This window comes from Streptomyces sp. NPDC027672 (assembly GCF_055566335.1).
This window is the reverse complement of record NZ_JBVHSO010000011.1, coordinates 227,581-285,251: the sequence shown is the minus strand read 5'-3', so window position 1 is coordinate 285,251 and position 57,671 is coordinate 227,581. Positions and strand designations below refer to the sequence as shown.

Annotated in this window: 47 protein-coding genes and 1 pseudogene (2 of these 48 only partly in view); 29 read left to right on the top strand and 19 right to left on the bottom strand. The window is 71.8% G+C overall.

What is annotated here, in order from left to right; translation table 11 throughout:
• Together ACZ4SV_RS26575 and ACZ4SV_RS26570 are read left to right on the top strand one after the other, a co-directional pair.
• Positions 1-1,266, top strand: partial view of a DEAD/DEAH box helicase gene (locus tag ACZ4SV_RS26575; RefSeq protein WP_468006986.1) — the 3' end only. It extends 1,590 nt beyond the left edge of the window; 1,266 of the gene's 2,856 nt are visible here — the last part of the coding sequence; its start codon lies beyond the left edge, outside the window; its stop codon occupies positions 1,264-1,266.
• Between the two features lie 140 nt (positions 1,267-1,406).
• Positions 1,407-3,647 (top strand): SWIM zinc finger family protein, encoded by a 2,241-nt coding sequence (locus ACZ4SV_RS26570; RefSeq protein ID WP_468007037.1) that lies wholly within the window; start codon positions 1,407-1,409, stop codon positions 3,645-3,647.
• A gap of 424 nt (positions 3,648-4,071) precedes the next feature.
• Here ACZ4SV_RS26570 and ACZ4SV_RS26565 read toward each other — a convergent pair whose 3' ends face one another.
• Positions 4,072-5,037: a ScbA/BarX family gamma-butyrolactone biosynthesis protein gene (locus ACZ4SV_RS26565; RefSeq protein ID WP_468006984.1), complete on the bottom strand. Its 966-nt coding sequence runs from the start codon at positions 5,035-5,037 to the stop codon at positions 4,072-4,074.
• Positions 5,038-5,636: 599 nt separating this feature from the next.
• Here ACZ4SV_RS26565 and ACZ4SV_RS26560 point away from each other — a divergent pair.
• The 4 genes from ACZ4SV_RS26560 (at position 5,637) to ACZ4SV_RS26545 (ending at position 10,831) form a co-directional block, all read left to right on the top strand.
• The gene (locus ACZ4SV_RS26560; RefSeq protein WP_365872187.1) at positions 5,637-6,356 is read left to right on the top strand and encodes an HAD family hydrolase; all 720 of its coding nucleotides are present in this window, start codon (positions 5,637-5,639) and stop codon (positions 6,354-6,356) included.
• 14 nt (positions 6,357-6,370) lie between these two features.
• Positions 6,371-7,126 (top strand): SDR family NAD(P)-dependent oxidoreductase, encoded by a 756-nt coding sequence (locus ACZ4SV_RS26555; RefSeq protein ID WP_468007035.1) that lies wholly within the window; start codon positions 6,371-6,373, stop codon positions 7,124-7,126.
• A 170-nt stretch (positions 7,127-7,296) separates the two neighbouring features.
• Positions 7,297-7,968, top strand: a complete 672-nt coding sequence (locus tag ACZ4SV_RS26550) for a ScbR family autoregulator-binding transcription factor (RefSeq protein ID WP_365872189.1) — start codon at positions 7,297-7,299, stop codon at positions 7,966-7,968.
• A 346-nt stretch (positions 7,969-8,314) separates the two neighbouring features.
• Positions 8,315-10,831, top strand: coding sequence for an AfsR/SARP family transcriptional regulator (locus tag ACZ4SV_RS26545; RefSeq protein ID WP_468006981.1), 2,517 nt, complete (start codon positions 8,315-8,317; stop codon positions 10,829-10,831).
• Between the two features lie 200 nt (positions 10,832-11,031).
• Here the strand turns inward: ACZ4SV_RS26545 and ACZ4SV_RS26540 are convergent, their stop codons facing one another.
• From ACZ4SV_RS26540 to ACZ4SV_RS26530, 3 genes are all read right to left on the bottom strand, one after another.
• Positions 11,032-12,603 (bottom strand): alpha-L-arabinofuranosidase B, encoded by a 1,572-nt coding sequence (locus tag ACZ4SV_RS26540; RefSeq protein WP_468006979.1) that lies wholly within the window; start codon positions 12,601-12,603, stop codon positions 11,032-11,034.
• Positions 12,604-12,836: 233 nt separating this feature from the next.
• Positions 12,837-14,039: a type III PLP-dependent enzyme gene (locus ACZ4SV_RS26535; protein ID WP_468006977.1), complete on the bottom strand. Its 1,203-nt coding sequence runs from the start codon at positions 14,037-14,039 to the stop codon at positions 12,837-12,839.
• On the bottom strand, positions 14,036-14,968 hold the full coding sequence (locus ACZ4SV_RS26530) for a DMT family transporter (protein WP_397938827.1): 933 nt from the start codon (positions 14,966-14,968) through the stop codon (positions 14,036-14,038). Before ACZ4SV_RS26530 ends, ACZ4SV_RS26535 begins: the two co-directional genes overlap by 4 nt.
• A gap of 662 nt (positions 14,969-15,630) precedes the next feature.
• On the opposite strand from ACZ4SV_RS26530, the gene ACZ4SV_RS26525 reads away from it, so the two are divergent.
• Positions 15,631-17,550, top strand: coding sequence for an ABC transporter ATP-binding protein (locus ACZ4SV_RS26525; RefSeq protein WP_468007033.1), 1,920 nt, complete (start codon positions 15,631-15,633; stop codon positions 17,548-17,550).
• A 208-nt stretch (positions 17,551-17,758) separates the two neighbouring features.
• Positions 17,759-18,646 carry a helix-turn-helix transcriptional regulator gene (locus ACZ4SV_RS26520; protein WP_468006975.1) on the top strand — a complete coding sequence of 296 codons (888 nt, stop codon included), beginning with the start codon at positions 17,759-17,761 and terminating at the stop codon, positions 18,644-18,646.
• A 43-nt stretch (positions 18,647-18,689) separates the two neighbouring features.
• Here ACZ4SV_RS26520 and ACZ4SV_RS26515 read toward each other — a convergent pair whose 3' ends face one another.
• Positions 18,690-20,336, bottom strand: coding sequence for a glycoside hydrolase family 27 protein (locus ACZ4SV_RS26515; RefSeq protein WP_468006973.1), 1,647 nt, complete (start codon positions 20,334-20,336; stop codon positions 18,690-18,692).
• 330 nt (positions 20,337-20,666) lie between these two features.
• Here ACZ4SV_RS26515 and ACZ4SV_RS26510 point away from each other — a divergent pair, with 330 nt between their 5' ends.
• Complete coding sequence (locus ACZ4SV_RS26510; RefSeq protein ID WP_468006971.1) at positions 20,667-22,094, top strand: non-reducing end alpha-L-arabinofuranosidase family hydrolase; 1,428 nt, start codon at positions 20,667-20,669, stop codon at positions 22,092-22,094.
• 199 nt (positions 22,095-22,293) lie between these two features.
• On the opposite strand, the gene ACZ4SV_RS26505 is transcribed toward ACZ4SV_RS26510, so the two are convergent.
• A complete protein-coding gene (locus ACZ4SV_RS26505) occupies positions 22,294-22,974 on the bottom strand; it encodes an esterase/lipase family protein (protein WP_468006969.1) in 681 nt (226 codons plus the stop codon).
• 211 nt (positions 22,975-23,185) lie between these two features.
• Between ACZ4SV_RS26505 and ACZ4SV_RS26500 the strand changes: the two genes are divergently transcribed.
• On the top strand, positions 23,186-25,969 hold the full coding sequence (locus ACZ4SV_RS26500; RefSeq protein WP_468006967.1) for an AAA family ATPase: 2,784 nt from the start codon (positions 23,186-23,188) through the stop codon (positions 25,967-25,969).
• Here ACZ4SV_RS26500 and ACZ4SV_RS26495 read toward each other — a convergent pair.
• Positions 25,966-28,581, bottom strand: a complete 2,616-nt coding sequence (locus ACZ4SV_RS26495; protein ID WP_468006965.1) for a CHAT domain-containing protein — start codon at positions 28,579-28,581, stop codon at positions 25,966-25,968. The genes ACZ4SV_RS26500 and ACZ4SV_RS26495 overlap by 4 nt on opposite strands.
• 3 nt (positions 28,582-28,584) lie before the next feature.
• Here ACZ4SV_RS26495 and ACZ4SV_RS26490 point away from each other — a divergent pair, with 3 nt between their 5' ends.
• Positions 28,585-30,258 (top strand): glycosyltransferase, encoded by a 1,674-nt coding sequence (locus ACZ4SV_RS26490; protein WP_468006963.1) that lies wholly within the window; start codon positions 28,585-28,587, stop codon positions 30,256-30,258.
• A gap of 15 nt (positions 30,259-30,273) precedes the next feature.
• Here the strand turns inward: ACZ4SV_RS26490 and ACZ4SV_RS26485 are convergent, their stop codons facing one another.
• The 7 genes from ACZ4SV_RS26485 to ACZ4SV_RS26455 all read right to left on the bottom strand — a co-directional run bounded on the left by ACZ4SV_RS26485 (position 30,274) and on the right by ACZ4SV_RS26455 (position 37,501).
• Positions 30,274-30,438: a hypothetical protein gene (locus ACZ4SV_RS26485; protein WP_468006961.1), complete on the bottom strand. Its 165-nt coding sequence runs from the start codon at positions 30,436-30,438 to the stop codon at positions 30,274-30,276.
• The gene (locus tag ACZ4SV_RS26480; protein ID WP_468006959.1) at positions 30,423-30,995 is read right to left on the bottom strand and encodes a hypothetical protein; all 573 of its coding nucleotides are present in this window, start codon (positions 30,993-30,995) and stop codon (positions 30,423-30,425) included. Before ACZ4SV_RS26480 ends, ACZ4SV_RS26485 begins: the two co-directional genes overlap by 16 nt.
• A 141-nt stretch (positions 30,996-31,136) precedes the next feature.
• Positions 31,137-32,054, bottom strand: coding sequence for a carbohydrate ABC transporter permease (locus tag ACZ4SV_RS26475; RefSeq protein ID WP_468006957.1), 918 nt, complete (start codon positions 32,052-32,054; stop codon positions 31,137-31,139).
• A 2-nt stretch (positions 32,055-32,056) separates the two neighbouring features.
• Positions 32,057-32,950: a carbohydrate ABC transporter permease gene (locus tag ACZ4SV_RS26470; RefSeq protein ID WP_468006955.1), complete on the bottom strand. Its 894-nt coding sequence runs from the start codon at positions 32,948-32,950 to the stop codon at positions 32,057-32,059.
• A 164-nt stretch (positions 32,951-33,114) separates the two neighbouring features.
• Positions 33,115-34,431 carry an ABC transporter substrate-binding protein gene (locus tag ACZ4SV_RS26465; protein WP_468006953.1) on the bottom strand — a complete coding sequence of 439 codons (1,317 nt, stop codon included), beginning with the start codon at positions 34,429-34,431 and terminating at the stop codon, positions 33,115-33,117.
• 47 nt (positions 34,432-34,478) lie between these two features.
• Positions 34,479-36,218 carry an alpha-glucosidase gene (locus ACZ4SV_RS26460; RefSeq protein WP_468006951.1) on the bottom strand — a complete coding sequence of 580 codons (1,740 nt, stop codon included), beginning with the start codon at positions 36,216-36,218 and terminating at the stop codon, positions 34,479-34,481.
• 101 nt (positions 36,219-36,319) lie between these two features.
• Positions 36,320-37,501, bottom strand: a complete 1,182-nt coding sequence (locus ACZ4SV_RS26455) for an ROK family protein (RefSeq protein WP_468006949.1) — start codon at positions 37,499-37,501, stop codon at positions 36,320-36,322.
• 652 nt (positions 37,502-38,153) lie between these two features.
• Between ACZ4SV_RS26455 and ACZ4SV_RS26450 the strand changes: the two genes are divergently transcribed.
• The 7 genes from ACZ4SV_RS26450 to ACZ4SV_RS26420 all read left to right on the top strand — a co-directional run bounded on the left by ACZ4SV_RS26450 (position 38,154) and on the right by ACZ4SV_RS26420 (position 45,069).
• Positions 38,154-40,364 (top strand): glycoside hydrolase family 66 protein, encoded by a 2,211-nt coding sequence (locus ACZ4SV_RS26450; RefSeq protein ID WP_468006947.1) that lies wholly within the window; start codon positions 38,154-38,156, stop codon positions 40,362-40,364.
• Between the two features lie 183 nt (positions 40,365-40,547).
• Positions 40,548-40,988 carry a DoxX family protein gene (locus ACZ4SV_RS26445; RefSeq protein WP_468006945.1) on the top strand — a complete coding sequence of 147 codons (441 nt, stop codon included), beginning with the start codon at positions 40,548-40,550 and terminating at the stop codon, positions 40,986-40,988.
• A 92-nt stretch (positions 40,989-41,080) separates the two neighbouring features.
• The gene (locus tag ACZ4SV_RS26440; protein ID WP_468006943.1) at positions 41,081-41,737 is read left to right on the top strand and encodes a lytic polysaccharide monooxygenase; all 657 of its coding nucleotides are present in this window, start codon (positions 41,081-41,083) and stop codon (positions 41,735-41,737) included.
• A 127-nt stretch (positions 41,738-41,864) separates the two neighbouring features.
• On the top strand, positions 41,865-42,371 hold the full coding sequence (locus tag ACZ4SV_RS26435; protein WP_468006941.1) for a DoxX family protein: 507 nt from the start codon (positions 41,865-41,867) through the stop codon (positions 42,369-42,371).
• A gap of 78 nt (positions 42,372-42,449) precedes the next feature.
• Complete coding sequence (locus tag ACZ4SV_RS26430) at positions 42,450-42,935, top strand: GNAT family N-acetyltransferase (RefSeq protein WP_468006939.1); 486 nt, start codon at positions 42,450-42,452, stop codon at positions 42,933-42,935.
• A gap of 247 nt (positions 42,936-43,182) precedes the next feature.
• Complete coding sequence (locus tag ACZ4SV_RS26425; RefSeq protein ID WP_468006937.1) at positions 43,183-44,328, top strand: MFS transporter; 1,146 nt, start codon at positions 43,183-43,185, stop codon at positions 44,326-44,328.
• Positions 44,329-44,442: 114 nt separating this feature from the next.
• Positions 44,443-45,069: a TetR/AcrR family transcriptional regulator gene (locus tag ACZ4SV_RS26420; protein WP_468006935.1), complete on the top strand. Its 627-nt coding sequence runs from the start codon at positions 44,443-44,445 to the stop codon at positions 45,067-45,069.
• A gap of 251 nt (positions 45,070-45,320) precedes the next feature.
• Here the strand turns inward: ACZ4SV_RS26420 and ACZ4SV_RS26415 are convergent.
• Both ACZ4SV_RS26415 and ACZ4SV_RS26410 read right to left on the bottom strand, forming a co-directional pair.
• A pseudogene (locus tag ACZ4SV_RS26415) lies at positions 45,321-45,611 on the bottom strand (class I SAM-dependent methyltransferase); the annotation flags it as partial.
• Between the two features lie 181 nt (positions 45,612-45,792).
• Positions 45,793-46,254 carry a GNAT family N-acetyltransferase gene (locus tag ACZ4SV_RS26410; RefSeq protein ID WP_468006933.1) on the bottom strand — a complete coding sequence of 154 codons (462 nt, stop codon included), beginning with the start codon at positions 46,252-46,254 and terminating at the stop codon, positions 45,793-45,795.
• A 266-nt stretch (positions 46,255-46,520) separates the two neighbouring features.
• On the opposite strand from ACZ4SV_RS26410, the gene ACZ4SV_RS26405 reads away from it, so the two are divergent.
• Together ACZ4SV_RS26405 and ACZ4SV_RS26400 are read left to right on the top strand one after the other, a co-directional pair.
• Positions 46,521-46,685, top strand: a complete 165-nt coding sequence (locus tag ACZ4SV_RS26405; protein ID WP_468007041.1) for a hypothetical protein — start codon at positions 46,521-46,523, stop codon at positions 46,683-46,685.
• Entirely contained in the window at positions 46,682-47,200 is a 519-nt protein-coding gene (locus ACZ4SV_RS26400) for a GNAT family N-acetyltransferase (RefSeq protein ID WP_468006931.1), read from the top strand. Before ACZ4SV_RS26405 ends, ACZ4SV_RS26400 begins: the two co-directional genes overlap by 4 nt.
• Before the next feature lie 253 nt (positions 47,201-47,453).
• Here the strand turns inward: ACZ4SV_RS26400 and ACZ4SV_RS26395 are convergent, their stop codons facing one another.
• The 3 genes from ACZ4SV_RS26395 to ACZ4SV_RS26385 all read right to left on the bottom strand — a co-directional run bounded on the left by ACZ4SV_RS26395 (position 47,454) and on the right by ACZ4SV_RS26385 (position 50,144).
• On the bottom strand, positions 47,454-48,299 hold the full coding sequence (locus tag ACZ4SV_RS26395; RefSeq protein WP_468006929.1) for a DUF3626 domain-containing protein: 846 nt from the start codon (positions 48,297-48,299) through the stop codon (positions 47,454-47,456).
• A gap of 1,055 nt (positions 48,300-49,354) precedes the next feature.
• Entirely contained in the window at positions 49,355-49,579 is a 225-nt protein-coding gene (locus ACZ4SV_RS26390) for a hypothetical protein (RefSeq protein ID WP_468006927.1), read from the bottom strand.
• A 4-nt stretch (positions 49,580-49,583) separates the two neighbouring features.
• Positions 49,584-50,144, bottom strand: a complete 561-nt coding sequence (locus ACZ4SV_RS26385) for a DUF5994 family protein (protein WP_468006925.1) — start codon at positions 50,142-50,144, stop codon at positions 49,584-49,586.
• Positions 50,145-50,421: 277 nt separating this feature from the next.
• Between ACZ4SV_RS26385 and ACZ4SV_RS26380 the strand changes: the two genes are divergently transcribed.
• From ACZ4SV_RS26380 to ACZ4SV_RS26340, 9 genes are all read left to right on the top strand, one after another.
• Positions 50,422-50,952, top strand: a complete 531-nt coding sequence (locus tag ACZ4SV_RS26380; protein ID WP_468006923.1) for a DUF5994 family protein — start codon at positions 50,422-50,424, stop codon at positions 50,950-50,952.
• Positions 50,953-51,092: 140 nt separating this feature from the next.
• Positions 51,093-52,067 carry a magnesium transporter CorA family protein gene (locus ACZ4SV_RS26375; protein WP_468006921.1) on the top strand — a complete coding sequence of 325 codons (975 nt, stop codon included), beginning with the start codon at positions 51,093-51,095 and terminating at the stop codon, positions 52,065-52,067.
• Between the two features lie 58 nt (positions 52,068-52,125).
• Entirely contained in the window at positions 52,126-52,353 is a 228-nt protein-coding gene (locus ACZ4SV_RS26370) for a hypothetical protein (protein WP_468006919.1), read from the top strand.
• Positions 52,354-52,787: 434 nt separating this feature from the next.
• Entirely contained in the window at positions 52,788-53,030 is a 243-nt protein-coding gene (locus tag ACZ4SV_RS26365; protein ID WP_468006917.1) for a DUF5994 family protein, read from the top strand.
• 355 nt (positions 53,031-53,385) lie between these two features.
• On the top strand, positions 53,386-53,706 hold the full coding sequence (locus ACZ4SV_RS26360) for a hypothetical protein (protein WP_468006916.1): 321 nt from the start codon (positions 53,386-53,388) through the stop codon (positions 53,704-53,706).
• Between the two features lie 221 nt (positions 53,707-53,927).
• Positions 53,928-54,908, top strand: a complete 981-nt coding sequence (locus ACZ4SV_RS26355; protein WP_468006914.1) for a slipin family protein — start codon at positions 53,928-53,930, stop codon at positions 54,906-54,908.
• 435 nt (positions 54,909-55,343) lie between these two features.
• Positions 55,344-55,547 carry a cold-shock protein gene (locus ACZ4SV_RS26350; protein WP_003973099.1) on the top strand — a complete coding sequence of 68 codons (204 nt, stop codon included), beginning with the start codon at positions 55,344-55,346 and terminating at the stop codon, positions 55,545-55,547.
• A gap of 345 nt (positions 55,548-55,892) precedes the next feature.
• Positions 55,893-57,383, top strand: coding sequence for a DEAD/DEAH box helicase (locus ACZ4SV_RS26345; RefSeq protein WP_468006912.1), 1,491 nt, complete (start codon positions 55,893-55,895; stop codon positions 57,381-57,383).
• 45 nt (positions 57,384-57,428) lie between these two features.
• Positions 57,429-57,671 carry the 5' portion of a CBS domain-containing protein gene (locus ACZ4SV_RS26340; protein WP_468006910.1) on the top strand. It continues 162 nt past the right edge of the window, so 243 of the gene's 405 nt are visible here — the first part of the coding sequence; it begins with the start codon at positions 57,429-57,431; its stop codon lies off the right edge, out of view.

Below are 57,671 nucleotides of genomic sequence, written 5' to 3'. Positions count from 1 at the left end.
CGGGCCCGCCCCGAACCGACCCTCGTCGTCTGCCCGGCCTCCCTCCTCGGCAACTGGCAGCGGGAGATCACCCGGTTCGCGCCCGGCGTCCCGGTCCGCCGCTTCCACGGCCCGGACCGCACCCTGGACGGCGTCGCCGGCGGCTTCGTCCTCACCACGTACGGCACGATGCGGTCCGCGGCCGCGCACCTCGCCGGGCGGCCCTGGGGCATGGTCGTCGCCGACGAGGCGCAGCACGTGAAGAACCCGTACTCGGCCACCGCCAAGGCCCTGCGCACCATCCCGGCACCCGCGCGCGTGGCCCTCACCGGCACCCCGGTGGAGAACAACCTCTCCGAACTGTGGGCCCTGCTCGACTGGACCACCCCCGGACTCCTCGGCCCGCTGAAATCCTTCCGCGCCCGGCACGCCCGCGCGGTGGAGAACGGCGAGGACCAGGAGGCGGCACGGCGCCTGGCCGGGCTCGTCCGCCCCTTCCTGCTGCGCCGCAAGAAGTCCGACCCGGGCATCGTGCCGGAACTGCCGCCCAAGACCGAGACCGACCACCCGGTGCCGCTCACCCGGGAACAGGCCGCGCTGTACGAGGCGGTGGTGCGCGAGTCGATGCTGGCCATCGAGACCGCCCAGGGCATGGCGCGGCGCGGCCTCGTGCTGAAGCTGCTCGGCGCGCTGAAGCAGATCTGCGACCACCCCGCGCTCTATCTGAAGGAGGACCCGCACCCCGACCGGCTCGCCGCCCGCTCCGGCAAGCTGGCCCTGCTCGACGAGCTGCTGGACACCCTGCTCGCCGAGGACGGCTCGGCGCTCGTCTTCACCCAGTACGTCGGCATGGCCCGGCTGCTCACCGCCCACCTGTCCGCCCGCGCGATCCCGGTCGACCTGCTGCACGGCGGCACCCCGGTCCCGGAGCGCGAGCGCATGGTCGACCGCTTCCAAAGCGGTGAGACCCCGGTCCTCGTGCTGTCCCTGAAGGCCGCCGGCACCGGGCTGAACCTCACCCGCGCGGGCCATGTCGTCCACTTCGACCGCTGGTGGAACCCGGCCGTGGAGGAACAGGCCACCGACCGCGCCTACCGCATCGGCCAGACCCAGCCCGTCCAGGTCCACCGCCTGGTCACCGAGGGCACGGTGGAGGACCGCATCGCCGAGATGCTCACCGCCAAGCGCGCCCTGGCCGACGCCGTCCTCGGCTCCGGCGAGGCGGCCCTCACCGAACTGACGGACCGGGAACTGTCCGACCTCGTCTCCCTCCGGAGGACCTCATGACGGCCCCCGGCCACCCCCGCCCCGCCGACGCCGCCCGCCAGGCCCTACGGGCGGCCCGGGAACGCAGGGAACGAGCGGAGACGGGCCGGGAGGACGCAGCGCCGGACGCGCAGGGTGACGAGCGCGCGGGTACGGACGCGGTGGAGGAGGGGCGCGGGGGAGCGGGCGTACGGGACGACCCGGCGGCCGACCGCCCGGCGCCGACTGCCGCCGCCGTCCCGGGGACGACCGGGAGCCCTGCGGAATCCGCAGGCGCTGCGCGGGACGGCGGGCCGGAGGGGGCGGGTCCCGCGGGTTCCGCCGGGAGTGCCGGTGCCGGTGCCGTGGCCGACGGTCGCGGGCCGGGAGTGGGCCCGGTGGATGTCGGTTGTGTAGGGAGAGACGAGCCGGGCGCTGACACTCCGCGGGGAGCCGGGCCGGACGGGACCGGTTCCGGGCCGGGAGTGGGCCCGGTGGATGCCGGTTGTGCAGGGAGAGACGAGCCGAGTGCTGACACCTCGCCGGGAGCCGGGCCGGACGGGGCCGGTCCCAGGCGCAGGGGCGAGTACGGCGGAGTCCGTGCCGGTGCGCGTACCGGCGGCACCGGCGACGCGCCCTCCGGTGGCATCGGTGGCGGACCCTCCGGTGGCACCGGTGACGCGCCTTCCGGTGGCATCGGTGGCGGGCCCTCTGGGGGCGCCGCCGGCCGGCGGCCCGGTGATGTCGCCCGGGAGGCGCTGCGCGCGGCCCGGCGGGAAGCGGCGCGTGCGGAGGCAGTGGAAGCAGCGCAGGCCGGCGAGGCCGGGCGGGCCGGGGAGGGCACGGTTGTTGCCGGGACGACGCGCGAACGGCGGGCAGCCGCGGCCGCCCGTTCCGCAGCGTCGCGTACGCCCGTCCCGCCCGGGCGGGAGACCCGGTCCGCCAAGGCCGGCACCGTACGGGACATGCGGCACTACCTGGCGACCGCCTTCCGTATGCCCGCCTGGACCGAAACCCCCGACGAACCGGAGACCTCCGACGGCAGCGCGGCCGAGCCGACCGGTCCGGCAGCACTCTCGGCGACCACGGAGCCGGCCGCGCCCGTCGAGCCGGACCAGCCGCCGCCCGCCCCGGCTCCCACCGCCTCGGTCACCATGGCCAGCCCGCACCGCGACGGTGAACTCCGGCGCACGTTCCCGGCCTTCACCTCACGCGTGCGCACCGGCGCGGACGAGGCGTTCGCCGGGACCTGGTGGGGCAACGCCTGGGTCGGTGCGCTGGAGCAGGGCGCGCTGGACGCCAAGCGGCTGGCGCGCGGCCGGAGTTACGCCGACCAGGGTCATGTGGACGCCATCACCGTCACGCCGGGACTGGTGCTGGCGTACGTGCGGGGAAGCCGGCCCCGGCCCTACCGCACGCAGGTGCGGCTGCGGACGCTGGAGGACGAGGACTGGGACCGGTTCCTGGACGCCGCGGCCGGCCGGCCGGGCCATATCGCCGCGCTCCTCGACAAGGAACTGCCCCAGTCGCTCGCCGACTGCGGTGTGCCCCTGCTGCCCGGCCCCGGCGATCTCGTCCCACGGTGCAGTTGCCCCGACTCCGGCCACCCCTGCAAACACGCGGCGGCCCTCTGCTACCAGACGGCCCGGCTACTGGACGCCGACCCCTTCGTGCTGCTCCTGCTCCGCGGCCGGGGCGAGAAGGACCTGCTCGACGCGCTGTCCCGGCGCAGCGCCGCCCACGCGGCCCGCGCCGCACGGGAACGGCAGCCGCGGACCCTGCCCGGCGTCCGGGCCGCCGAGGCGCTCGCCGCGCGTGAACGCCCGCCGCTGCCGCCGCCGTCGCCGGTGCCGCCGCACCCCGGGCAGCCCCCGGTGTACCCGTCGGCGCCCGGCGGCCCGGACTCCTTCGCGCTGGACCAGCTCGCGACCGACGCCGCCGCCCGCGCGCACGCCCTGCTCGGCACCGGACACGATCCGGTCGGCGGGCTGACCCTGTGGCAGGACGCGGTCCGGCTGGCGGCGGCCCGCCCCGGCTCCGGCCTGACCGCGGCCACCCGCGCGCTGTACGCGGCGCTCGCCGACGCGGCCGGCCGTACCCCGGCCGACCTGGCGCGTGCCGTCGCGGCCTGGCGGCAGGGCGGCCTGGAGGGGCTGACGGTCCTGGAGGAGCCGTGGGATCCGCCGGCCGGCCGTTTCGACCGGGCCCGCCCGCTGCTGCTCGCCGCCGACCTGCCCGCGTTCCGCCCCTGGCGCAACCGCCTCACCCACCCGCGCGGCCACGTGCAACTGCGCCTGGGCCGCGACGGCCTGTGGTACGCCTACGAGTCGGAGCCCGGCCAGGACGACTGGTGGCCCCGCGGCACCCCGGACCACGACCCGGTCGGCGCGCTGACCGGCCTGGGCGCGGCCGGCGACCTCTGACACCGGCGACCTCCGACACCGACGCCCGCGCGGGCACGGCCACCGGCTCCGCCTCCACAGCGAGGCGTCCTGGCGTCCGGGCCGCCGCCGCCACTGCCACCGCCTCCACAGCGAGCCGTCCTGGCGACCGGGCCGCCGCGGGCACCGGTTCCGCCTCCGCCTCCGCAGCGAGCCGTCCTGGCGTCCGGGCCGCCGCGGGCACCGGTTCCGCCTCCGCCTCCGCAGCGAGCCGTCCTGGCGTCCGGGCCGCCGCCGGCACGTCCACCGTCTCCGCAGCGAGGCGTCCGGTGGTGACCGGGCCGCCGCCGGCACCGCACCGCGACCGCCCGCGGTCCCTGGAGCGACGGGTCCCCGTCCCGACGGGCCCCCGCTGCTCCGCCCGCCACGGCCGGCCCCCTGTTCCGGCCGTGGCGGAACCCAGTGGTCAGGCCACCGCCGGATGCGTCGTCACCGTGCACGCGCAGACCGGTTCGGCGTGCTGCTCGACGGTGACGCGGACCCGGCCGGCGCCGAGCGGCTCGGCCGCGACCCAGGCCGGGGCGTCCAGTTCCGCGTACCGGTGGAAGGCCGCGTCCAGACCCGTGGCGAGGACCGGTGCCGGACCCAGCAGGTGCTGTGCCGCCTGGCGGGCCGCCTCCAGGAGCAGCATGCCGGGAGCGTGGTCGTTCGGGTGGTCGAAGATGACCGGGTGCAGGGTGTGCACCCGCAGTTGCCAGCGGCCGTCGGCGGCGCGGGGCGAGAGGACCACGTCGTGCGGGCGGTCCCGGCCGACGAGTTCGGGCTGGACCGGCAGCGGCAGCGCGATGGCGCCGGCCATGGCCTGCTCGGCGTCGGCGTAGGCCCCGCGCAGCCGCCGGTACAGCGCCCTGCTGTGCGAGCTGAAGGTGGTCGACGCGGTGGCCAGGTGCCGCCCGTCACAGGTGGCGGTCACCTCCATCCGCATGCCGCGCAGGACGCCGGCCCGCCGTTCGACGTCCGAGCAGCGGATGCGCAGTTCCACGTCGGCCGGGGTGAGCCCGGCGCGCAGTGCGGCCGGGTCGAGCGCCACATGGAGGTCGCGCCATATCTGCTTGTGGTCCATGGGCGCGCCGTAGACCGCGTGGGACAGCAGCGGCACCGTCTGCCGCAGCGTCTCGCTGAACAGCAGCGGGTCGTGGAAGCCGCCCGCGGGTCCGTAGAACGTGTGGGCCCGTGGCCACTGGGCGGTGACCACGCAGGTGTCCGGGGCCGACTGCCGCCACCCGGTGAGGAACACCTCGGTGACCGCCGCGCGGTGGACGTACTCCTTGGGCACGGTCGTCGTCAAGGTGTCCGGTGTCGCGGGTGCCGTGACGGGCAGGGCCGCCCGGGTTTCCGAGGCTGTGCTGTCGCTGGGCGCAAACGTAGTCATGTGCCTCTCCCCCAGGGCATAGAGAACGGAGTGCTGCCGGAACACAGGCCAAGCCGCGCGGGACTTGGGCGGAGCGCGAATCGGACCGAGCGGTGCGGGCCGGGCGCCACTGTACGGACTGACCGGTTTTTTTTCCAGCTTTCCCGGCCCCCGCCGACCGCTCCGCGACCCCCCGGCCAGGCACTCCCGGACAGGGGCAAAACGGAAGCGGGTGCGGTGAGCGGAGCGGTGTCGCCGCGGGGACGGGCGGGCATGGCGTGAACCCCCTTCGCAAGTGCGGCGTCCTGTCTCGTCTCGACACCGCCGGTTCGGCAAGGAATCGCTGGGGCGGCGCGGTCGTGCGTGCCCGTCCGGACCGCCGCGCACGCCTGCCCGCGGACCGGAAACGGGCCTGGCCAGGGTACTCGCGGCCGGTTGCCGCGGCTGTGAGGTGTGACGCACGGGACACCCGCGCGGCCGTCTCGTTCCCGGCGCCCGGGCGCCGGACCAAGATCCTTGGACTATCGACGGCGACCGTGTGAGGATCGAGCCGATCGTGAGGTTTACCCGGTCCGTCGTCCGCGCCTCGCGCCGGCGGGCCGCCGGGAGGGAGAGGATCCATGAGCGAGCAGCTCGGCAAGCTCCGCATGGCCGCGCTCAACATCGACGGAGTGCTGCTGAACGACACGTTCAGCCCCGTCATCCACCACTTCGTCACCAGCCGGGGCGGCACCTACTCCGCCGAGCTGGAGCGCCGGATCTTCTCCCAGACGCGGGCGGTCGCGGGCGAGGTGCTCGCCCGGACGTGCGGCATGACGACCACCCCGATGGAGACGATCGCCATCTACCTCCAGGAGCGCGAGCGTTACCTCGCCGACCACCCGGTCCGCATCCTCGACGGCGCGGTGGAGCTGCTGCGCCGGCTGCGCGCCCTGGGACTGCGCACCGTGTGCTACGGCGGGCTCGACGCCTCCCACTTCGAGCGCTATCTGGGGCATTTGGGCGACCTGTTCGACGAGCCCCGGTACGTCTGCACCAACGACATCCGCCCCGGCCTGTACGAGATCGCGGTGGACATCGCCGGACTCGCCTGCGACGAGGTGCTGTTCATCGACGACGTGGCCCGCGTCGCCGAGACGGCCCGGGAGCTGGGCGCCCCGTTCATCGGCCACCCCAGCGACTTCGCGCACGGCTATCAGCGGCAGCTCATGGCGGAGGCCGGCGCACGCCATGTCGTCGGCTCCCTCGGCGAGATCGACGACCGGCTGCTGCGGACGATCGACGCCGAGGCGCGGACCGGCACGCTGTGGCAGAGCGTGCCCGGAAGGGATGTGGCGTGACGCGGGAGCCGGGGATGCTGGCCGGCAAGGCCATGCTGGTGACCGGGGCGAGCAGCGGCATCGGAGCGGCGGCGGCCCGGGTGGCGGCGCGACAGGGCGCCGTACTGGTGCTGATGGCCCGGCGGCTGCCGCGACTGGAGGAGCTGGCGGCCGAGTTGCGCGGCCAGGGCGCCGAAGTCGCCTGCGCCGCCGGCGACGTCACCGTCGCCGAGGACGTCGAGCGGGCGGTGCGGCTGGCCGTCGACCGGTACGGCAGACTCGACGCCGCGTTCAACAACGCCGGTGTCACCACCCGGCCGGCCCTGCTGCACGAGACGGACGACGCCGACTACGACACGGTGCTCGACGTGAACGCCCGTGGCGTCTGGCTCTGCATGAAGCACGAGATCCGGGCCATGCTCGCGAGCGGCACGGGCGGCGCGATCGTCAACAACAGCAGCATCGCCGGGGTCCGCGCCACGTCGGCGGGCGCGCCGTACGTGGCCGCCAAGCATGCCGTGCTCGGTCTGACCAAGTCGGCCGCGGCGCAGTACGCGCCGCACGGCATCCGGGTGAACGCGCTCGCCACCGGACTGACCCGGTCGGAGATGTCGGAAGGCGTCTTCGCCCGTGACCCGGCGGCGGAGGAACGGATGCGCCGGCGCAACCCGCAGGGCAGGGTGGCCGACCCGGAGGAGGTGGCGCAGGCCGCCGCGTGGCTGTGCAGCGACCAGGCCAGCTTCGTCACGGGTGCCACCATGGCGGTGGACGGGGGTGCCGGGGCCTGGTGAGCCCGGGCGTCCGGGCCGGTGGCAGCCGGCTCGGACGGCGCCCGGTCCGGCGGATTGGGTAAAGTACCAGACATCTGGTTTCTTTTGTCTCCCGGGGTGCTCGCGCTCCGGGATCAGACATCCGCGTCAGCTCAGAGGGGGTGGCGTGGCGCGGACGAGAGGACGAACACATGGCACGGCAGTTGCGCGCGATCCGAACCCGTGGCGCGATCCTGGACGCGGCGGCGGAGGTCTTCGCGCAGCACGGCTACCACGGTGCCAGCATCGCGCAGATCCTCGAGAAGGCCCAGGTCACCCGGGGCGCCCTGTACTTCCACTTCTCCTCCAAGGAGCAGTTGGTCCAGGGCATCTTCGAGCAGCAGGTGACGGAGCAGGGTTATCCGCCGCGGACGTACAAGCTCCAGGAGCTGGTCGACGAGGCGATGGCGCTGGCCTGCCGGCTGCCGGAGGAGATGATGCTGCGGGCCGGCGCCAAGCTGGCCATGGAGCCGCAGCTCCAGGAACTGACGGACGGCGGTCCCTGGGAGGCGTGGGCCCTGCGGTTCGCCTCCATGGTGGACGCCGCCAAGCAGCACGGCGAGGTCTACCCGCACGTGCAGCCCGAGGACCTGGGCCGCTTCCTGGTCAGCGCCTGGATCGGCGCGCAGGTGGTGTCGGAGGTGACGTCCGGGTGGCAGGACCTGGAGCAGCGCATCTCGTCCATCTTCGCCTACACGCTGCCCAGCGTCGCGATGCCGGCGGTCTTCGCGCAGCTCGACTTCGGGCCGGACCGCGGGAGCCGGGTGCTGGAGGAGATGGAGACGGCCCGCCGCGCGACGCTGGTGGCGGAATCGGCGAGCTGAGCCCGCTCGCGCGCCACGGCACGCCCCGGTCTCGCCGATCAGGCGGACCAATACCCCGTAACGGGATGGATATCAAGTCCCGTCAGGCGGTCCGGCAGGCGATCGCGCCGCTGTGGCCGAAGAGTGTCGGTCGTCACATCTGTGAAGCGATCGGTAAAGACGCAGGTCAAAAGGGCAGGTAGGCGTCGTGTCCAGGACTTCGCGGCCGGTTGTTTAACTGTGAACATTAGCTTGTAAACCGGACCTCCGGTTTGTACGGTGACCGGAGGCTTGCGCTTCTGCGCGCCCGTCAGTGGAGATCCATCTGATGCGGGGGGTTGTCATGTGGTTCCGGATGCTTGGTCCCTTGGAGGTCGTCTCGGACGGCCGTGTCATCGACCTGGGAGGCAGCAAGCAGCGCGCGACGCTCGGGTTCCTGCTGTTGCGGCCCGGTGAAGTCGTACCCGTCAGCGGGCTGCTGTCTGCGCTGTGGAGCGCGGGGGAGACCCCGGCGACGGCGCGCAAGATCCTCCAGAACGCCGTCTGGGGCCTGCGCGGAAAGCTGTCGTCCGACGACGGCATGCGGGCCGGCGTGACCCTGCGCACCCAGTCCCCCGGCTACCTCCTGGCAGTCGACCCGGAACACATCGATCTGCACCGGTTCCGCCGGCTGGCGGACGAGGGCCGGGCCCTGCTCGCCGCGGGCCGGCGCGAGGAAGCGGCCCGGCGGCTGCGCGAGGGCCTCCGGCTGTGGCGCGGCGCCGCCCTCGCCGACCTGGTCGAACTCGGCTTTGAATGGCCCGAGTTGACGGCCCTCCAGCGCGCCCGGCTGGAGGTGCTGGAGGACTACTTCGAGGCCGAACTGGAGTGCGGCCGGCACTCGGCGGTGCTCGCCGAGATCGAGGCCGTCGTCGAGAGCGAGCCGCTGCGCGAACGCGCCTGCGGCCAGCTGATGCGCGCCATGTACCGCTGCGGCCGGCAGGCCGACGCACTCGGTGTCTACCAGCGGCTGCGCGCGTCGCTGGTGGAGCGGCTCGGCCTGGAACCGGGCCCCGACCTCCAGTCGCTCCAGCGGGCCGTCCTCACCCACGACCCGGCGCTCGGTCTCACCCCGTCCGCCCCGCCCGTCGCACTGACCGCGCGGCCGGCGACGGCCCCACGGCAGACGGCGGCGGTACGGCAGACCCCGGCGACCGCACCGCAGAGGCCGGCCGCACCACTGATCCCGGCGACCGCGCCGCGGACACCGGCCGAACGGCAGGCCCCGGCGACGGCACGGCAGGCTCCGGCGACCGAACGGCGGGCGCCGGCCGCGCCGCAGGCGACGGTGATGTCCGCCGATCGTCATGAAGCGGCCATTCCGGCCCCCGAAACCGACCGGTCGTCCACCCCGAACCACGGAACCGAGCGGTGGTCGAACCCGGGTTCCAACGCCGCCCGCGTCCCCGCCCGGCGCCCCGCGCACCAGCCCGCGACGCCCCCGGCCCGGCGGCCCGCGCAGCCTACGGCGCACCGGCCCGCGCAGCCGTCGACGAGGCGGCCCGGCCGACAGGAGGTCAGCGCGCTGCTGGTGCGGGTCGGCGTCGCGGTGCGCCCGGGACGGCCCGACGACACGGACGCCGTGTTCGACCGGATCAGCGGCAGCGTCCGGCGGGAGATCGAGGGCCGGGGCGGGACCGTCGTCGCCACACTGGGCACCGACACCCTCGGCGTCTTCCCCGCCCGGCCGGACGGGGAAGACCACGCCCGGCGTGCCGTGGCCGCCGCCACCGCCCTGCGGGCCGCCCGCGCGCGGGAGGGCGCCGGCGCGGAGGTGACGGTCAAGGCCGCGATCGTGACCGGCGAGGCGCTGTCGCGGCACCGTGCCGAGGACGGCGCCGACGCCTCCCCGGTGCCCGGCGGCGCGCTGCTCCAGGCGGCCCAGGCGATGCTGCCGCTCGTGCCGGACGGCCGGATCGAGGTCTGCGCGGCGACCCGGGAGGCGACCGGACCCGCCTGCTCCTACCGCCCGGCCCCCGGCGACCCGGCCCGCTGGCAACTGCGGCACACCGCCGCGGACACCGACCCGGCCGGCCGCGTCCGCCCCGGCGCGAAGAACGCGTACGAAGGCGAACTGGAACTGCTGGCCACCCTGTTGGAGCACACCACGCGCTGGCACCGGCAGCACCGGGTGTTCGTGCTCGGCAGGTCGGATGCGGCGCGGGCGCGTCTCCTCGCGGAGTTCGCCCGGATCGCCGGGCAGCGCCCGCACGACTGCCTGGTGCTGCGCTGGCCCGGACCGGGCACCGAGGGCGACGGCCGGTTCGCACCGCACCGGGCGATCGTCGCCGCGTACTGCGGTGTGACGGCGCAGGACACGCCCGCCGTGGCCCGCGGCCGGCTGGAGACGGCCCTGCACCGGATGACCGGGGACCAGGACCGGGCCGACCGGATCGCCGGCCGGCTCGGAGCCCTGCTCGACCCGGCCGCACGGGCGGCGGACGAGAGCGGTGAAGGACCGGCGGGCTGGCGGGAGTTCATCGAGACGGCGAGCGGGTACCGTCCGCTCGTCCTGGTCACCGACCGGCTCCACCAGGCCGACGACGCCGTCTGCGACTTCCTCCAGTCGCCGGCCGGCCTGGCCCGCGGGCTGCCCGTCCTGGTGGTCGCCGGCGCCGAACCGGCCCTGCTGAGCCGGCACCCCGGCCTCGCCGTCGACCGGCACGGCACCACCGTGATCCGCATGGACACCCGGCCGGACCCGGTGGCCGGCCGGATCCTCGACGGCACCGGGCTGCTGCGCCTGCCGGCGCTCACCGGCGTCGCCGTCCCCGTCCCGGAGGGATCCGCCGGCGGGGCGGGCGCGGCCGCACCGGCCCCGGTGCGCCGCCGCGACGTCGCCTGACCGGCCGCGTTCCGGAGACCGTCCGGCACGGCGGGCGTCGTACCGGCCGCCTGCGCCGGGGGAGCGCCGCGGGAGTGCCGGGGGCGTGTCGGGAGAGAGGGCGTGACCGGCCGGCGCCCGGATACCGCGGCGCCGTGCCATGACCGCGCGGGTCACGGCACGGCGGCCGGTGGAGGTCCGGCTCGGTGGCCCGGCGGGCGTCAGGCCCAGGGGGAGGAGACGACCCAGCTCGTGTCGTCGGACCAGGCGGTGGCGTTGTCCCACTCGGCGGAGCCGCCGTCGCTCGCGACGTAGGCGGCGTGGTTGTAGTGGCGCACGAAGTCAGCGGGATAGTTGGCGGAGCGGAGCGAGACGCCCTGCCCGTTGTGGCCGGCCTGGGGGCAGAAGGTGGCGTCCAGCCTGGCCAGGTCGCTGCTGGCGGGGGTGTCGACGCGCAGCCGGAAGTCGTAGTGGCGCAGGTACTGGCCCGGTTTGTCGGCGGACTCGAAGGAGACGCAGGAGGCGTCGCCCAGGCCCGTGCGGACGATCCAGGTGGCCGCGGCCTTGTCGGCGGCCGGACTGGAGGAGGAGACCGCCCCGATGACGGCGTTGTTGTCGGCGCTGTTGTGCCGGAGGTACTCGGTGGTGCAGCAGGGGGTGGTGGCCCGCAGTGAGACCCTGGAGCCCACGGCCGGTCCGCCCGCCAGGGGCGCCGTGGTGTACCCGGCCGCGTTGACGTTCGCCTGTACGGCGTTCTCGGTCGCGTCCGAGGGGTAGCCGGACGTCATCGCGCCCTCGTAGAAGGTGCCGGCGGAGCTGTTGCTGTTGTCGCCGCCGATGCCGAGGATGATGGCGCCCTCCTTCTTCATCGGGTGGTAGCCCGTGGCGTTGGGCCGCGCCCCGTTGTAGAAGGTGGACAGCCCGCCGGACTGGGCGTTGCCGGCCCGGATCGACCAGTGGTTCGACTCGCCCTTGACGACGGCGGTGAGGAACCGGTGGCTGACGCTGGGGTTGCCCGCGTTGTAGCCGCGGTTGACTCCGGAGAACAGCCCGTTCTCCAGGTCGGCCATGACCCAGGGGCCGTTGCCGGTGCCGTAGCCCCAGGCCTTGCTGTTGCCGAAGTAGATGGTCTCCATGGTGCCGTTGCCGTTGTCCCGGCTGTTGGTCTCGGCGTTGCCGTAGTCGAAGCAGCAGCCGCCGTTGTAGTGGCTGCCGTCGAGGATGGCGTACATGCCTTCCGGCTGGTCCCCGGTGGCGATGCCGTTGGTGGTGTTGTCGCGGTATCCGGTGCCGGGTGCGACGAAGATGCCGTACGCCTTGTGGCCGCCCACGGTGACCGGTGCGGCGGAGGCCTCGGCGAGGTTGTCGTATCCGCCCGCGGCCGGGCCCTGGAACCCTCCGGGCGGTGCCTGGGTGAGGTGGTTGCCGCGGCCGGACTGGTCGTAGACGACGGTGATGAGGCAGCTCGTGCCCGCGCAGAAGGAGTCCTGCGCGGCGGCGTCGGCGTAGCCGCCCGCGCCGAGCGCGCCGATGTCCCGGGTGGCGCCGTCCGAGGCGCGTTTGACCTGGTAGAGGCGGCCGCTGTAGGCGGAGTACAGGGCGCGGGTGGTGCTGTGCGCGGCCACGCAGGGCGTGCCGCCGGCGGCGTACAGGTCGCAGGGCAGCGAGCCGGCGGCCGCGGTGGCGCCGCCGGCGGCGGCCCGGCCGCCGAGCAGGGCCGTGGCCATGGTCAGTACGAGGGCCAGCAGAAGCAGGGGCCTGGCCCGCCGTGGGCGGGCCGATGTCACGGACATGGGGGGTCTCCGGTCTCCTGGGAAGGTCGGCTAGGTCATGCGCATGACAATCACGAGGTGCGATCGGTTCGTTATTTCGAACAATGGTCGCAGTCACGGACAGGGATTGATAATAGGAAGCACCTGGAGGGTGTCAACACATCGCGCAGGATCGTCGTGGAGCCGCGCCGCCGCGCGCAGGCCGGCACCCGGCGCGGCGGCGTCCGGCTACGCCCGGGTGCCGGTCCCGGTGTTCACGCGTCCGTCCCGTCGGCGTCGCTGCCGACCTCCCCGGAGAAGCAGTAGGCGGGCAGCGGGGGGAAGCCGTTGAAGCCCACGGAGGAGTACGGCACGGTGTAGGCGCCCGCGGCGAGGAAGTCGACGTGGTCGCCGGGGCGCAGATCGAGCGGCAGGTCGGCAGGCGTGTTCTCGTAGAGCACGTCCGCGCTGTCGCAGGTGGGCCCGGCCAGGACGGCGGGCGCGGTGCCGGGGGCGACCGGGGCGCCGTCCCGGGTCACGGTCAGCGGGAAGCGGATGGCCTCGCCCTCGGTCTCGGCGAGTCCGCCGAAGCGGCCGGCGTCGACATAGGCCCAGCGCCTGCGCACCGGCTCGGTGCGCTCGGTGACGAGGACGACCTCCGAGCGGACCAGACCCGCGTCCGCGGGCAGGTACCGGCCCGGTTCGATGACCGTGCGCGGCGGGCTCGGGAAATGGTGGCCGATCGCGTCCGTGATCGCCTTGCCGTACGTCTCCAGGGCCGGCACGGCGGCGTCGTAGCCGGCGGGCAGCCCGCCGCCGAGATTGAGCAGCCCCAACTCGATCCCGTCCTCGGCGAGTCCGGCGAAGAGCCGGGCCGCGTGGCCGATCCCCTCGTCCCAGCTCGCCGGGTTGCGCTGCTGCGATCCCACGTGGAACGTGCAGCCGTAGGGGTTCAGGCCCAGGTCGCGGGCGCGGCGCAGCAGGACGCGGGCGTCGTCGGCGGAGCAGCCGAACTTGCGGCTGATCGGCCACTGCGCACCGGTGGTGACCACGGTGACCCGGCACATCACGTCGGCCCCCGGCGCGGCGGCGGCCAGCTTCTCCAGCTCCTCGGCGGAGTCGAAGGCGAACAGGGGTACCCCGAGCCGGTGCGCGTAGGCGATGTCGGCCCGCTTCTTGACGGTGTTGCCGTAACTGATCCGCTCGGGAGTCGCCCCGGCCGCCAGGCAGCGGTCTATCTCGCCGGGACTGGCCACGTCGAACCCGCAGCCCGCGTCGGCCAGCAGGCGCAGCAGCTCCGGTTCGGCGTTGGCCTTCACCGCGTAGTACACCTCGGCGTCCGGGAGGGCCGCGCGCAGCCGCCGCAGCTGTTCGGCCACGGCGTCGAGGTCGAGCAGGAGGCAGGGGGTGGGCAGCGCGTGGCGGCGGAAATACGCGTCATGCCGGGCGTAGGCGGGTTCGGGATACCGTCCGGTCATCTGTATGTCTCCTCGGGATCAGGGAGCGCCGCGGCGCCGGGCGGGGATTTCGTGGTGGCCGCGTCGTCCGATGCGTAGGGGAAGAGAGCTATTCCGGCGACGATGAGCGCGCCGCCGGTCAATTTGAGGACAGAGAGGTCCTCGCCGAGCCAGAGAACGGCGACCGCGACTCCGAAGAGCGGGATCAGATTGAGCGCCATTCCGGCGACACCGACCGGTACCTGGGGAATGGCGTAGTTGTAGGCGAGATAGGCGAGGGCGAAACCGACCAGGCCGATGGCCGCCGCCGCCCCGACATGGGACAGTTCCGCCGCGCCGGGAATCGGTTCCGCACCGGTGCCCCAGACCACGGCGATGACGGGAATGCCGAAGAGGAATCCGAACCCGAATTGGTAGGCCGTGAGTTCCAGCGCGGAGGCGCCGGCCGCCAGGCGGCTGACCACGATGACGGAGGCGGAGGCGCCCAGGGAGCCGAGCAGGACCAGGCCGTTGCCGATGCCGACGTCCACGCTGAAGTGCGCCCCGGTGAGCAGCGCGGCGCCGACCGTCCCGACCAGGACGCCCGCGACGCTGCGCCGGCTGACCGCCTCCTTGATGAACACCACGCCCATGACCAGCACCATCGCGGACTGCAGTCCGTCGAGCAGCGCCGCGTCGGCCGCGCCCGTGCGCTGGAGTCCGAGATCGAGCGCGCCGTAGGCGACGACGGGTTCCAGCAGGCCGAGGAAGGCGAAGTGGCGCAAGGGGACGGTGCGGCGCGGGCGTACCCACAGCATCGCCGCCCAGAGCACGGCGGCCGCCACACCGACCTCGATGAAGAAGGTGGTGAACGCGCCTATTCCGTCGACGGCGTATTTGGCGACGGCGGTGGCGACACCCCAGCTGCCGGCTGCGACTATCAGTGCGCCGTACGGTCGCAGACGATTCACTCCGGCTCCCAGGGCGGCTGCGCGAATGGATGGCGGACTTCCGCCGGCAGCATTCCGGCACGGGAATCCCGCCGACGGTCCAGGCATGTCCTTGCGAGGGGCACGGTTACCCCGTTGGTCGCGGCGAGGCGAGGTGGTGGTCGGCCTCGCCGAGTCGGTCATATGGTCATCATGGCGACGAGCCAAGTGTCAACAGATTCCGGCCAATTGAAGTGATCTCGCGGACGGATGAGCCGGAACTCGCTGTCGCCGCTGCGGATTTCGTCGCGCCGCCGATCCGGGTGCCGGGCCCGCGAGGAAGGCGGCCGGTGGTTGCCGCCCCGGCGCCGGACACGGAATCCGTGGCGGGGCGCCCGGACCGGGAACGCGGGTCGGCGGACCCGGCCGCACGGCGCACGGTCGAGGAACCGCCGGGCCCGGTCGTCCGGCACGCGGCCGCGGACCGGTGGACCCGGTCGCCCGGTGCACGGCCGGGGATCGGCGGACCAGGCCGCCCGGCGCACGGCCGTAGAGAAGGGCCCCCGGGCGGCCCCGTACCGGCCGGAGGAGGACGACGGTCGTGTACGCCGAACGTGTCCGCTTCTCGCCGGTCCGCGGTAAATGCCTGGACCGGGTGACGCCGTGGACGGGAGACTTCCGACTTCCGAACCTCCGGGAGCATGATGGGGACGACAGACACACGAGAGTCGGCACCGGGCAGGAGCGCGGTCCTGCTGGCACTGCGCCACTACGGCGGGGAACTGCTGCGGCTGCGCAAGCCGGCCCTGCCCGCGCTGCTCTTGCCGGCCGTGGGCAACATCGGCATCCGCTACATCGCCCCGCTGCTGATCGCCAAACTGGCCGGACAGGCCGCCGGCGACCACGGTCTCACGCTCGCCTCGGCGCTGCCGTACGTGCTGGGTTTCGGCGGGACGCTGCTGCTCGCCGAGGCCGTGTGGCGGGTCGGGCAGCACTGCCTGAACCGCCTGGGCGCCTTCGGCATGGAACACCTCTACGTGAGCGGCATGGACGCGCTCCTGGCCAGGGACGCGGCGTTCTTCCACGACAACTTCGCCGGCTCCCTGACCAAACGCGTGCTCAGCTACGGCAAGCGCTTCGAGGACTTCGTCGACACGGTGACGTACCGGATCGTGGGCAGTCTCGTCCCGCTGGCGTTCGGTGCCGTGGTGCTGTGGAGCTACGAACCGATGCTCGTCGCCGGCCTCTTCGTGATGATCGCGCTGACCGTGGCGGCCGTGACGCCTCTGGTCCGGCGACGGCAGCGGCTCGTCAACGCCCGGGAGGCGGCGGTCGCCCGGGTCTCCGGTCATGTCGCCGACAGCCTCACGAACATGGAGACCATCCGGGCGTTCGCGGCGGAGCGGCGGGAGGCCGGCGAACACCGCAGCCGGGTCGCGGAGTCCCGCCGCCTGACGCTGCGGTCGTGGGACTACGGCAATCTGCGCGTCGACGCCCTGGTCGCCCCGATGTCCGTGCTGACCAGCGTGCTCGGCCTGGTGGTCGCCGTCGCCTTCGGCGGTCCGGGCCAGGGGGTCGAGGAGATCGTCGTCAGCTTCACGTACTACTCGAACGCCACCCAGATCATGTTCGAGTTCAACCAGATCTACCGGCGGCTGGAAAGCTCGATGACCGAGGCCGCCCAGTTCACGGAGCTGCTGCTGGACCCGCCCACCGTCCTCGATCCGGCGGTACCCGAACCGCTCGCGCCGCGGGACACGGGCATCCGCTTCGAGGCGGTGACCTTCGCCCACGCGGGTGCGAAGCCGATCTTCCGGGGACTCGACCTGGACGTGCCCGCGGGTGCGCGGATCGGCCTGGTCGGCAGGTCCGGCGGCGGCAAGACCACGCTCACCCGGCTCCTGCTGCGGATGTCGGACATCGACGCCGGGCGCATCCTGATCGGCGGCCAGGACATCAGCCGGCTGCGCCAGGCCGACCTGCGCTCACTGCTCGCCTACGTCCCGCAGGACCCCGCCATGTTCCACCGCAGCCTGCGGGACAACATCGCCTTCGCCCGGCCCGGCGCCACCGACGAGGAGATCCACGCGGCGGCCGCGGCGGCGCACGTCACGGAGTTCGCCGGGCGGCTCCCCGACGGCTTCGCCACCCTGGTGGGGGAGCGGGGCGTCAAGCTCTCGGGCGGCCAGCGCCAGCGCGTCGCCCTCGCCCGGGCCATCCTGCGCGACGCCCCCATTCTGCTGCTCGACGAGGCGACCAGCGCGCTGGACTCGGAGAGCGAACTCCTCGTCCAGGACGCCCTGTGGCGGCTGATGGACGGGCGTACGGCCCTCGTGGTCGCCCACCGTCTGAGCACCGTCGCCGGCATGGACCGTCTCGTCGTCCTCGACCGCGGCAGCGTCGTCGAGCAGGGCACCCACGGGGAGCTGATCGCGGCGGACGGCGCCTACGCCCGGCTGTGGCGGCACCAGTCGGGCGGCTTCCTCGGCGAGAGCGCCGAGCCGGCCTCCGGACGCCCGGTCCCGCGCACCGGTCCCGGCGGGCTGCCCGACCCGGCCGGTCCGGCAGCGGACGGCGACCGGGGCACGCCGTCGCCCGCCCGCACGGGCACCGGGACCACGTGACCGGGCCGGCTGCCGGACCCTCTCGCCCACGGGCGGCGGCACGCCGGTACGACCCGTCACCTGCGGCACGCCGGTACGTCCGTCACCTGCGGCACACCGCGCAGCCGAAGCGGTCCTGCCCGTCGTCCCGCGCGGGCGGCGGGGCACCGTCGAGGGGTGTACCGGCAGTACATCCCTCCGGCCGCGTGGGCGACGTACCGTCGAAGGCGTGGACAACCAAGCAGAGGTCCGCGAGTTCCTCACCTCGCGGCGAGCCAAGATCACCCCCGAGCAGGCGGGCCTGCCCTCCGGCAGCCGCCGGCGCGTCCCCGGCCTGCGCAGGAGCGAGGTCGCCGCGCTCGCCGACATGAGCGTGGAGTACTACGCCAAGCTGGAGCGCGGCAACCTCGCCGGCGTCTCCCCGGCCGTCCTGGAAGCGGTCGCCCGCGCCCTGCGGCTCGACGACGCCGAGCGGGCCCACCTCCTCCACCTGGCCCGGGCGGCCGACGGCTCCGACGCCCTCACCCGCCCCCGGCGGCGCACCACCCGGCAGTGGACCCCGCACCGCAGCCTCCAGTGGACCCTGGACGCCGTCACCGCAGGCCCGGCCTTCGTCCGCAACGGCCGCATGGACCTGCTCGCCGTCAACCAGCTCGCCCGCGCCTTCTACGCCGACGTGTACGCCACCCCCGCCAACCAGGCGAACCTCGCCCGCTTCCACTTCCTGGACCCCGCCGCCCGCCGTTTCTACCCCGACTGGGAGCAGGCCGCCGACATCACCGTGGCCATCCTGCGCACCGAGGCCGGCCGCAACCCCCACGACAAGGACCTGCACGACCTCGTCGGCGAGCTGTCCACCCGCAGCGACGCGTTCCGCACCCGCTGGGGCGCCCACAACGTCCGCCACCACGGCACCGGCACCAAACGCTTCCACCACCAGACGGTCGGCGACCTCACCCTTTCCTACGAGGGCCTGGAGATGGCCGCCGAACCCGGCCTCACCCTCACCGTCTACACCGCCGAGCCGGGCTCCCCCTCCGAAGAGGGCCTGCGCCTCCTCGCCTCCTGGGGGGCCACCCAGGAGGCGAGGACGGCCACGGGACAGGCGGCCCGCTGACGCAGCCGGCCCGGCGGACCGGGAAGCCCGCGTCAGGCCCGCGTCAGGCCCGGCTCCACTTCTGGCTCGCCCGGCCGTCGCAGGCCCACAGCACCAGCGGGGTCCCGTCGGCGGTCGCCGCGCCCTTGGTGTCGAGGCACAGCCCGGAGTGGACGTTGCGGACGGACCCGTCGGAGCCGACGGTCCACTTCTGGTTGTCCTGGCCGTTGCAGGGCCAGGTGACGACCCGGGTGCCGTTGGCGGTGCCCTGGTCGTAGGCGTCCAGGCACTTGTCGCCGTAGACGCGGATCTCGCCGCCCGCCCATGTGGTCCACAGCTGGTTGGCGGCCGTGTGGCAGTCCCAGAGCAGTACGGTGGCGCCGGCGGCGGTGGAGGCGTTGTCCACGTCCGCGCAGCGGCCGGACGCGCCGCCCCGCAGCCGCGAGGTGGAGGCGGCCGCAGGGGTGCCACCGGTCACCCGGAACACGGCCACGCCGTGGGCGGGAACGCTCGCCGAGATCTGCCCGGACGTGCTCGACGTGCCGCCGGTCCACAGGTCGGTGAGATTGAACGGCCCGCCCGACAGGCCGACTTGGGCGGCCGTCGTGGTGACCGTCGCCGTGGCGTCGCCCCGGTTGAACAGGCCCACCGCGACCGAGCCGTCCGACAGCGGCTTGGCGAACACTTCGGTGGCGCCGTCGTCGCGCACCCGGCGTCCGCCCGCGCCCAGCGCGTCCTGGTCCACCGCCAGCAGCCGCGGGTTGCGCAGGATCGCACTCACGTCGGCGGACATGGTGCGGATGTCGTTGCCGGCCATGAGCGGGGCGCCCAGCAGGGCCCACAGGGCGAAGTGCGAGCGGGATTCGGTGAGCGTCAGGCCGGGGCGGCCGACGACCAGCATGTCGGGGTCGTTCCAGTGTCCCGGGCCGGACTGCGCCGCGAGCGGCGCGGTGACGTCCAGGACGTTGCCGACGCCCATCGGATAGCTGTTGGTGTTGCCGTTCTGCCAGATGTCCAGCAGGTCCTCGGTCGTCCGCCAGAGGTCGGCCACCTCGCCCCAGTTGTAGGCGGCACCGGTGATGGCGTGCAGGCTGTTGGGGTTGATGCTGTAGACGATCGGCCGCCCGGTGGCGCGCAGCGCGTCGCGCATCAGCGTGAACCGCGCGACCTGCTCGTCACGGGTACCGCTGGAGGAACACCAGTCGTACTTGAGGTAGTCGACGCCCCACGAGGCGAACGCCGCGGCGTCCTGGGCCTCGTGCCCCTTGCTGCCCGTGGAGCCCGGGTAGCCGCCGGTGGCCTGTGCGCAGGTGCGCTCGCCCGGCACCTCGTAGATGCCGAACTTGAGGCCCTTGCCGTGGATGTAGTCCCCGAGCGCCTTCATCCCGCTCGGGAACTTGGTGGGGTTCGCCCGGAGGTTGCCCTGCGCGTCGCGCTGCGGGTCGAACCAGCAGTCGTCGACCACCACGTACCGGTAGCCGGCGTCGCGCATGCCCGAGGACACCATCGCGTCGGCGGCCTGGCGCACCTGGGTCTCGGTGACCCCGCACCCGAAGCTGTTCCAGCTGTTCCACCCGAGCGGCGGGGTGAGTGCCGGACTGCCCGGCGCGGCCGAGGCGGTGGAGTGGGAGGAGGCCGTCATGGACGCGGTGACCGCCAGCACGGCGGTCGCGAGGAGACGGAGCAGTCGTCCGCCGGATCGTCTGGGCACCAAGGGCTCCTTTACCCGGGGGAATCACTGGAAGAAGGGTCCGAAATTTCGGACGCCATTCGGAAAGTCGGTGTGGTGCCACGGATACTAGAGAGGCGACGGGTCCTGTCAACACCCCGCGATGCGATGGCTTCGTGTGGTGTCTGAGCCCCGGCGCCGACCTGCGGGAATCTGCCGAATGTTTCGGTGACGTTGGCGAAGCATGCGAGAAGTATTGACGCCGTTCAACGGTTCCCTACCATCGAACCTGCTCGTCACCCCGACCAATGTTCGAGATGACGAACGTCTCAGCCGCACCACGACCGCTCACTCCAGGATGACGAGGTCCCCATGCGCAGACGAAGTTTCCGTCGCGGACACCTGTCCACGATGCTCGCCGCGGCGGTCGCGGCCCTGGTCGCGTTGGCGGCGATGCTCGTCGCCGGCCCGGCCCAGGCGGCCACCGCCGGCGCCTTGCGCGGTGCCGGCTCCGGCCGGTGTCTCGACGCGGCGAACTCCAGTCAGACCGACGGCACGGCCCTGCAGATCTGGGACTGCTCGGGCGGGACCAACCAGCAGTGGACGCTGACGGACGCCAACCAGCTCACCGTGTACGGCAACAAGTGCCTCGACGTGCCCGGCCACGCCACCACGGCCGGCACCCGGGTGCAGATCTGGACCTGTAGCGGCGCTGCGAACCAGCAGTGGCGGGTGAACTCCGACGGCACGATCGTCGGCGTGGAGTCCGGACTCTGCCTGGACGTCACGGGCTCCGGTACGGCCAACGGCACGGCGGTGGAGATCTGGACGTGCAACGGCGGCAGCAACCAGAAGTGGTCCGGCCTGTCCGGGACCACCCCGCCCACGGGTGACACGTGCGCCCTTCCGTCCACGTACCGCTGGTCGTCGACGGGCGCGCTGGCGCAGCCGGCGAACGGGTGGGCCGCGCTGAAGGACTTCACCAGCGTGGTCTACAACGGCAAGCACCTGGTCTACGGGTCGAACGTGTCCGGCTCGTCGTACGGCTCGATGGCCTTCGCGCCCTTCACGAACTGGTCCGACATGGCGTCGGCGGGACAGACCGGGATGAGCCAGGCGGCGGTGGCGCCCACGCTGTTCTACTTCGCGCCCAAGAACATCTGGGTGCTGGCGTACCAGTGGGGCCAGTGGCCCTTCATCTACCGCACGTCGAGCGACCCCACCAACCCCAACGGCTGGTCCGCGCCGCAGCCGCTGTTCACCGGCAGCATCTCCGGTTCCGGCACCGGCCCGATCGACCAGACCCTGATCGCCGACGGCCAGAACATGTACCTGTTCTTCGCCGGTGACAACGGCAAGATCTACCGCGCGAGCATGCCGATCGGGAACTTCCCGGGCAACTTCGGCTCGTCGTACACGACGGTCATGAGCGACACGACGAACAACCTGTTCGAGGCGGTGCAGGTCTACAAGGTCAAGGGCCAGAACCAGTACCTCATGATCGTGGAGGCGATGGGGGCCAACGGGCGCTACTTCCGCTCCTTCACGGCCTCCAGCCTGAGCGGTTCGTGGACCCCGCAGGCCGCCAGCGAGAGCAGCCCCTTCGCGGGCAAGGCCAACAGCGGTGCCTCCTGGACCAACGACATCAGCCACGGTGACCTGGTCCGCACCAACCCCGACCAGACCATGACCATCGACCCCTGCAACCTGCAGTTCCTCTACCAGGGCAAGTCCCCCAGCGCGAGCGGCCCCTACGACCAGCTCCCGTGGCGGCCGGGCGTGCTCACCCTGCAGCGCTGACCCGTCCGCCGGGAACCTCCCCGTGAGCGGCCCCCGTTCCGGGCCGCTCCGTGCGGAGGACGGCAGCTCCCGACACGACGGAACCCCGGCCGGGGAACATCCCCGGCCGGGGTTCCGTCGTGTCAGGAGTCGCCCGCCGTACCCGGGGCGCCCGGTCCGCCCTGCGCGGTCCCGGGCCCGGGAGGCGGCCACGGGTGGCTCAGCCGCTGACGAAGCGCTCGACGGCCTGGAGGGTGGGTACGTCGGCCAGGAAGCCGAGGTGGGTCTGGCACGGGACCAGGTGGTTGGCGGCACCGGCGAGCGGCGTGCTGGTGTAGGGGAGGATGACGCCGTCGCACGGCGAGTACCAGGTGGCGTACTGGGTGTCCCCCGGGGTCTCGTCGCCCGCGTTGAGCGTGGCCAGGAAGGCGGAGCCGGGGAACATCTCGACGCAGGACAGGTTCACCAGACAGGCGCCGGCCGCGGTGGTGCCGTGGTTGGCGCCCGCGATGGAGGCCAGGTGGCGTACGTAGGGCTGGCCACCGAGTTTCTTGATGTACCAGTCGCTCACTATCCCGCCCATGGAGTGGTTCACGATGTCGACCTGCCGGGCGCCGGTGGTGGCCAGCACCCCCCGTACGTACGCGGCCAGGCCGGCGGCGCTGACGGCGTTGGACTGCGACCAGTTGTAGTCGTAGGTGAACAGATCGCCGCTGGAGTAGCCGTCGGCCCTGAACACGCCTTCCGCGGTGACCCAGTTGGTGGCGTTGCCGGTGAAGCCGTGGACGAAGACCACGGGGGTGCGGCCGCCGGCCGCGGCCCCGGCGGTCCCCGACATGCCGAACGCGGCAAGCGCCACGGCCGCGAGTACGGCGAGCAGGATGCTGTGCAGACGTCGCACGGGTGACTCCCTTCTCCGTGTCCCCGGACGAGGGGGACGAACGGGAAGGAGTGTGCGCGGGCCCGGCCGGGCGCGGACCGGTGGAACCACCAGTCGTCCCCGGGACGCGCGGACGCGGCACGGAGCCGTCACGAGGGGCGGCGCGAGTACGTCAACTCCCGTGCGTGACAGGTCCCTTCCGTTTCAACGAACCGCGCCCCACACTGCGGTCATGGACAGCGACAGTGACGCGGTCGCCCGCACACCCGCCCCCCTGTACGGGCGTGCCGAGGAGCGACGGACGCTGTGCGGCGCGGTCGAGGGGCTGCGGTCCGGGCGCGGCGCCGCCGTGCTGGTCACGGGTGAACCCGGCAGCGGGCGGTCCGCGCTCCTCGCCGCCGCCGCGCGCGCGGCGACCGGATGCACCGTGCACCACGTCGCAGGCGTCGAGAGCGAGGCCGGCGTGGAGGGGGCGTGGTGCCAGCGCCTGCTGCTGCGGCTGACCGAGGACCTGCCGGCACCGTCCGGGCACGACACGGAGGTCCTGGCCGCCGTCCGGGCGGGCCGGTGCCCGCCGGAGGCAGCTCTCGTGGTCGCCTCGTCGCTGCGCGGAGTGCTGGAAGCCCGCTGCGCCGGGAAGCCGCTGCTGCTGTGCGTGGACGACGCGCAGTGGCTGGACCACGTCTCCCTGTCCGTTCTGGGGCTGCTGGCCCGCCGGTCCGGGACCCTGCCGGCCGGTCTCCTGCTGACCGTGGTCTCCGGGCATCCGGCCCGCGCGGCTCTGGACGGCATCGACACGGTGCACCTGCCGCCGCTGGACGAGACGGCGGCCCGCCGGCTGCTGGCGGACGCGGTGCCCCCGGACCGGACCGCCGGCCTGTGCCCGGCGGCCGAGGCCGAGGTGCTCGCCCTCGCGGCCGGCAACCCGCTGGCACTGACCGAACTGGCGGCCGCTGCCGGCGCCGGCCACCCCGGCGGCCCCCTCACCCTGCCGCCGGACAGCAGATGGCGGGCGCACCACGGCCGCCGCTACCGCCGACTGCCCGCGGGGGCACGGGCGGTGGTCGCCACCGTCCTCGTCGGCGGCCCCCTCGGACCGGACGTGCTGCGCACCGCCGTCCGCCGGACCGGCCGGGACCCGGGCACGATCGACACGGCCCTGGCCGGCGAGCTGATCGCGGCGGCCGACGACGGCACGGTGGCGGTGCCGGGCCGGCTGCTGCGCCGGGTGCTGCGCGCGGAGGTCCCGCTCGCCGAACAGCACGCGGCCCACACGGTCCTGGCCGAGGTGTCCGACGGCGAGGGAACCCGGCTGCGCCGAGCGCTGCACCGGCTGGCCTGCGGCATCGGCCCGGCGGAGCAGGAGGCGGCGGACCTGGAGCGGGCGGCCGGCGACGCCGTCCACCACACGGCCGGGGCGGTGCTGGAGGACGCGGCCGACTTCGCGCCACGGCCGGGGGTGCGGGAACGGTGGCTGACGCTCGCGGCCCGGCACGCCTTCCTGGCCGGCGAGGACACCCGCACCCGGGACCTGCTGCGCCGCGTGCCGCCGCACGGCGTGCCCGAGGGATCGCGTGCGCTGCGCAGCCTGATCGAGGGGGAACGCCTGCTGCGCGACGGCACGCCCGCCGAGGCGTGCCGGCACCTCGGCGCGGCGGCCGACCTGTTCCTGGACGAGAGCGAGGAATCGGCGGCACGCGCGCTGATGCTCGCCGGTGAAGCCGCCTGCCTCGCCGGTGACTTCGCCGGGTACTTCGCGCTGGCGCGGCGGGCGGCATCGCTGCGGCACGGCGACGGCACCCCCACCACACGGCTGGTCCTCGACCACTTCGCGGGGATGACGGCCACCTTCGAGGGCCGGCACCGGGAGGCGGGCCGGACGCTGCGGCGGGTGATGCGGCTGGCCGAGGGAATCCCGGACGCCTACTGCGCCCTGTGGGCCGGGCAGGCCGCCTACACCCTGGGCGACGCCGCCCGTGCCCACACCTTCGCCGTGGCCGCGGCCGGCCTGGCCCGCCGCGAGGGCGCCCTCTCCCTGGTGCCCGCCGCGCTCGTCTACCAGGCCCTGGCCGCGCTGCTGACGGACCGCTGCGCGGCCACCGAGGAAGCGGCCCTGGACGGGCTGCGGCTGGCCCGCCGGACGGGACAGCGCAACCTCGCCGTGGACCACCTCGCGGTGCTCGCGCTGGTGTCGGCGTTACGGGGCGACGGGGACGGCGCGGCGGCCAGGCTGCGGTCCATCGCCCAGCAGGTGTCCACGCGCGGACTGGGCCGCCCGGCCGCGTTCGGCCACTGGGCGTCCGCCTGTGCCGATCTCGCGGACGACCGGCCCTCCGACGCGCTGACCCGGCTCGCCGGCATGACCCATGCCGCGGTGGGCAACCAGCCCAACCTGGTCATCCGCCAGCTCGCCACGCCGCACTTCGTGGAGGCCGCCGTACGCTGCGACCGGCGGGCCAAGGCGGCCGGAGCGCTGCGCTCGTACCACGCCTGGGCGGCCAGCGGGACGAGCGCCGCCCGGCTCGCCCTGGCCCACCGCTGCCACGCGCTGCTGGAGCCCGATGACGCGGCGGCCGACGAACTGTTCCGGCAGGCCGCCCGGCTCCACCAGCGGGACGGAGCGGTCCTGGAGCTGGCCAAGACCGAGCTGTTCCACGCCCACCGGCTGCGGCGCGCCCGCAAACCGCGCCCGGCGCGCGAACTGCTGCGGGAGGCGCTGCAGATCTTCCAGCAGTTCGGTGCCGCCTCCTGGGCCCAGCGGGCCACCGCGGAACTCCGTGCCACCGGCGCCCGGCCGCAGACCGCCGCCCGCCCCGGCGACCGCGGGTCCGCGGCGGGCGCGGACCTCACGGCGCAGCAGACGCGGATCTGCGAGCTGGTCGCCCAGGGCGCGACCAACCAGGAGATCGCCGAGGTGATGATGGTCAGCGTCCGCACCGTCGAATACCACCTCAGGAACGTCTTCACCCGGCTCGGCGTCCGCTCCCGCGTCGAACTGGCCGCCCACTTCCGTTAGTACCCATCCGCTCGGAAGAGGGGCTCCTCTCCGCGTCCGATCAGGCACATGCCCGCCCAGTCGTAGGGCCCCAGTTCGGGATAGGCGTCGCGCAGTTCCCGCTGCGCCTGCCGCAGAGCGGCGCCGGGAGTCCCGCCCCGGGCGACCGAGGCGAGAAGACCCGCGCCCACCTGCGCGGAGGACCAGCTATTGATGTGGCCGACACCCGCCACGACGGCCTGTGCCCGGCCGAGCAGCCCGCCCACGGCCAGGCTCAGCGGGTCACGGCCGTAACGGCTGGCCGCCGTCCCGGTCCAGCAGCCGTTGAGGACCAGCAGTCTGGGCAGCCGGAGGGAGGCGAGCAGACCCAGGGTGATCCGCAGCGGGCCGAGCCGGGTCTCCCCGGCGGCCTCGCCCAGACCGCTGAGGTAGAGCAATGCGGCGGAGGTGAGGTCCTCGGCGGGATCGAGCGCCGCCAGTTCCACATGGGACCCGGGCCAGCCGGCGAGTGCCGCGGCCTCCTCGGCATGACCGCTCAGCCGCGGATCCAGCACGCTGACGGCGGGCGCCGCGTCCGCCCCGAGGACCCCGCCGGTGCCGCCGCCCGCGCGCCCCAGCAGCTCGTGGGTCCGCAGACTGGGGGTGAGGGTCACCTCCGCGACGTCGAGCAGGCAGACGCCGTCCCGGCGGAGCGCGCCGTAGGGAAGCTGCCACAGCCGGAGGTCGGGGCTCAGCAGGAGGGCGAGCGGACGGTCGGCGGTTCCGCTCCACGCGGTGTCGTGGGGGAGCAGGAACCGCCCGAGCAGCTCCCAGGTGTGATCACTGACGCCGTACTCGGGCAGCGGTTCCCCCGCGGCGAGCGTGTCCAGCAGACCGTCCAGTGCGGCGGGCGCGGACTGCCGGCTGGAGTGCCAGGCGCCGTGCCGTACGCGCGAGGCCACCGAGGACCACCAGCCGTCGGCGCCCTTGCCCACGTGCACGAGGACCACCACCTCGGCCAGCGCGTCCGTCCCGGCCGCCGACGGCAGCCGGCCGGGCAGGGCCGGGGCCCCGGGGCCCAGGGGCGGCCCTTCCTCGCCGGCGAGGGCGGCGCGCACCGCTCGTGCGGTGCGGAACACCTCCCCGGCGCGGCCGGGATCGCCGCCGGGGAGCGTCATCGGCAGCGTGGCCAGGGGCTGGTGCGCGTCCGCGGGCGGGTTCTCCAGCACGTGGTCGAGTACGTCGGAGCGGCCGAGTTCGATGATCCGGGCCACGTCCTCGTGACGCCGCGCGGTCCCGTGCACCATGAGGGCTCCGGCGTAGACCTCCTCCCGTTGTTCTTGCAGCGCCCAGCGGTTCTCGGGCAGGGTCAGCCGGTCGCGCTGGAGGTCGGCGCCCGCCAGGGCGGTCCGGCTCACCAGCAGGGCGAGGTCTTCGCCGAGTGCGGCGTCGCCACGCAGGCGCAGCAGGTCGTGCAGGGTGAGCCAGGTGCGGGTGAGGTCGGGGCCGTCGTCGCGGACGGCGATGCCGAGCGAGGCGGTCAGATGGGCGGCGGCACGACCCATGTCGCCGTCGGACATGATGAGCCGGCGTCCCATGTGGCGGTGCCAGCGTGCCGCCTCCAGGGTGCGCGCGCCTTCGTGGTGCCGGCGCGCCTGTTCCAGGGCCTCGTCCGCCCCCGCGCCGTCGTCCATCGCCTCCAGCACCTCGGCCTGTTCCAGCAGGACCTGGCCGCGCATCCGCTCGCGCCCCGGCTCCGCGCACTCCCGGAGCAGCTCGCGGCAGAGCAGCAGGGCCTCGGGGAAGCGCCGCAGGGCACGCAGCGCCGCGACCCGCGCCAGCCGCACGACCCGCACGTTGACACTCGACCCGCTCTCCCGGAAGCGCTCCTCGGCCTCCAGGTACATGGCGAGGGCGGAGTCGTAGTGCCCGACGATGATGTCCGTGCGGGCGTGCACCCGTGCGATCAGCCCCCTGAGGTGCGGTGAGGCGTCCTCCGCGGCCAGCTCTCCGGCCTGTGCGCGCGCGTCGCGCAGGAACGCGTAGGCGGCCTCGATGTCGCCCCGCAGCCGTTCGGTGTTGCTCCGTTGCAGCAGCGCCTGCGCCCTCGCCCGGGCCACCCCGGGTGCCCCGGCGAAGTCGTCGGCGACGGCCAGGGCCCGGTCGCTGAGGACGACGGCCGAGTCGTAGGCGCCGGACGGCTCGCACAGCTCCGCCAGGGCGCGCCACGCGGTGACGTGGTACACGGCGCTCCCGGACGTCAGCGGCGTGCGCAGCTGTGCGCGGTTCCAGGACTGCGCGGCGAGGAAGGACGTGGACAGGCGGTGCCGCTCGGCGAGGAACCTCGTCCGCTCCAGCACGGCGCCGGTGTCACCGGCGAGCCGCGCCGCGGTACGGGCCGCGAGGAGCAGCCGCAACGTCTCGGCACGGCAGCCCGCCTTCCAGGCCCGCTCGGCGATCAGGTCGTAGCGGTCGCCGAGGGCGGCCCAGTCGGACGCGTCGAACAGTGCGGCGGCGTCGGCGCGGTCGCGGTCCTCGACGAGCCGGACGTCCCGCTCCGGGTGGCAGGCCGTGGCCGGCGGGAAGGAGAGGGCGACGCCCGGATCCGCTATCCGGTCCGTCCAGTTCGGCGGGGAGGAGCGTGCCATCATCATCCCATGACGTCCCGTCAATCAGCGTCCCTGATAGTGCGGTTCGACCCCACCGTAACGGCCGGGGAGCGCGAGGACCTGGTCGCGCGGCTGCGCCTGACCGGTGCCACCGTGCGGATCAGCCCCGCCGACGTCGACCACCGCGCCCTGCTCGACGAGGCCCGCAAGCTGGTCAGGGCCGTCCTGCTGGACACGGCGGGCCATCTCGACGGCGTGGGCTTCGCCGAGACCGGGCGGGTGTTCCGGGACTGGCTGCGCGACACGGACGCGGCCGCCGCGGGGAGCGGCAGCGCGCAGTTGGTGACGGCAGCGGGACGTTCGGTGGCCGTCGACGGCACCGTGCCGGACCACGCCTTCCCGGAACTCGCGCGGAACGCGCGGGAACCGTCCGCCGCGGACCGTGTCGCATGGGACGGGACGGCCTGGTCGCCGGCGGCGTCCGGCGGCGCGGCGGGCGTGGCGCCGCCCGCGTCCGGGCACCGGCCGTTGCGCGTCCTGGCGATCGCCGACGAATGGTTCTCCGGGCGGGGCGGGATCAGCACGATCAACCGGGAACTCTGCGCGGCGCTGGCACGATCGGTCGGCGTCACGGTGTACTGCCTGATCACCGGCTCCGTCTCGGAGGGGGAACGGCTCGACGCCGCTCGGTCGGACGTCGCACTGATCGAGGCTCCGCGGGCCCCGCTCCGGAACGGGCAGACCCTCCTGCTGCCGCCGGCCCTGCCCGACGGGGCGGAGCCGGACCTCGTCATCGGGCACGGCCATGTGACCGGGACACACGCGCGCGGGATGGTCGCCGGCTTCTTCCGGCGAGCGTGCCTGTTCCACGTCGTGCACACCGAGCCCGACCTCCTCGAATGGCGCAAGCCGGACCGCGCGGAGGACCCCGCCCGGCGGGCCGAGGAACGCTCCTGGGAGCAGTGGCAGCTGGGGGCCGGCGCCACCCGCGCGGTCGGCGTCGGACCCGTCCTGCACCGGATGCTCCAGCGCGACCTCCCGCGCGGGGCACCGCCGCCCCTGCGGCTGGACCCCGGATTCGACCTCTCCCGGACGCCTCCGCCCGAGAACCTCCGGGGCGTGCCGCTGGTCACGCTGATGGGCCGGCTGGAGGACGAGGACGCCAAGGGGGTCGGCCTCGCCGTACGGGCGACGAACCGGGCCGTCGGGCTGCGGCCGGACCTCGGCCGGGTCGACCTCATGCTGCGCGGGACGGCGGAGGGCCGGGCAGCCGCTCTCGCCGAGAAGGCGGCGCACTGGGCCACGGAGCCGGACCTGCGGGTGCTGCCCCGCAACTACACCACCGACCGGGCGCGGCTGGACCACGACCTGGGACGGGTGTGGCTGGCGTTGATGCCGTCCCGGTCCGAGGCGTTCGGCCTGGTGGGCGCGGAACACATACGGGCGGGCGTGCCCTGCCTGGTGAGCGCGGACAGCGGGCTGGGAGCACTGCTCGCCGAGGTCGTGCCCGAGCTCGCGCGCCACGTCGTCGTCCCCGTCACGGGCCGCGAGGACGACGACGCTGTGTGGGCCCACCACATCGCCGCCGCCCTCGCCGAACCCGGGATCGCGCTGGAGCGGGCCCGGAAACTGCGCGACGCCATGGCCGGTGCCCGAAGCTGGGCCGCGGCGGCGCGCACACTGCTCGACGCGGCACGCGCGGCGCTCGCCGGACCCGGGTGAGACCCGGCCGTCCGCTCACCGCACCGGAGCGCGGAAGGCGACGGCCGACACGTCACGGGCCAGGGTGCCGCCGTGGAAGCCGTACGTGCCGATCGACTCGACGCGTACGACCAGGCAGAACCGCTCCGTGGTCGCCAGCCGGGCGGCCAGTTCCCGCCAGGACGTCAGGAGATAGTGCACAGCGGCGTGCTGGCCATGGAGGTCTGCCCGCTGACCAGGACGACCGGCCGCCGGGCGCCCGGCGGCACGAACTTCGCGACCAGCGCGTGCTCCTGGTCACCGCGCCGCCATGGGAACACCCCGCCCCCGGCCTCGATGGCCATGGAGAGCCCGGGCGCGTCGAAGGGGTGGACGGTCACGCCGGGCAGGTTGTGGCGCAGATGGCCGCCGGTACGGACGTTGGACCCGTTCTCCGGGCTGCCGATGCAGAACTCGACCGCCGCGCCGTTGCTGCCGCGGAACTCGTCGCTCGAGCGCATCGTCACCTCGCAGCCCAGTTCCGTCGCCAGCGTCGCCGCTTTCAGCAGGGCCTGTACGTCGCGGTGCTGGGCGCTGCCGGGCGCGTCCCACTTGTTGTTCATGACCACGATGCACGGATCACCCGGCACGATGCCGAAGAACCGGGCCTTGCGCCGCAGGAAGCGCCGCCTCGCGTGACGCTGCCACAACCACACCGCTCCACCGCTGAGCGTGCTGGTGACCAGCCCGATCACTATGTTCAGCAAGATGCCCGTCATGCTGTCCCTCCCCCGGGTCCGGCCCTTCATGGTGGCAGGAAAGGCGGCCTTGCGGCCCTGGTGGGGGCGAGGGGTGAACCCCGGACCCGGCAGCGGGGCTGGTGCGTGCCGGATCCGGGGTCGCGACGGGCCCCGGCGGGGCTACTTCACGGCGCCCGCGGTGACACCGCGGGTGAGGGAGCGCTGGAAGACCAGGAAGAAGACGACCATGGGGATCACGCCGAGGAGGGCGGCGGCGCTCATGGCGGTGGGGTCGCTGGTGTACTGGCCCTGCATGACGGACAGGCCGAGCGGGACGGTCTGGTTGTCGTTGGAGATGAGCAGGACGAGGGGGTAGAGGAACTCGTTCCAGCTCCAGACGAAGAAGAACACGCACATCACCGACAGGGTGGGCCAGCTCATGGGCAGGATGATGCGCCACAGGATGGTCCAGCGGCCGGCGCCGTCGAGGGAGGCGGCTTCGATGAGTTCCCGGGGGAAGCCGGCGAAGACGGAGGAGAGCAGGTAGGTGCCGAACGCGCTGTAGGTGACGCCGACCAGGACGGTGTAGCCCAGCTTCCCGTCGTACAGGCCCATCTCCTTGAACAGGTAGTAGACCGGGTAGACCAGGCCCTCCTGCGGCAGGACGTTGACGCCGAGGAAGAAGACCAGGAAGGCGGTGCGCCACCGGATGCGGCCGATGCCGAGGGCATAGGCGTTGAAGAGCGCGACGACGACGGCGATGACGACGACACCGAGACTGATCTCGATGCTGTTGACCAGCTTCTGGGTGAAGTCGACGCGCTGCCAGACGTCCCCGACGATGCCCCAGTTCCAGTGCTCGGGCCAGGACAGCGAGCCGTGGGAGCGGTAGTCGGCGCTGGTCTTGAAGGAGTTGAGCAGGATGATCGCGAACGGGGCGAGGAAGGCCAGGACGAAGACGCTGACCGCGGCCACGACGGCGTAGGAGCCGGCGCCGCGGCGCTTGCCGGCTGCCCGGCGCTCGCCGCGCCTGGGTGCGGCGTGGCCGGGGGGTGCCGTCTTCTCCGTCCGGGGCGGGATGGTGGTGTCGGTGGTCATGGTCATCCGTCCTCGCGGGCCTGGCGGGTGAGCATCGTCCCGGCGATGACCAGCACGAGCAGGGTGATGGTGCTGGAGATCGCGGAGCCGTAGCCGACGTCGGCGCGCTCGAAGAAGTTCTGGTAGGCGAAGTAGGCGGGGACGAGGGTGGAGTTTCCGGGGCCGCCGCCGGTGAGGACGAAGATCTGGGCGAAGACCTTCAGGCCGGCGATGGTGGTGGTGACCAGGACGACGTACACCTCGGGCCGCAGGATGGGCACGGTGATGCGGGTGAACCGCTGCCACCAGGACGCGCCGTCGAGGGCGGCGGCTTCGTAGAGTTCGGGGTCGATGCGCTGCAGGCCGGACAGGAACAGCACCAGCGGGTAGCCGAGTTGCATCCAGACCAGGACGCCGAGGACGACCCAGAGGGCGAGGTCGGGGTCGCCGAGCCAGTTCTGGGCCAGGGAGCCGAGGCCGATCTTGTCCAGGAGGCTGTTGACGGCGCCTTCGGGGGCGAGGATCCAGCCCCACATCAGGCCGGTCACGGCGACGGGGATGACCTGGGGGAGGTAGAGACCGGACCGGAAGACGCCGACGAGTCCGTCGCCGTGGTTCTTGCCGATGTAGTCGAAGAGCAGGGACGCGAGGAACAGGCCGAGCAGGGTGGGGACGACCGCGATGCCGACGATGACGAAGGCGATGTTGCGGAAGGAGGCCCAGAAGTCGGCGTCCTGGAAGAGGCGGGTGTAGTTGTCCAGGCCGGTGAAGACCGGATCGCCGATGCCCTGCCAGGTGGTGAGGCTGTAGTAGAAGGTCATCACCAGCGGGACGACGAGGAAGAGCAGGCTCAGCAGTAGGCCCGGTGCGAGGAAGAGGGCGTATCCCGTGGACCGCGGGTGACGTGTGCTTTTCACTGTGGCTCCTAGGTGGGCGGGACGGCGGCCCGGCGGTCCGGGCCGCCGTCCCCGGGGCGACGCGGCGTCCGGGCCGGCGCTCCGGCCCCGGGCGGGGCCGGACCGCGGCTGCCGGGCCGGCGGCGGGCTCGGCCGCGGATCGGGGAGCGCGTGGCCGGGCGGGCTCAGCGGCGGGACGCGGCGTACTTCTCGTAGGGCGCGGCGAGCTGGTCGAGGACGGCGTCGGGCTTGCCGCCGTTCATCAGGTTCTGCGTGGCGGCCAGCCAGGTATCGAAGTATCCGGCGACGGGCCAGTCGGGGTAGAAGGCCAGGCCGCCGTCGCGCTGGTCCTGGTCGAAGGCGCTGATGAGCTGCCGGGACCTGGGGTTGGTGATCTCGCCGGGCCGGGCGGCGAGCGGGACGTTGCCCTCCTCGCCGATGAGCTTCTGGATCCTCGGTGACATGGTGATGCCGATGAAGTCCTCGGCGAGCTTCTTGTTCTTCGCCCTGGCGGGGACGACCCAGTGGTTGCCGCCGGAGCCGAGGGTCGTCTCACTGCCCGGGTAGGGCGCGGTGGACCACTTGAAGTCCTTGATGTCGGTGGTCAGACCGCCGAACCACCAGTTGCCGCCGACCATGATGGGCCGCTTCTGGGAGACGAACTGCTCGGTCATGTCGGTGCCCTTGAGGCCGACGTCCTTCTTGTCGAAGTAGCCCTTGTCGACCCACTCCTTGAACTTGTCGACGGCGTAGGTCAGCTCGGGGCCGTGGAAGTCGACCTTGCCCTGGTAGCGCTGGTAGTCGTCGACCCAGTTCTTGTCGGCCTTGGACAGGGCCAGCAGGTAGAGCCAGTGCATGGCGGGGTGGTCGTTGCCGGCGTCGGCGAGCGGGGTGACGCCCGCGGCCTTGAACTCGGCCAGGGCGGCTTCGAAGCTGCTGAAGTCGGTGGGCTTGGCCACGTGGTACTTCTTGAACAGGTCGTCGTTGTAGTAGGCGAGGACGAACTCGCCGTAGTTGGGCACGCCGTACCACTTGTCGCCGCCCATCTCGCCCTTGGCGTCGTAGCGGGCGGTGACGGAGGCGCTGTCGCTGATCTTCTTGTCCCAGCCGTGCGCCTTGACGACCGGGGTGAGGTCGGTGAGCAGGCCCTGCTTGGCGAGCAGGCCGGTGGTGGCGTTGCCCTTGTTGTACTCCATGACGTCGGGCGCCTTGTCGGAGTTGAGGATCATGCCGGCGTTCTGCTGGATCTGGTCGAACGTCTTCTGCTCGAAGACGACCTTCACGCCCGGGTGGCTCTTCTTGAACTCGGTGACGGCCGCGGCCCACGCCTTGCCCAGCGCGCCGTCCTTGTCCTCGTAGTGCCACAGCCGCAGCGTCTTGCCGTCACCGGCCGCGGAGCCGGAGCCGCCGCAGGCGGTCAGCGGGGCCAGCAGGGCCAGCGCGGAGAGGGCCAGCAGCAACGGCCTTCTGCGCAGAAGGGAGAGGGGGCGCGGGGTGTTCATGGCGGTGTCCTCGGGTGTGCGTCGGTGCGTTGGGACGGGGCGGGGCGTCATGCGGTGGTGCGGCGGCGGTGGACACGGGCTTCCCACGGCAGCAGGGTGTGCGGGGTCGTCAGCGGCGAGGCGGCGGGAACGTTCGCGATGAGCGTCTCGGCGCCTTCCCAGCCGTCGGGCAGGTCGACGGTGAGGCCGTCGCCGCCGAAGTTGGCCAGGACGAGCAGTTCGGTGCCGGTGCCCGCGTCGTGGCGGGTGAAGGCGTAGAGCTGTTCGTGGTCCGGGTGGAGCATGCGGAAGTCGCCGTGGGTGAGGGCGGGTTCGCTGTGCCGCAGGGCGATCAGGCGGCGGTAGTAGTGGAAGACGGAGTCGGGGTCGGCCAGTTGCGCCTTGGCGTTGACCTCGGTGTGGTCGGGGTTGACGGCGATCCACGGGGTGCCGGCGGTGAAGCCGGCGTGTTCGGTGGTGTCCCACTGCATGGGGGTGCGGGCGTTGTCCCGGCTGCGGTGCCGCAGCCCGTCGAGGACCTGCCGCTCGTCGGCTCCGAGGGCGAGCCGGTCCCGGTGGTGGTTGAGGGACTCGATGTCGCGGAAGTCGGCGATCGACGCGAACGGCGCGTTCGCCATGGCGAGTTCCTCGCCCTGATAGACGTACGGGGTGCCGCGGTGCAGGTGCAGGACGGTGGCCAGCATCTTCGCCGAGCGGTAGCGGTAGGCCGGCGAGTCGTCGCCGAACCGGGACACCACGCGGGGCTGGTCGTGGTTGTTCCAGTACAGGCTGTTCCAGCCGGTGTCGCCCAGGCCCGTCTGCCAGCGGCCGAGACTCGCCTTGAGGTCGGTCAGCTTCAGGGGACGGACGTCGAACTTGCCGCCGGGGCCGTGGTCCAGGCCGACGTGCTCGAACTGGAAGACCATGTCGAGTTCACGGCGGGCGGGGTCGGTGAAGAGCCTGGCCTGCTCCACGGTGACGCCGGGCATCTCGCCGACGGTGAGCAGCCGGCGCGGGTGGCCGGCGAAGACCTCGCGGTGCATCTCGGCGAGGTAGTCGTGGACGCGGGGCCCGCACACGTAGAACGGGCTTCCGTCACCGTGCCGGGCGCCTTCGGCGACGATGCCGTCGGGCAGCGCCGGGTCCTTGGAGATCAGGTTGATGACGTCCATGCGGAAGCCGTCGACCCCACGCCGAAGCCACCAGCGCATCATCGCGTACACGGCCTGCCGGACCTCGGGGTTGTCCCAGTTCAGGTCGGGCTGCTTGCGGGAGAACAGGTGCAGGTAGTACTCGCCGCGGGCGGCGTCGTACGTCCAGGCGGGACCGGAGAAGAACGAACCCCAGTTGTTGGGCTCCGCGCCCGGCGTGCCCGGTTCCCTGCCCTCGCGGGCCGGGCGCCAGATGTACCAGTCGCGCTTCGGGCCGTCCGGGCCGCCGTCGCGGGAGGCGGTGAACCAGGGGTGTTCGTCGCTGGTGTGGTTGACGACCAGGTCCATGACCAGCTTCATGCCGCGTTCGTGCGCGGAGGCCAGGAGGCGGTCGAAGTCGGCGAGGGTGCCGAAGAGCGGGTCGATGTCCTGGTAGTCGCTGATGTCGTAGCCGTTGTCGTCGTGCGGGGAGGGGTAGACCGGGGAGAGCCACAGGACGTCGACGCCGAGCTGGGCGAGGTAGTCGAGGCGTTCGGTGATGCCCTGGAGATCGCCTATGCCGTCCGCGTCGGAGTCGGCGAAGCTGCGCGGGTAGATCTGGTACACCACCGCGTCGCTCCACCAGGCGTCGGCAGGGCTGGGCGCTTTTTCGGGCACGTCGGCATCCTCAATCGTGGGTGCTGGGGTACTTGCCGGGACGGGAGGGCGGGGCCGGAAGGCCGGGCGGTGTGCCGGCCGCGCGGGGCGGGGGACCGGTGTCAGGAGAGTGCGGCGCCGACGGCTTCGCGGATGACGAGGCAGGCGGCGCCCCGGGCCCACAGGTCGTGGGTGACGGGGTCGACGTGGATGTCGCAGTCGCGGGCCGCGGTGGAGAAGGCGTGGGCCTGGAGGGCGTCGTTCATGGCCGGGCCGAAGAGGTCGTAGGCGACGGCGCCCTCCCCGGCGAGGATGATCTTCTGGAGGTTGAGCAGATTGCACATCCCGGCCAGGCCCCTCCCCAGGGCGGTGCCCGCCTCGGCGAAGGCGGAGCGGGCGACGGTCCGCGCCGAGCCGCTTCCCGAGCGGGCGGTGTCCATGGCGTCGGCGATGGTGGCGCAGGGCACCCCGGCGTCCTGGAGGTGGCGCAGGACGGCCCGGTCGCCGGCGAGGGCTTCCAGGCAGCCGCGGCGGCCGCAACTGCACATCGGGCCGGCGGGGTCGAGGGGCAGGTGGCCGAGTTCCCCGGCCAGGCCGGTCGCGCCGGAGAAGAGGGTGCCGTCGAGGAGGAGGCCGCAGCCGATGCCGGGGCCGACGGTGACGACGGCGAAGGAGTCGACCTCCCGGCCCTGCCCGAACCAGCGTTCCGCCACCACCAGGGTGTTGACGTCGTTGTTCACCACCACCGGCAGCCCGGTGGCCTCGCGCAGCGGACCGGCCACGTCGACCTTGTTCCAGTCCAGCAGGGCGGAGTAGCGGCACACGCCGGCGGCGGAGTCGACGTGCCCGCTGACGCCGATGCCCACACCCAGCACCCTGTCCGCCGCCTCGGGCGCCTGGGCCAGCAGGCGCCGGGTCAGGGCCGCCGCGGCGGCGAGGGCCGTCTCGGGGGTGCGGTCGGCGATGGGCTCTTCGAGGCGGGCGAGGACGTTGGCGGCCATGTCGGTGACCACGCCGGACACCTGCGCGGGGCCGATCTTGATGCCGGCCACGATGTGCTTGTCGGGGTTGACGTGCAGCATCTTCTGCGGCCGGCCCCGCCCGCTGGGGGCCGTGTCGCTCTCGTGCAGATAGCCGTGCTCCAGCAGCGGCGGGAGCATGCGGGTGACGCTGGAGGGCACCAGGCCCAGCCGCTGGGCGAGCTGGGTGCGCGACAGGGGGCCGGAGGTCAGCACGGTGGCGAAGATCTCCGCGCGGGACTGTTCGCTGACGAGGTCCGAGAACCGGACCGGTGAGGGGCTCATCCCTGGTGTCTCCCGACGTGAGTGACGGCGTGTCAGTACAGGGTGGTGCTGCGCTATCGAACCGCCGCCCGGAGCGGGACGGAAGGCCGGGGGCGGGACGGAGCGCCGGCCGCGCGGTCGCCGCCGGGCGGGCCGGTGCCGAAGAACGAGGGAAGTGCGGAGAGCGCCATGCGGGTCCTCCGGGGGTGCGGCAGGGCCGGTGCGGCTCGACCGGTTGCCTGCGGATGACGGGAGTGTGTCCCCTCACGTTTTCATGCGTCAAGAAAGAAAAAAACGCGTTATCGAACCGTGACAGAGGGGCGCAGCCCTCGCTGGACTGGTTCGTCCCGGGGTCCGCACGGGCGGTGAGCGGATCCGAGTGACGAATCTTGTTGATTTCGTTGACACGAGGAAGAAATAGCGGGACGTTAACCGGCGACCGCACCGCAGCACACCGCGGCGGCGGTCACCCCTCTGTGCCAGGGGCGCGGTGGGCGTGCGGCAGTCGCACGCTTGCCTCACCGCGCCCGGCCCTGCCCAGCGGCTGCCGCCGAACCCGCGGCTCGCTGCCGGCGCACCCACCCTCACGGCCCGGTCCGGGACGTCCGCCCAGGCGGACGCCTCCGGCGGCCGGGGTGCGCGCGGACGCCGCCCTTCCCCCAAGCGAGGAGATATGACAGGAGCACGACACAACAGAGTGCGGCGCACGGCGCTGGCCACCGGCCTGGTGCTGGCCGCCGCCGGGCTGGCGTTCGTGCCGGCCTCCCCGGCCTCCGCCGCCACCGTCGCCGACGCCTGGACCGACGCGTCCCGCTACGCGCCCGGCCAGGAGGCCACGGTGACCGCGCAGGTCGACGGCAGTGGCCCGGTGACCTTCACGCTCACCCACCTCGGGGACGTGGTGAAGACCGGCACCGTGCAGGCCGACGGCAGCGGGCGGGCCGTGTGGAAGGTGACACCGCCGGCCACGGACTTCCAGGGCTACCTGGTCGAGATCCAGGCCGGCACCAGCCGCACCCAGACGGCGATCGACGTCTCCTCCACCTGGACCCGCTTCCCCCGGTTCGGGTTCCTGGCCTACTACGGCACGAACATCTCCGCCGACGACGCCAAGGGCGACATCGCCGAACTCTCCCAGCGCTACCACATCAACGCGCTGCAGTACTACGACTGGCTGTGGAAGCACGAGAAGCCCGTCAAGCACGACGGGTCCGGGGTGGCCGGCACCTGGACGGCGTGGAACGGCGACACGCTCAGCTCCGCCACCATCCGCAACTACATCGACGCCGAGCACGGCCGCGGCATGGCAGCCATGCCGTACCAGATGTCGTACGCCGCACTCAACGACTACGACACCTCCCAGGTCAACCCCGACTGGCGGCTGTTCAACAGCCCCGGCGGCACGGACGAGTGGTACTACCCGATGCTGCCGAACCAGATCCTGCACCTGATGAACCCCGAGAACCCCGACTGGCAGAACTACATCGTCGGCCAGTACAAGGACTCGGTGAACTCCCTGGGCTTCGACGGCGCCCACCTGGACCAGATCGGCTACTGGTCGGAGAAGTATGACAAGGCCGGCAACAAGGTCAACCGTCCCAACGGCTTCGCCCAGCTCACCAACAAGACCAGGCAGGCCCTGCCCGCGGGCCGCAACGCCGTCGGCTTCAACGCCGTCGACGGCTACGGCGACGCCGAACTGGCCAAGTCCAGCGCCGACTACCTCTACACCGAGCTGTGGTCGAACTACGAGACCAACTCCTCGGTCAAGGACTACCTGGAACGCCAGCGGCAGGCGTCCGGCGGCAAACCGCACATCACCCCCGCCTACATGAACCGCCCCAACACCCCCGACTCCAGCACCCCGAACAACAACTCCGTCTTCGACACCACCTCGGTGCAGCTGGCCAACGCCATGTTCGCCGCCAACGGCGCCGACCACCTCGAACTCGGCCCCAACGACCACATGCTCAACACCGAGTACTTCCTCAACAGGGACAAGAGCATGTCCGCCGAGCTGAAGGCATGGGAGAAGACGTACTACGACGTCATCACCGGCTACGAGAACCTCTTCTACGGCCCCGACCTGCACACCGCCGCCAACAAGACCGTCGTCGACGGGGTGAACACCTCCACCGACGGCTCCGGCAACACCGTGTGGACCAACGCCATGCGCAACGGCGACACCGACGTCCTGCACCTGATCAACCTGCTCGGCAACGACGGCAAGTGGCGCGACGCCGGCACGGCCACCCCGCCCACGAAGACCAACCTGCCCGTGAAGTACTACCTGCGCGACGGCCAGCAGGCCCCGGCGGCCCTCCGCGTCGGCAGCCCCGACCGCGACGGCGGCCGCTCGGCGAACCTGCCCTTCACCACCGGCAGCGACTCCTCCGGCACCTACCTGAAGTTCACCGTCCCCGAACTGAGGAACTGGGACTTCGTCTACTTCGACCGCACCGCCAACCCCGGCGACGGCGGCACCGACCCGGGCGACGGCGGCACCGGCAAGCGGCTGGTCAACGCGGGCGGCAAGTGCGCCGAGGCCAAGGACGGCGCCGGCGCCGACGGCACCCCCGCCCAGCTCGCCACCTGCACCGGCACCGACCGGCAGAAGTGGACCCTGACCGGCACCGAGCTGCGCGTCCTGGGCAAGTGCCTGGACGTCGAGGGCGGCAACACGGCCAACGGCACCAAGGCCCACCTGTGGGACTGCGGCGGCTACGACAGCCAGAAGTGGGCGTTCCAGTCCAACGGCACCCTGAAGAACCTCAAGTCCGGACGCTGCCTGGACATCGAGGGCCAGAGCACGGCGGACGGAGCCCGGCTCCATCTGTGGGACTGCGGCGGCTGGAACAGCCAGAAGTGGTCGCTGACCGGCTGACCCGGCCCCGCCCCGCACCTCGCGGCGCACTCGCGACACCGTACGGGCCCTGATCCCGTACGCCCCCGAACGGCCGGCACCCCCGCTTGAGGGTGCGGGGGTGCCGGCCTCCCCAGGAGCCTCCGCCCGCGGCGCCCGCACCAGTGCCGCGGCAGGACGCCCGCTTCCCGAAGGACACCTCCCGTGCAGCTCGAAGCGATCAGTGCTCCCGTCGTCCTCGCGCTCCACCGGATCGTGGTGGGCTTCCTGTTCGCCTGCCACGGCGCGGCCACCCTGTTCGGCGTCCTCGGCGGCCCGCACGGACCGGCACCGGCCGCCGGCCAGTGGCCAGGATGGTGGGCCGCCGTGATCCAGCTCGCCGGAGGGCTCCTGGTCGCCCTCGGCGCCGGCACCCGCCCGGCGGCGGCCCTCTGCTCCGGATCCATGGCCTACGCCTACTTCGTCCAGCACCAGCCCCACGCCCTGTTCCCCATCGAGAACGGCGGCGAGCCCGCCGCCCTGTTCTGCTGGGCCTTCCTCCTCATCGCCGTCCTCGGCCCCGGCATCTGGTCGGCGCACGCGCTCCGCCGCACCACGACGGCGGACACCTCGAAGCGAAAGGAGGTGAGCCGGTCCGACATCTGACCTGAACAGCACCTCCCGAGCACACGCAAGGCTCTCCACCGGCCGGCACCGCCGACCGGCGCCCTTCCCGTCACCACGGAGGAGAACCGACCATGCACCGCACCCCCACCACCGCGTCCCGCCGCACCGCGCTGGGCGTCGCCGCACTGGCCACTACCCTGCTCGGGTTGCTGGCCCAGGCGCCGACCGCCTCCGCGCACGGCACGGTCATCGCCCCGCAGACCCGCAACTACGGCTGCCTGCAGCGCTGGGGCTCCGGCGAGCCCGACGAGGCACAGGACCCGATGTGCTACCGCACCTACCACGAGAACCCCAACGCGATCACCGCGTGGAAGGCCGTCTACGCCAACAACACCGGCGACAACTACCGGCAGGTCATCCCCGACGGCCGGATCTGCAGCGCCGGCGGCCAGGGCGAAACCAATTACGGAGCGCTCGACCGCCCCGGCCCGTGGATCACCACCAGCACCGCCGCCGACTTCACCGTCGACCTCTACGACGAGGCCCGGCACGGCGCGGACTGGCTGGAGATCTACGTCACCAAGCAGGGCTTCGACCCGACCACCCAGCTCATCGGCTGGAACGACCTCGACCAGGTCCAGAAGACCGGCCGGTACCCCTCCCAGGCGCACTACACCACCGACGTCGGCACCTCCGGCTACCACGGCCGCCATGTCGTGGTGACCGTCTGGAAGGCGTCGCACATGGACCAGAAGTACTTCCTGTGCAGCGACGTTGACTTCGGCTGAACCGGCCGGCCCGCACCCCGTGACACCTCCGGCCCCGCGAGCACACCGCGCAAGCGTCCCTCGCGGGGCCTCCCCCCGTCTGCCACCCGCAGCCAGCGCTGCGCCGGTCCCGGTCCGGAGGCGCCGGATGTCCTGCCGAGAAACGCCGCCCACCCGCATCCGTCCACACCGCCCCCCGGCGCCGGCCGCGCACCCCCACCGGTGCTCGGCCGTACTGCACCGCGCGGCCGAGCGCTACCGGCCCGGCGGCCTCACCGTCCTGCGCGCCAGCGTGGGCGTCGTCTACTGCTGGTTCGGCATCCTCAAACTCTTCCCCGCCGCCAGCCCCGCCGAGCACATCGCCCTGCGGACCATGACCAGGCTGACCGGCGGCCTGATACCCGCCCAGGTCTCCCTGCCGCTGCTGGGCACGGCCGAAACCCTCATCGGCCTCGCCCTGATCACCGGGATCCTCCTGCGTCAGGCGCTCGCCGCCTTCTACGCCCACATGAGCGGCGTGCTCTCCTCCCTGATCCTGCTCCCCGACGTCATGTGGCACCACGGCGTCCCCACCCTCGACGGCCAGTACGTCCTGAAGAACCTCGTCCTGATCGCCGCCTGCCTGGCCGTCACCGCCGACGAACTCACCCGCTGACGCCCCCGCCGCGCCCCCGGAGACCGCAGCGGCCGACCCGCCGTGCCAAGACGCTCCCCGGTGCGGAATACTCGTCCGATGAGTTCACGCACGTCCCCGGTCAGCCGGCCGGTCACGATACGGAGGGCAGTCGCGCGGGATGCCAGGCGGCTCACGCGGCTCGTGCGCGGCTCAAGCGCCTACCAGGGGAAATACGCGGCCGCCGTGGCGGGCTACCGGGTCGGTCCCGACTACATCGAAGCCCACCGCGCCTTCGTGGCCGTCGACGCCGAGGAGCAGGCCGGCCGGGTCCTCGGGTTCTACTCGCTCGTCCTCGCCCCGCCGGAGCTGGACCTGCTGTTCGTCGCGGACGACGTGCAGGGCCGTGGCATCGGACGACTCCTCGTCGCGCACATGCTGTCCGAGGCCCGGGCCGCCGGGATCGACCGCCTCAAGGTCGTGTCGCACCTTCCCGCCCAGGACTTCTACCACCGCGTCGGCGCGGTCCGGACCGGAACAGCGTTCGCGAACCCGCCCGCCGTGCCGTGGGACCGCCCCGAATTCGAGTTCCGCGTTCCGTCCTGATGACGGCCGGACGCTCGGTGCGACCACCGAGTCCGGTCCGTACTGCTCGGTGTCGGCCGGGTAGCCGACCTCGCTGACTTCCGCCACCGTGCCACTCCACATCGATGTGCGGTACATTTATTTCTAACCGTTTAGAAAAATCAGGCAGAGGATCATGAGTACGGCGCCCGTCGACCACTTGCACGTCCGTCACCCCCGCCCGTGGGAGGCGTCGGTGCGGATGCTCACTCTGCTCACGATCGTTTCGGTGGCTGTCCCGTATCTCGGCCAGTCCCTGCTCGGGCAGGTCTCGCACACGTTCGGGGTCGGGGTGGCGACCGCCGGTGCGATGGTGACCGCCGCTCAGGTCGGCTATGCCCTTGGCGTGGTCCTGCTCGTACCGCTGAGTGAGATCCGCAGGCCGCGCCGACAGGTGTGCGTGCAGCTCGTCGCGCTGTCCGCCCTGCTGATCCTGGCCGGCCTGTCATGGAACCTTCCCGTCCTGGTCTCGGCCGTCGGTCTCGCGGGGTTCTTCGCGAACATCCCGCAGATATTGCTGCCCGTCGCCGTCCGGTACGCGCTGACCTCTCACAAGGCCGCCACGACCGCGACGCTCGGCGCGGCACTCATGGCCGGGATCTTCGGTGGCCGTGTCTACGCCGGGCTCGTCAGCCAGCTCCTCGGGTGGCGGTGGGTGTTCCTGATCGCCGGCGTCGCGGTCGCCGCCTGCATTCCCGTCCTGATGCGCCTCATCGGTGACCATGTCGAAGCACCCAGTGACAGCGGCTACGTCGCCACGCTCGGCCGCATGCCACGCCTGCTCGCCACCAGTCGGATCCTGCGGGAATCCAGCCTGCTCCACCTCCTGGTCTTCGCGGCGTTCAACTCCGTGTGGACGGTCGTTGCGCTGGAGATGTCCCACGCCTACGGATGGAGCCCGCTCGAAGCCGGACTCATGGGTGTGGCCGGGATCGCCAGCGTTCCTTTCGTCACTCGCGCAGGCCGTCTCGTCGCCCGGGTCGGCGCCACCCGGACCGTCCTGCTGTGCATCCTTGTCGTCGCCTTCGCCGTCGCGGTCCTCGTTGTCACCGGGGCGCACGCCGCATGGCTGATCGCGGTCGCACTCTTCGTCCTCACGATCGGCAATCAGAGCGCGCAGGTCGCCCACCAACTGCGCGTCTTCACCGCCCACAGTGACGCCCTCGCCACCGCGAACACCGTCTACATGTTCTCCGTCTTCCTCGGCGGTGCTGTAGGAGCGGCAGGCGGCACCGCGCTCTTCGCCCGTGACGGGCTTCCCGGGGTCGGCCTCTTCGCCGGCGTCGTGCTGCTGACCGCGTTGATCATCTACCTCGTCAACCGTGTGCTGGACCGGCATGGCCCGGAGCCACGAGTCGGTACGGCACGCACCTGACGCCCTTCGGCGGAGAATCAGGAAGCGCCATCGGAGGTTCCGGGCGCGGATCTCGACGGACGTCCACCTCCGAGAGCGAAGTGGGCGACGGGGTGAGCAATGGTAGGGAGCGAAGTGAGCGAACAGGGCAAGCGGCAACGCGCCAAGCACGACCGGGCTGCGACTACCCGTGCGCTGCTCGACGCGGCCACCGCGGAGTTCGCCGAGCACGGCATCGGCGGTGCGAGGATCGACCGTATCGCTGAGCGAGCGGGATCGAACAAGGCGCAGATTTATGCGTACCTCGGCAACAAGGAGCAGTTGTTCGCGCGCGTTCTCGCGGAGCAGTCGCAGAAGCTCAGCGAGGCCGTCCCGGTCGACTCCGCCAATGTCGCCGACTACGGCCAGCGATTGTTCGACTTCTTCCTCAACCACCGGGAGATGGTCAGCCTGATCGTGTTCGAAGGCCGGCACTTCGACCCGCTCAAGGTGCCCGACAGGGCCGACCGTGCCGACTACTACGGTGCGCGCAGCGCGACGTTCGCCCAGGCCTGCGCGGGGAACACGGACGGCTCGTCAGCGTTTTTCCTTTTGATGGCCGCCGCGAACTGGTACTTCGCGGCCCCGCAGATCGTGTCGATGGTTTTCGGTGATCCGGAAGCCGCCGAGACCATCGAGCGGTACCGCCGTTTCCTGGGCGAGCTGGGCCGGTCGCTCCAGCGCGGTGACGCTGCACAGGAGAACACTCCCGGCCAGTCATGACCGCGCCGGCCACACCGGTAGTCGCGAGCGCTCATCGTCACGCGCCGTTCGATCACGGACTGCTGAACGCCGGTGAACCACGCAGACTGCTGCAGCTCCGTACCCGGCCACTGCATCTCATGATCCGGAGGGGTTCCGTCAGGCGACGGAATCTCGTCACTCTCCAAGAATGGTGCTCGCGCCCTGCGGACAGCTTCCTCCACAGCCGGGTCAGCCAGTTGAAACGGTCCGCCGCACGAGGCGAATACGCCACCCGGTTCCAGCAGCGCGGCCACGCGTGGCCACCGGACCTCCGGGTTGGTCCAATGCAGCGCTGCTGCCGCATAGACCAGTCCATACCGTTCGCTCGGTCGCAAGTCCTCGAACGCGGCTTGCACCGTTCTCACGTTCGTCGGCACGTGCTTGCGCAGTTCGGCGAGCATGGCCGCGTCGGGATCGGTCGCGGTGACCATGACCCCGCGTTGAGCGAACAGGCGGGTTGCCTTGCCTGTCCCGGCGCCGATCTCAAGGGCGGTCCGAACCGGGCGGCCCGCATAGGCCATCACCATGTCGAACAGCTCCACGGGATACCCCGGCCGGAACCGTTCGTATGCTTCCGCCACCACTCCGAAACTCAGCGCGCGACCAGACATGCTCGGCATCCTGACACGAGCGGCCCCTGCGGTGGTTGATCTGTTCTGGGGGCACAGAGGCTTCCCCATGATGTTGTCAAGCAGCGCGGTTTCAGCGCTGAATGGTGACAACCATCTGCGGCAGCACTCTGCCGACGAGGGAACCCGAGGGCACGTTTCCTATGCGGACTGCGCCCATGGCGCGGTAGAAAGGCTCGGCGTTCGGGTCCGCATCGATCGTGAGCTGGGTGAACCCCAGGTCTCGTCCAGTAGCGATGGTGCGTTCGAACAGCAGGCGGCCGATCCCTTGGCCGATGGCCTGCGGCTCGACGAACATCATGCCCAGAACGCCAGTGGGTGGCTCTCCCTCAAGAGTCGTGAAGCCCAGGATGTGGCCATCTCTGTCGGCCACCGTGGTCCGTCGGCGTGCGACCTCGTGCGCGGCAACGGTGAGCTCGTCTCGACAGGCTTCCAGGAAGTCGGCGTCATAGCCCCAATGCGCTTTGGACCGCAGCGCCAAGTCGCTGAGTACGTCGGCTTCCGTCGCCCGTGCAGACCTGATCAGCACGTCCATCTACGTCCCCCGTTCAGATGCAGGTCTTTCGATCTTCGCATTCCGCTCCTGGCGTCGCGGGCATCGGTCTTGCCCTCCCAGCGGTAGGCGTCGGATGCGCGGTTCACCATGCGGCCGGGGATGTGCAGCAGCTCCCGCATGTGGTTGATCAGTGAGCAATGCTCGATACCTGTGGATCACTTCTGACGGAAGGAGGCGTACCTTCCCGATGGATCGATCGATTGGTCATCGAGCAAGGCCGACGTTGCAGCGTCGGTCGGGAAGGCATGCCCGTGCTTACGGTAGCCAACGAGGACGGCTTCAAGGTCCTCGAGTCCGCCCAGCAGCGGTGGCGGGCCGTGAACGCGCCCCACCTCGTCGCCCTCGTCCGCGCCGGAGCCCGCTTCGAACGCGGCCAGCTCGTCGAACGATTCGCGGCGGTCGCGGCGTGAGTACCCTCGCGGCCCAGGCCATCAGCACCAGGCGGCTGGACCTGCTGCCGCTGCACGTCGAGCACGCCGAGGAGATGGCCGCGGTGCTGGCCGACCCGGCCCTGCACACCTTCATCGGCGGCACTCCGAAGACCCCGCAAGCCCTGCGCTCGCGCTACCAGCACATGACCGCAGGCTCTCCCGATCCGGCCGTGTCCTGGCTGAACTGGGTGATCCGGCTCCGTGATGAGTCCTGCCTGACGGGCACAGTCCAGGCGACGGTGAGCCCCTCCGGCCACGGCCCCATCGCCGAGATCGCCTGGGTGGTGGGGACCCCGTGGCAAGGGCGGGGCATCGCCATCGAAGCAGCCCGAGGACTCGTCGACTGGCTCGGTCAGCAGCCGGTGCACAGCGTCATCGCCCACATCCACCCCGGACATCGGGCATCCGCCGCCGTCGCCACCGCCGCCGGGCTCACACCCACCGACGAATCGCACGAAGGCGAGATCCGATGGCACCGCAGCATCGGGCGATAACTTCACCGATCCACAGGTCTTGACTATTACTCCCGCCGAAGTCGAGGAAGGACAGGCGATGCCCGTCCACTGTCAGGGCCGCGCGTTTCGGCTCGGGCCGGCTCGTTGGCGTCATGCGTGTCAGCTTGCCGGCGGGGGAGGCGCCCTTTCGCGTGGCCCACTGGGTGGGGCTCATTTACGGCGATAGCTCCGGCCTGGGGAGTGGGATGACGGATGGAATCTGACATCGCCGTGCCGGACCCAGCACGGCGTATCAACAGCCGCTGAGCTTCCCGAACCGGGCCAGGCAGTGCCAGACCTTCTTGAGGTCCTGGAGAGCGTATCGACCTGTGCGGGCAGCGTCTCCGATAACCCTGGGCGTGAGCCGGCCACCCGGAGCGATCGAGGCTCCCAGCTCCACATAGGCCTGGCCGCGATAGTGCGGATGGCGACGCAGTTCAGCCACGCTGAGCCGGAAACCGGGATGCCATTCCACTGGGCACGGCAGGCGTTCCGCCGCGTGTTCGACCGCGGTACCGCGATAGCTGGGGTCCAGCACCAGCGCCTCTACGTCACGGTCGAACCTGACCGGCCCATGGATCTGTGCCTCGATGTGGCCGTCCAGGGGATCCGTGTCCGCTGCCTCGGCAAGCTCGAGAAGTGAGCATCGATCAGCGACGCCGAAGGAAGACGGCTCAGCGGAGCTGTCCGGGTAACAGAACGTGGTGCGCGTGAGAGCCTCAGGCGTGAGCCTGAAGTACGAGGAGCCGAATCGCGGGGCACCGCCGATCGGATCGCGGCGGTAGTTCAACGCGCCGTAGACAGGACGCTCGTCAGGTGAGGCGTCGTCATACGCGCCGGCGAAGATACGGCTCTCCCAGCGCCATCGGTCTCCGCCCGGGTGAGCGGTCAGCCCGCCGTTACTCGTCCCTGTGACGAACTGTGACCTGTAGACACCGTCGTCAGCCATCTGGATCAGGATGGGCCGGTTGCCCGCGGCTCGATCAGGATGAAAGTGCATCGTCACCCGTAGCTCCGGAGGGAGGGGCTTTCCCCTGGACGAAGCCGCGACATGTCGCAGAGCCCTGCCGTGAAGCGAGACGGCGGTATCAGCAGCCATGCGTGGAGTCTGCACAAGTCGCCGGTACCAACGCACCTCGATATGGCCGGAACCACGCGTCTTCACCAGCTCGCAGGTCGGGCGAGTCCGGGCTGCTGGTCTGGACCAGCGATGGCGGCGGGGAGGGTGGTCAAACCGCGGCCAGCGTCTCCCCTCGTGCGGGGGAAGACAGAGCTTGTTCGCCGTGTGCGCACGCCTGACCGCCGGGGCAGTGCGTCCGTGTCCTCCCGATCTCTGGCCTGGCCTCCGAGCCGTGGACCCGCGAAGGTCTCCGCGGTGCCGGGCGTGCCGCCCTCCGAGGGGCAAGCCGCCAGGTCGCCCTGGCCGTGTGGGATCTCCTGAGACGTGAGAGGTCTGGGGCGTGAGTGAGACACTGCTCTTGGGTCCCTCACTGGCTACCACGTGGCACAGGTTGTAGGGACCGTCCAGGGACGTCTATCTCAGTCCAGCGTGGGCATGAAATCGCGGGTCAGGTCCTCCTGGTCCAGGAGGGGCCGCCCAGTTGGTGATGGCTGTGTGACAGGCGAGTGATACGGCGAGGCCCCGCCGGGGTCCGTCCTGACGGGACCCTGAGCGGAGCCGTGAGACGACGAGCCGCACCGGAGCGCTCCGGCGCGGCTCGTCGTGAGATCGGTTGCGCTGTCGGGCACGATGCGGTCGGCGTCTCATGCGGCCTGTCCCTGTGACGCTCCGGGCGTTGGCTGCGGGCAACGCGTTGTCCGCCGTCAACGTGCACGGCGGACTTATCTCCCGGCACTGCGGGTCGGCGTTCGTCTCAGCTTCGTCACTCGCGAAGATCGGCCGAGTGGATCACCACCTTCTCTCCGTGGCATGTGGCGGTGGTGACGCAACGGCCCCGGCGTATACACACCGGGGCCGCCCTTCCGGGTCGTTGCACGTGAGAGTGCGCCGGCCCACTCACCAGGGTATGCCCAGGATCCCCTTTCGGTCATATGGCAGGACATGGCCGTCATGCGGCCGGCCGCAGCCCTGAGCCGGTGGGTGTGACGGCCGCCGCCCCACACCAACCCGTGGCTGGAACCAGGTCTGCGGCATCAGCGGCTCTCCTGTCGGTGCTCACGGCGTGTGGTGTCGGCCGGAGGGCCGTTCGGCACGGTGGCACGGGGGCTCTTACGGGTCCGCCGACGGATTCCCGGTAGGGCATCGCTGTAGCGGAACGCCCCGATCCTTTCGGCGTGCTGTGCGTTGAGCCGGTGGATCAGGAACATGCCCGCGATGATTACGAAGAGGATCACGGCGACAGTGACGGCCGTCTCCACGTCTTCACCTCCTCAGGGCGGAGGTGAAGATCCCGATCGCGGCTCCTGCCGTCGAAGCGGCTCCGCCGTCGGTCTCCCATTCCTCTTCCCGGCTCTGAGCATCTGTCGCGTCACGGCTGACGGTCTCGTCGGCCATCAGACCGCTGGCGGTGCGGAGTCCTCTCGGAACGGCTGCCGCTGCCATCAGCCGGGCGGCGGCGGCCGGGTCCGTCTCCGGAGGGATCACCAGCAGGTCCAGGCGGCCCACCGTGTACGAAAGGAGGATCACCTTGTTCGGGTCCTGCTCGGCGGCGAACCAGCCGACACGCACCGTGTGCCCCGTGACGGGGACCTTGCGCGGGATGACGGGCCAGTGGGTCGGGTTCACGGTGACGTGGGTGATCCGGCCCCAGCACGAGTCCAGCGCGTCTGTCAGAGTGGGGATTTCGCGCAGAAGATCACGGGAGCGGGGCCACCAGGCACCGTCCAGGAGACCTGGAGCGGAGCCGGTCGGGGCCAGAGACAGCCGGGCCGGCACCGACAGCAGGCGCTCTTGAATGATCGTGGGTTCGATGGTCGCGGTCATGACGCGGACCTGTCCCCGAGCCTCCTCGCGGAGGCCGGTGTTGTTGCTCGCCGAGAACGACACCGACACGGCGGCCGGTGTGCGAAGTACTCCCGGTGCTTTCACTCTACGCCGCTGCGGAGGTCCCGGGACGTGCGCGTGAGCAGGCATTTCACCGATAGGCAACGAGGCACGGAACCGTCGGCGCAGCTGCTGCGGCGGGGCACGGCTTACGGTGAGAGGACGAAGTCCCGCGTTTCGGCGGCGGCACCGTTTCCCGCAGACAGGCGGACACGCCATGAACGAATCCGACACCCCTCGCGCCCCCGGGCTCCTGCCGGACGCGATCCACCGGGCCGCGACACCCGGGACGGTCCTTCTGCGGCTGGAGACGACACGGTCCCGGGAAGGCAACCTCGACGGTGCGTGGTGGCCGCGTTCCCGCGACATCGGTGCTGAGCTGCCCGACCTCGTCCACGCGCTGACCGTGCACCTCGGCCCCATTACACGCGTCGGTCTGGACGCCACCGCTTGGAATGGACTTCCCACGCGCCTGGTGATCGGCGACCAGGTCGTCCGTATCGACTCCTTTCCGGTGGGTGACGACACCGTCCTGATCACTCGGGGCGACCAGGACCACTTCTCCCTTCTCGTGGTCCCGCCGCACGCGACAGTCGAGGCCGCCCGTGCCGCGATGGCCAGGGCTGTCCGGGCCGCCAACGTCACCGAGGCCGCACAGATCCTCATCGACACCGGCACCCACCAGGCATACACGGTCCCCGTGGAGGGCCCTCGGAGCGGCAGGGAACGCCACGAGCCCGAGGAATGACTTCTGGAGCTTCGGGGACGCCCGTAGGGCTGTATGTGCCGGGCGGTGCCCTTCAAGGATCGAGGCGGTGCCGCCCGTGGGAGTGGATGCCCGGTGGTGGCGTCCGCCGAAGCTCCGCCGGTGCCGTTAGGGTGCGCGACATGGCCCGTACCCGGCTGTACCGCGACGGCTCCCTGGTCGAGGAGGACTTCCCGGTCCGGGACATCTCCCGGCATCTGGCGGACCCTTCTGCGACCGTGTGGTTGGACCTGTACCGCCCGGACCGCGCCGAATTCACAGCGGTCGGCGAGGAACTCGGTCTCCACGAACTCGCTCTCGAGGACGCGCTGCACGAGGGGCAACGGGCGAAACTCGACACCTACCGCACCCATCACTTCCTCAGCGTCTACGCGGTCGCCGTCGACCCGGACAGTGCGGTACTGACGATGAGCGAGCTCGCGGTCATCCTCACGCCGCAGGCACTGATCACGGTCCGCAAGGACGCCGCGTTCCCCCTCGACGAACTGGTCGCCCGCTGGGACCGCACCCCGGCTCTGGCAGCGCACGGGGTCGCCTTTCTGCTCCACGGCCTGCTCGACCATGTCGTCGACGGGCACTTCGCCGCGGTACGGCGACTCGACGAACGTATCGAGGAACTGGACGATCTGCTCTTCGCCGAAGGCGGCCGGCAGATCCAGACCGTACAGCGCCAGTCCTACGCCCTGCGGAAATCACTGGTCCGGCTCCGCCGCGTGGTCCTGCCCATGCGGGAGGTCGTCAACGCTCTCATGCGCCCCGACCTCGACGTCGTCGACGGGCCCTTGCTGCCGTACTACCGAGACGTGTACGACCACGTGCTGCGTGCCGGCGAGTGGACGGAGTCGCTGCGCGACCTGGTGGCCTCGGTGATGGAGACCAACCTGTCGGTGCAGGCGAACCGGATGAACCTGATCATGAAGAAGGTGACGAGCTGGGCCGCGATCATCGCCGTGCCCACGGCGATCACCGGCTTCTACGGACAGAACCTTCCCTACCCCGGCTTCGCACACCAGTCGGGGTTCATCGTCTCCAGCACCGTCATCGTCGTCGTCTCTCTGACGCTGTACTTCGCTTTCAAGCACTGGGACTGGCTCTGACCACACGCTCCTGCGCGCCCGTCGCGAGGCCGAGCACGAACCGAGCGGGCAGGGCCGGGTGGAGGGCCGCCTGGTCTCCGCGGACCCCGAAGCGTCCCGACGCGTCGCGGACGCGCTCCGGCTGCTGTTCGCCGGCGATGAACAGCGCAGCTATCCCGGCCACTCGGGAACCGGGACGCGGCTGCACCTCACACTGGACGCCTCGCGTGCCGCCGGTCCGCTCGGCTCCTGGCTCGACTCGAGCAGACCGGCCGCCGATCGCACCCACCATGGCGAGACCGCCTGACGGCCCTGCCGCCCACTCTCCACGTCTCACCAGCCCAAGCCCCTGTAGCTCCCGTATCCACCGTCCGTGCGACTCGCATCCGCTCTCAGCGATGCCGTTACGCACCCACGTCGAAGCGGCGCAGCCCAAGACTCCGGCCGCACTGTCGTCACCGAGCTCTCCGTAGCGCTACGGCACGTCTGTATGCGGCCAGCTGCGGGAACTGTGGATGCCCACGGCGGCTGGTTGTACCGCAACGACCGCACGTCCGCGACGCCCCCCCCACACTCGGCTTCGCTCGCGCGGGGGGACCCCATCGCTCCCGATCTGCTGGCCGACCGTGGCATCCGGGCCGTGTCCCGGGCCTTCACGGCCCTGTGTGTGCTCACCCTCGCTCTGCCCTTCGGCTGCTGGACGTCCTGCCGCACGCCTGGAGACAGGTCACCAGCGTCCTCGTGGATGAGGCCGTATGGTCCCCGTTCCCGGGCCGGCTGCTCGTCGCCAACCAGGTCGTAGGCCTGCGCCGGACGACCACCCAGCGCTCCCCGTCCACCGTCTGCCTGCTGGCGCCCGGCCGCGGCCGGTGGGACCTGCTGGTGGTGCCGCCCGCCGCCACGGACGCGGAGGCCGGGCGGCTTGTGGAGAGTATGGCCGCCGTCGTGCAGGACAGAGTGGGCTGGGAAGCCACAGTCCGTTGACTGTGGCCTTCGGACCACCCCCGGGTCCGCACTCTGGGTACGGGCCTGGGGGTGTTGTCACCGGACCCGGCTGGGGAGGCTCCACGTGCCCGGCCCTGGACCGGCCGCGCTACCCGGACGGGCGTCCGCTCGGACCGTCGACGGAGTACGCTGGTGTTACCGAGGGTATTTCGTGCACCGGCTTCCAGTCGCTGTCACTTTCGGCGATTTGATTACGCCGGGCTGGTTCTGGCCGGCCCGGAGCAGGGTCCGCGTCATGACTGCGACCGTTTCCCCCACGCCGATCCCCGGAAGTACGCCCTGCTCTACGTCACTCCGGATCTCTTGCGCTCTCCTCGGTTCCTCGCCGGCGGCCGTGCCCGACCCGCTGTCGGGGCTGATCACCGGGGGCCTGTCGAACCGCGCGTACTGGTCGGCCGCCCCGGGTGCTGGGCCCTTCGGTGGGCAGGTGCAGCCGACCCCGGTCTCGGCCCTCTGGCTGATGGCCGCCGGCAGAGACTGCCTGCGCACCTCGCACGTGAACCGGTTGATGGCGGAGGCGGCGTTCCTGCGCACGATGTCGGAGACCGACTCGGCCGTTCAGGCGGCCTGGGACTCCGAGGAAGACCACGAAGTCCGCGATCCCGCGGCGCGCCCGCAGATCCCGGCCGTTTCCGCTCCGCCGACGGCGAGGTGAGGGTCGTGCGCACCCCAGCGGCCACCGGGGCCACAGCCGGCGGAGCCCGGACCGGCGTACAGCAGAGCGCTCCCGGCTGAGCCGGGCCGACACACCAGAGTCTCAGCAGCAGCCCGGAACCCCGGCCGCACCTCGGACGACAGGCCGGGGTCCTCCCGCGACATGTGCTTCCCGGACCGCTCGGGTCCGGGACCGTCATCGACGTAAGGAAAGTGAGAACCATGGGTGTTCTGATCACCGTGCTGGTGGTGTGTGCCGTGGCCGGGTTCGTCCTGCTCGCCCTGAGCGTGCGCAACGTCCAGCAGTACGAGAAGGGCGTGGTGTTCCGTTTCGGGCGGCTGCTGCCGGACATCCGCGGGCCGGGCCTGCGTGTCATCCGGCCGATCGGGGACCGGATGCGGAAGGTATCCGTGCAGACCGAGGTCCTCGGCATCCCGCCACAGGGGTCCATCACCGCCGACAACGTGACGCTCACCGTCGACGCGGTCGTCTACTTCAAGGTCATTGACCCCGTCAAGGCCCTGGTGAACGTGCGCAACTATCCTGCCGCCGTCTCCCAGATCGCCCAGACATCGCTGCGCTCGGTCATCGGCAGGGCTGACCTGGACACGCTGCTCTCCGACCGTGACCACATCAACGCGGAACTCAAGAAGGTGATGGACGCCCCCACCGAGGAGCCCTGGGGGCTGCGCATCGAGCGCGTCGAGATCAAGGACATCGCCCTTCCGGAGTCCATGATGCGCTCCATGTCCAAGCAGGCCGAAGCCGAGCGGGAACGCCGCGCGCGGGTCATCGCGGCCGACGGAGAGTTCCAGGCGTCCCAGCGGCTGACCGACGCCGCCGCGACGATGGCCGACACCCCCGGAGCACTCCAACTGCGGCTGCTGCAGACCGTGGTGGACGTCTCCGCCGAGAAGAACAGCACCCTCGTGATGCCGTTCCCTGTGGAGATGCTCCGCTTCTTCGAGCACCAGAGTGGGGAAAACGACGGCGAGTCCGCCGGACGGCGCATGCACCGGACCACCAGGCGCCCCGCGCTGTCCACCAGCGCCGTGATCCCCGAGCCCGCCACCCCCGCACCGGCCCTCACACCGTCGGTCTCCCTACCCGGAGAGCGGGCCGGCAGCCGTGCGGAGGTGGCCCGGGAGCGACGGGACGACTGGCCGACGCGCCGGGACGCCGAGGAATCACTGAGCGGTTGACCGTACCGATGGCGCTGACCAGCAGAGGGTGGCTGGGCCGGCTGCGTGTCGAACGGGACACCCGTCCCCGGGCAGAGCGCCTGCCGGGCAGCCTCCCGGCGTCCTATGGGAAGCTGCATACAACTCTTCCCGAGACGTCACACTCCGAGGGAATCAATATCTGTTCCCCAGGGATCAGATTTTGGGGGGCCGTGCGGCGGGAGTTTTTGTCACGAGAAGAGGAGTGGAATTATCCAACGCACACGGACCGCTCCGGCGTGCTACTGTCTATCTCAGTTGCAGTTGTGGTTCCCAAAACTTCAAGTGCGCCCACCGGGCTTCTGCCGGTCGGGAGCACTTTTGTATTTCCGGTCATTTCCGGGCGGGGTAATCATCGCGGCGACACGGCGTCCGCGTGGTGCGGAAGCCGATGCACTGCCCCAAAGGAGATATGACATGGCTGCTGGTACCGTGAAGTGGTTCAACGCAGAAAAGGGCTTCGGCTTCATCGAGCAGGACGGTGGCGGCGCCGACGTGTTCGCCCACTACTCGAACATCGCCGCACAGGGCTTCCGTGAGCTGCTCGAAGGCCAGAAGGTGAACTTCGACATCGCGCAGGGCCAGAAGGGCCCGACGGCCGAGAACATCGTTCCGGCCTGACGCTCACGCGCAATCCGCAGCTGGGGCCCGCATCCTTCGGGGTGGGGGCCCCAGCTGCACGCGTATCCCGCAGCGGCTTTCACCCGCGGGACGCCCCGGAGGAATCCGCAGTACCACCACAAGCGGTTCCTCCCGCAGGACGCAAACGCATCCTGAAGCGCTGCACCGCAGCCGGCGCCCGGATCGCAAGGTCCCCAGCGCGTCACCCATTTCAGCACCCGCGCCCACGGATGTATCCGCCGGCCGGCTCTGCTTTCTTTTGCCACCGGTCCATACTTGTAATTCTCCATGCCATTTATCGCGGTGGGAATTCCTTGATATGTGCCACATCGAGGAAGGTTCCGCATGAACCGCACGTACACGAACGACCGCCCCGCCCGCTCCCGTGACGGCAGTGCCGACTCCGGAAGGGGAGGCGGCTACGGCTCGCAGGCACCGCGTCGTACCGGCAGGCCCGTTCGCTCCGGCGGTTACGGCCGTCGGCCGGCCGCAGTGCAGGGTGAGTTCGCGCTGCCCAGGACGATCACCCCCGCACTGCCGGCAGTTGAGGACTTCGCCGATCTCGACATGCCCGAGCAACTGCTGGCCGAACTCGGCAGGCAGGGTGTGACCGCACCGTTCCCGATCCAGGGCGCGACGCTGCCGAACTCCTTGGCGGGCCGTGACGTCCTGGGCCGCGGCCGCACCGGGTCCGGCAAGACCCTGGCCTTCGGTCTCGCCCTGCTCGCCCGCACCGCCGGACAGCGTGCCGAGCCTCGCCAGCCGCTGGGACTGATCCTCGTACCCACGCGTGAGCTGGCACAACAGGTGACGGACGCGCTGACCCCGTACGCCCGCTCCGTGCGGCTGCGGCTGGCCACGGTGGTAGGCGGCATGTCGATTGGCCGGCAGGCCAGTGCGCTGCGCGGCGGCGCCGAGGTCGTCGTCGCGACGCCGGGGCGGCTCAAGGACCTCATCGACCGCGGTGAATGCCGGCTGAACCACGTGGGCATCACGGTGCTGGACGAGGCTGACCAGATGGCCGACATGGGCTTCATGCCCCAGGTCACCGCGCTGCTCGACCAGGTGCGCCCGGAGGGACAGCGCATGCTGTTCTCCGCCACCTTGGACCGCAACGTCGACCTTCTGGTGCGCCGCTATCTGACCGATCCCGTCGTGCATTCGGTCGACCCGTCGGCCGGTGCGGTCACGACGATGGAGCATCACATCCTGCACGTCCACGGCGCCGACAAGCACGCCGCCACGACCGAGATCGCTGCCCGCGACGGTCGCGTGATCATGTTCCTGGACACCAAGCACGCCGTGGACCGGCTGACCCAGGACCTGCTCAACAGCGGGGTGCGGGCCGCTGCGCTGCACGGCGGCAAGTCGCAGCCGCAGCGCACCCGCACGCTGGCGCAGTTCAAGACGGGACACGTCACCGTGCTGGTGGCGACCAACGTCGCGGCGCGCGGCATCCACGTCGACAACCTCGACCTGGTCGTCAACGTCGATCCGCCGACCGACCACAAGGACTACCTCCACCGCGGCGGCCGTACCGCTCGTGCCGGCGAGTCCGGCAGCGTCGTCACCCTGGTCACGCCGAACCAGCGCCGAGGCATGGTCCGTCTCATGTCGGACGCCGGAATCCGGCCGCAGACCACCCAGGTCCGCTCGGGCGACGAGGCCCTGAGCCGGATCACCGGCGCCCAGACCCCGTCCGGCATCCCGGTCGTCATCACCGCACCGGTGGTCGAACGCCCCAAGCGCAGCGCCACCTCCCGAGGCCGCCGCCGCCCCGCCTCGGCGACCAGGCGCACCCCGGTACGCCAGTCCGGCTTCGGCGCGGTGGCCTAGAACTTCCGTGATCAGGAAGCCGGCCCATCTCTGCAGGAGGCACCCTTGACGATCCTTCAGACGCAGCCCCGCCCGGCGGACACCAACCCCGTGCACACGACGATGACCGAGGTCATGGACCCGGCCGGACCGCAGGTCTGTGACGACATGAGCGTCGAGGTGGCGCTGGCCGTCATGGCTGCCGCGCGCACGGCCCGACTGGTCGTCTGCGACCAGGACGGTCAGTGCACCGGCCTGGTCACCCGTACCGAACTCGCCGCCGTCCGTGGCAGCTCCGACTACACGGAC

Excerpts from the sequence above, each read along its gene's own strand:
- ACZ4SV_RS26510 (WP_468006971.1), top strand. The coding sequence starts at position 20,667 with ATGCGCAGACGAAGTTTCCGTCGCGGACACCTGTCCACGATGCTCGCC.
- ACZ4SV_RS26375 (WP_468006921.1), top strand. The coding sequence starts at position 51,093 with ATGGCCCGTACCCGGCTGTACCGCGACGGCTCCCTGGTCGAGGAGGAC.
- ACZ4SV_RS26560 (WP_365872187.1), top strand. The coding sequence starts at position 5,637 with ATGAGCGAGCAGCTCGGCAAGCTCCGCATGGCCGCGCTCAACATCGAC.
- ACZ4SV_RS26380 (WP_468006923.1), top strand. The coding sequence starts at position 50,422 with ATGAACGAATCCGACACCCCTCGCGCCCCCGGGCTCCTGCCGGACGCG.
- ACZ4SV_RS26435 (WP_468006941.1), top strand. The coding sequence starts at position 41,865 with ATGTCCTGCCGAGAAACGCCGCCCACCCGCATCCGTCCACACCGCCCC.
- ACZ4SV_RS26550 (WP_365872189.1), top strand. The coding sequence starts at position 7,297 with ATGGCACGGCAGTTGCGCGCGATCCGAACCCGTGGCGCGATCCTGGAC.
- ACZ4SV_RS26395 (WP_468006929.1), bottom strand. The coding sequence starts at position 48,299 with ATGGCTGCTGATACCGCCGTCTCGCTTCACGGCAGGGCTCTGCGACAT.
- ACZ4SV_RS26355 (WP_468006914.1), top strand. The coding sequence starts at position 53,928 with ATGGGTGTTCTGATCACCGTGCTGGTGGTGTGTGCCGTGGCCGGGTTC.
- ACZ4SV_RS26345 (WP_468006912.1), top strand. The coding sequence starts at position 55,893 with ATGAACCGCACGTACACGAACGACCGCCCCGCCCGCTCCCGTGACGGC.
- ACZ4SV_RS26555 (WP_468007035.1), top strand. The coding sequence starts at position 6,371 with ATGCTGGCCGGCAAGGCCATGCTGGTGACCGGGGCGAGCAGCGGCATC.
- ACZ4SV_RS26535 (WP_468006977.1), bottom strand. The coding sequence starts at position 14,039 with ATGACCGGACGGTATCCCGAACCCGCCTACGCCCGGCATGACGCGTAT.
- ACZ4SV_RS26495 (WP_468006965.1), bottom strand. The coding sequence starts at position 28,581 with ATGATGATGGCACGCTCCTCCCCGCCGAACTGGACGGACCGGATAGCG.
- ACZ4SV_RS26490 (WP_468006963.1), top strand. The coding sequence starts at position 28,585 with ATGACGTCCCGTCAATCAGCGTCCCTGATAGTGCGGTTCGACCCCACC.
- ACZ4SV_RS26410 (WP_468006933.1), bottom strand. The coding sequence starts at position 46,254 with ATGGACGTGCTGATCAGGTCTGCACGGGCGACGGAAGCCGACGTACTC.
- ACZ4SV_RS26475 (WP_468006957.1), bottom strand. The coding sequence starts at position 32,054 with ATGACCACCGACACCACCATCCCGCCCCGGACGGAGAAGACGGCACCC.
- ACZ4SV_RS26480 (WP_468006959.1), bottom strand. The coding sequence starts at position 30,995 with ATGACGGGCATCTTGCTGAACATAGTGATCGGGCTGGTCACCAGCACG.
- ACZ4SV_RS26405 (WP_468007041.1), top strand. The coding sequence starts at position 46,521 with ATGCCCGTGCTTACGGTAGCCAACGAGGACGGCTTCAAGGTCCTCGAG.
- ACZ4SV_RS26450 (WP_468006947.1), top strand. The coding sequence starts at position 38,154 with ATGACAGGAGCACGACACAACAGAGTGCGGCGCACGGCGCTGGCCACC.
- ACZ4SV_RS26455 (WP_468006949.1), bottom strand. The coding sequence starts at position 37,501 with ATGAGCCCCTCACCGGTCCGGTTCTCGGACCTCGTCAGCGAACAGTCC.
- ACZ4SV_RS26440 (WP_468006943.1), top strand. The coding sequence starts at position 41,081 with ATGCACCGCACCCCCACCACCGCGTCCCGCCGCACCGCGCTGGGCGTC.
- ACZ4SV_RS26565 (WP_468006984.1), bottom strand. The coding sequence starts at position 5,037 with ATGACTACGTTTGCGCCCAGCGACAGCACAGCCTCGGAAACCCGGGCG.
- ACZ4SV_RS26465 (WP_468006953.1), bottom strand. The coding sequence starts at position 34,431 with ATGAACACCCCGCGCCCCCTCTCCCTTCTGCGCAGAAGGCCGTTGCTG.
- ACZ4SV_RS26385 (WP_468006925.1), bottom strand. The coding sequence starts at position 50,144 with ATGACCGCGACCATCGAACCCACGATCATTCAAGAGCGCCTGCTGTCG.
- ACZ4SV_RS26430 (WP_468006939.1), top strand. The coding sequence starts at position 42,450 with ATGAGTTCACGCACGTCCCCGGTCAGCCGGCCGGTCACGATACGGAGG.
- ACZ4SV_RS26350 (WP_003973099.1), top strand. The coding sequence starts at position 55,344 with ATGGCTGCTGGTACCGTGAAGTGGTTCAACGCAGAAAAGGGCTTCGGC.
- ACZ4SV_RS26540 (WP_468006979.1), bottom strand. The coding sequence starts at position 12,603 with ATGTCCGTGACATCGGCCCGCCCACGGCGGGCCAGGCCCCTGCTTCTG.
- ACZ4SV_RS26525 (WP_468007033.1), top strand. The coding sequence starts at position 15,631 with ATGGGGACGACAGACACACGAGAGTCGGCACCGGGCAGGAGCGCGGTC.
- ACZ4SV_RS26500 (WP_468006967.1), top strand. The coding sequence starts at position 23,186 with ATGGACAGCGACAGTGACGCGGTCGCCCGCACACCCGCCCCCCTGTAC.